This window comes from Turicibacter bilis (assembly GCF_024499055.1).
GTDB lineage: Bacteria > Bacillota_I > Bacilli_A > MOL361 > Turicibacteraceae > Turicibacter > Turicibacter bilis.
This window is the reverse complement of sequence record NZ_CP071249.1, coordinates 1790172-1847842: the sequence shown is the minus strand read 5'-3', so window position 1 is coordinate 1847842 and position 57671 is coordinate 1790172. Positions and strand designations below refer to the sequence as shown.

General features: G+C 34.1%; 62 protein-coding genes (1 of these 62 only partly in view). 25 read left to right on the top strand and 37 right to left on the bottom strand.

Annotated elements, in window-relative coordinates; genetic code table 11:
* The first annotated feature begins 131 nt into the window (after positions 1-131).
* Positions 132-782, top strand: coding sequence for a hypothetical protein (locus J0J69_RS08930; protein WP_212725879.1), 651 nt, complete (start codon positions 132-134; stop codon positions 780-782).
* Between the two features lie 19 nt (positions 783-801).
* On the opposite strand, the gene J0J69_RS08925 is transcribed toward J0J69_RS08930, so the two are convergent.
* Together J0J69_RS08925 and J0J69_RS08920 are read right to left on the bottom strand one after the other, a co-directional pair.
* Positions 802-1707 (bottom strand): ComEC/Rec2 family competence protein, encoded by a 906-nt coding sequence (locus tag J0J69_RS08925; RefSeq protein WP_237252586.1) that lies wholly within the window; start codon positions 1705-1707, stop codon positions 802-804.
* A 394-nt stretch (positions 1708-2101) separates the two neighbouring features.
* Positions 2102-2872: an alpha/beta hydrolase gene (locus J0J69_RS08920; protein WP_055304549.1), complete on the bottom strand. Its 771-nt coding sequence runs from the start codon at positions 2870-2872 to the stop codon at positions 2102-2104.
* Positions 2873-3066: 194 nt separating this feature from the next.
* Here J0J69_RS08920 and J0J69_RS08915 point away from each other — a divergent pair, with 194 nt between their 5' ends.
* Positions 3067-3723: a hypothetical protein gene (locus J0J69_RS08915; RefSeq protein ID WP_055244891.1), complete on the top strand. Its 657-nt coding sequence runs from the start codon at positions 3067-3069 to the stop codon at positions 3721-3723.
* Positions 3724-3898: 175 nt separating this feature from the next.
* Positions 3899-4462, top strand: a complete 564-nt coding sequence (locus J0J69_RS08910) for an SH3 domain-containing protein (RefSeq protein WP_055244893.1) — start codon at positions 3899-3901, stop codon at positions 4460-4462.
* Positions 4463-4505: 43 nt separating this feature from the next.
* Here the strand turns inward: J0J69_RS08910 and J0J69_RS08905 are convergent, their stop codons facing one another.
* A complete protein-coding gene (locus J0J69_RS08905) occupies positions 4506-5831 on the bottom strand; it encodes an MATE family efflux transporter (protein WP_237252588.1) in 1326 nt (441 codons plus the stop codon).
* 70 nt (positions 5832-5901) lie between these two features.
* Here J0J69_RS08905 and J0J69_RS08900 point away from each other — a divergent pair, with 70 nt between their 5' ends.
* Positions 5902-6717, top strand: coding sequence for a MerR family transcriptional regulator (locus tag J0J69_RS08900; protein ID WP_055244895.1), 816 nt, complete (start codon positions 5902-5904; stop codon positions 6715-6717).
* A gap of 173 nt (positions 6718-6890) precedes the next feature.
* On the opposite strand, the gene J0J69_RS08895 is transcribed toward J0J69_RS08900, so the two are convergent.
* Together J0J69_RS08895 and brnQ are read right to left on the bottom strand one after the other, a co-directional pair.
* Positions 6891-7190, bottom strand: coding sequence for a (2Fe-2S)-binding protein (locus J0J69_RS08895; protein WP_055244897.1), 300 nt, complete (start codon positions 7188-7190; stop codon positions 6891-6893).
* A 68-nt stretch (positions 7191-7258) separates the two neighbouring features.
* Positions 7259-8539: a branched-chain amino acid transport system II carrier protein gene (brnQ, locus tag J0J69_RS08890; protein WP_212725880.1), complete on the bottom strand. Its 1281-nt coding sequence runs from the start codon at positions 8537-8539 to the stop codon at positions 7259-7261.
* A gap of 463 nt (positions 8540-9002) precedes the next feature.
* Here brnQ and J0J69_RS08885 point away from each other — a divergent pair, with 463 nt between their 5' ends.
* Complete coding sequence (locus tag J0J69_RS08885; RefSeq protein WP_212725881.1) at positions 9003-9830, top strand: metallophosphoesterase; 828 nt, start codon at positions 9003-9005, stop codon at positions 9828-9830.
* A gap of 24 nt (positions 9831-9854) precedes the next feature.
* Here the strand turns inward: J0J69_RS08885 and J0J69_RS08880 are convergent, their stop codons facing one another.
* The 3 genes from J0J69_RS08880 to J0J69_RS13600 all read right to left on the bottom strand — a co-directional run bounded on the left by J0J69_RS08880 (position 9855) and on the right by J0J69_RS13600 (position 11483).
* On the bottom strand, positions 9855-10154 hold the full coding sequence (locus J0J69_RS08880; RefSeq protein ID WP_212725882.1) for a (2Fe-2S)-binding protein: 300 nt from the start codon (positions 10152-10154) through the stop codon (positions 9855-9857).
* 176 nt (positions 10155-10330) lie between these two features.
* A complete protein-coding gene (locus J0J69_RS13605) occupies positions 10331-10810 on the bottom strand; it encodes a transposase (RefSeq protein ID WP_212725883.1) in 480 nt (159 codons plus the stop codon).
* Positions 10767-11483 (bottom strand): transposase, encoded by a 717-nt coding sequence (locus J0J69_RS13600; protein WP_212725884.1) that lies wholly within the window; start codon positions 11481-11483, stop codon positions 10767-10769. Before J0J69_RS13600 ends, J0J69_RS13605 begins: the two co-directional genes overlap by 44 nt.
* Before the next feature lie 300 nt (positions 11484-11783).
* Between J0J69_RS13600 and J0J69_RS08865 the strand changes: the two genes are divergently transcribed.
* Complete coding sequence (locus J0J69_RS08865) at positions 11784-12038, top strand: hypothetical protein (protein WP_237252590.1); 255 nt, start codon at positions 11784-11786, stop codon at positions 12036-12038.
* Positions 12039-12351: 313 nt separating this feature from the next.
* Here J0J69_RS08865 and J0J69_RS08860 read toward each other — a convergent pair whose 3' ends face one another.
* Together J0J69_RS08860 and J0J69_RS08855 are read right to left on the bottom strand one after the other, a co-directional pair.
* A complete protein-coding gene (locus tag J0J69_RS08860; protein WP_055304542.1) occupies positions 12352-12810 on the bottom strand; it encodes a YdeI/OmpD-associated family protein in 459 nt (152 codons plus the stop codon).
* Between the two features lie 440 nt (positions 12811-13250).
* Positions 13251-15230, bottom strand: coding sequence for a M28 family peptidase (locus J0J69_RS08855; RefSeq protein WP_212725885.1), 1980 nt, complete (start codon positions 15228-15230; stop codon positions 13251-13253).
* 130 nt (positions 15231-15360) lie between these two features.
* On the opposite strand from J0J69_RS08855, the gene J0J69_RS08850 reads away from it, so the two are divergent.
* Positions 15361-15765, top strand: coding sequence for a helix-turn-helix domain-containing protein (locus J0J69_RS08850; RefSeq protein WP_055243548.1), 405 nt, complete (start codon positions 15361-15363; stop codon positions 15763-15765).
* A 15-nt stretch (positions 15766-15780) separates the two neighbouring features.
* Here the strand turns inward: J0J69_RS08850 and J0J69_RS08845 are convergent, their stop codons facing one another.
* The gene (locus J0J69_RS08845; RefSeq protein WP_212725886.1) at positions 15781-17154 is read right to left on the bottom strand and encodes a GntP family permease; all 1374 of its coding nucleotides are present in this window, start codon (positions 17152-17154) and stop codon (positions 15781-15783) included.
* A gap of 275 nt (positions 17155-17429) precedes the next feature.
* Here J0J69_RS08845 and J0J69_RS08840 point away from each other — a divergent pair, with 275 nt between their 5' ends.
* Positions 17430-18989 (top strand): AbgT family transporter, encoded by a 1560-nt coding sequence (locus J0J69_RS08840; protein ID WP_212725265.1) that lies wholly within the window; start codon positions 17430-17432, stop codon positions 18987-18989.
* Between the two features lie 82 nt (positions 18990-19071).
* Here the strand turns inward: J0J69_RS08840 and J0J69_RS08835 are convergent, their stop codons facing one another.
* Both J0J69_RS08835 and J0J69_RS08830 read right to left on the bottom strand, forming a co-directional pair.
* The gene (locus J0J69_RS08835) at positions 19072-19539 is read right to left on the bottom strand and encodes a hypothetical protein (protein WP_212725264.1); all 468 of its coding nucleotides are present in this window, start codon (positions 19537-19539) and stop codon (positions 19072-19074) included.
* A 96-nt stretch (positions 19540-19635) separates the two neighbouring features.
* Complete coding sequence (locus tag J0J69_RS08830; RefSeq protein ID WP_212725263.1) at positions 19636-20349, bottom strand: pirin family protein; 714 nt, start codon at positions 20347-20349, stop codon at positions 19636-19638.
* Positions 20350-20545: 196 nt separating this feature from the next.
* On the opposite strand from J0J69_RS08830, the gene J0J69_RS08825 reads away from it, so the two are divergent.
* From J0J69_RS08825 to J0J69_RS08815, 3 genes are all read left to right on the top strand, one after another.
* Positions 20546-21271 carry an N-acetylmuramoyl-L-alanine amidase family protein gene (locus tag J0J69_RS08825; protein ID WP_212725887.1) on the top strand — a complete coding sequence of 242 codons (726 nt, stop codon included), beginning with the start codon at positions 20546-20548 and terminating at the stop codon, positions 21269-21271.
* Positions 21272-21387: 116 nt separating this feature from the next.
* On the top strand, positions 21388-21630 hold the full coding sequence (locus tag J0J69_RS08820) for an N-acetylmuramoyl-L-alanine amidase (RefSeq protein ID WP_212725261.1): 243 nt from the start codon (positions 21388-21390) through the stop codon (positions 21628-21630).
* On the top strand, positions 21609-22085 hold the full coding sequence (locus tag J0J69_RS08815; protein ID WP_212725267.1) for an N-acetylmuramoyl-L-alanine amidase family protein: 477 nt from the start codon (positions 21609-21611) through the stop codon (positions 22083-22085). The genes J0J69_RS08820 and J0J69_RS08815 overlap by 22 nt, the downstream gene beginning before the upstream one ends.
* Positions 22086-23082: 997 nt before the next feature.
* Here J0J69_RS08815 and J0J69_RS08810 read toward each other — a convergent pair.
* The gene (locus tag J0J69_RS08810) at positions 23083-24324 is read right to left on the bottom strand and encodes an IS110 family RNA-guided transposase (RefSeq protein ID WP_055245311.1); all 1242 of its coding nucleotides are present in this window, start codon (positions 24322-24324) and stop codon (positions 23083-23085) included.
* A gap of 426 nt (positions 24325-24750) precedes the next feature.
* Here J0J69_RS08810 and J0J69_RS08805 point away from each other — a divergent pair, with 426 nt between their 5' ends.
* Positions 24751-25497 carry a M15 family metallopeptidase gene (locus tag J0J69_RS08805; protein ID WP_212725185.1) on the top strand — a complete coding sequence of 249 codons (747 nt, stop codon included), beginning with the start codon at positions 24751-24753 and terminating at the stop codon, positions 25495-25497.
* Between the two features lie 132 nt (positions 25498-25629).
* Here J0J69_RS08805 and pnuC read toward each other — a convergent pair whose 3' ends face one another.
* The 3 genes from pnuC to J0J69_RS08790 are packed head-to-tail and all read right to left on the bottom strand — an operon-like array spanning position 25630 to position 28204.
* Positions 25630-26319: a nicotinamide riboside transporter PnuC gene (pnuC, locus tag J0J69_RS08800; RefSeq protein ID WP_055275488.1), complete on the bottom strand. Its 690-nt coding sequence runs from the start codon at positions 26317-26319 to the stop codon at positions 25630-25632.
* Positions 26307-27212: a PfkB family carbohydrate kinase gene (locus J0J69_RS08795; RefSeq protein WP_055275486.1), complete on the bottom strand. Its 906-nt coding sequence runs from the start codon at positions 27210-27212 to the stop codon at positions 26307-26309. The genes pnuC and J0J69_RS08795 overlap by 13 nt, the downstream gene beginning before the upstream one ends.
* Entirely contained in the window at positions 27209-28204 is a 996-nt protein-coding gene (locus tag J0J69_RS08790; protein WP_212725186.1) for an ADP-ribosylglycohydrolase family protein, read from the bottom strand. The genes J0J69_RS08795 and J0J69_RS08790 overlap by 4 nt, the downstream gene beginning before the upstream one ends.
* Positions 28205-28455: 251 nt before the next feature.
* Here J0J69_RS08790 and J0J69_RS08785 point away from each other — a divergent pair, with 251 nt between their 5' ends.
* On the top strand, positions 28456-30150 hold the full coding sequence (locus J0J69_RS08785; RefSeq protein ID WP_212725187.1) for a M3 family oligoendopeptidase: 1695 nt from the start codon (positions 28456-28458) through the stop codon (positions 30148-30150).
* Between the two features lie 59 nt (positions 30151-30209).
* On the opposite strand, the gene J0J69_RS08780 is transcribed toward J0J69_RS08785, so the two are convergent.
* Positions 30210-31049 carry a metallophosphoesterase gene (locus J0J69_RS08780; RefSeq protein ID WP_212725188.1) on the bottom strand — a complete coding sequence of 280 codons (840 nt, stop codon included), beginning with the start codon at positions 31047-31049 and terminating at the stop codon, positions 30210-30212.
* A 160-nt stretch (positions 31050-31209) separates the two neighbouring features.
* Here J0J69_RS08780 and J0J69_RS08775 point away from each other — a divergent pair, with 160 nt between their 5' ends.
* The 3 genes from J0J69_RS08775 to J0J69_RS08765 all read left to right on the top strand — a co-directional run bounded on the left by J0J69_RS08775 (position 31210) and on the right by J0J69_RS08765 (position 33817).
* Entirely contained in the window at positions 31210-32037 is an 828-nt protein-coding gene (locus tag J0J69_RS08775) for an undecaprenyl-diphosphate phosphatase (RefSeq protein WP_055243535.1), read from the top strand.
* 817 nt (positions 32038-32854) lie between these two features.
* Entirely contained in the window at positions 32855-33451 is a 597-nt protein-coding gene (locus tag J0J69_RS08770) for an NAD(P)H-dependent oxidoreductase (protein WP_055244600.1), read from the top strand.
* A gap of 141 nt (positions 33452-33592) precedes the next feature.
* Positions 33593-33817: a hypothetical protein gene (locus J0J69_RS08765; RefSeq protein WP_055277616.1), complete on the top strand. Its 225-nt coding sequence runs from the start codon at positions 33593-33595 to the stop codon at positions 33815-33817.
* A gap of 124 nt (positions 33818-33941) precedes the next feature.
* Here J0J69_RS08765 and J0J69_RS08760 read toward each other — a convergent pair whose 3' ends face one another.
* The gene (locus tag J0J69_RS08760; RefSeq protein ID WP_212725189.1) at positions 33942-35099 is read right to left on the bottom strand and encodes an iron-containing alcohol dehydrogenase; all 1158 of its coding nucleotides are present in this window, start codon (positions 35097-35099) and stop codon (positions 33942-33944) included.
* 243 nt (positions 35100-35342) lie between these two features.
* Here J0J69_RS08760 and J0J69_RS08755 point away from each other — a divergent pair, with 243 nt between their 5' ends.
* Positions 35343-35627, top strand: coding sequence for a hypothetical protein (locus tag J0J69_RS08755; protein WP_237252747.1), 285 nt, complete (start codon positions 35343-35345; stop codon positions 35625-35627).
* A 39-nt stretch (positions 35628-35666) separates the two neighbouring features.
* Here the strand turns inward: J0J69_RS08755 and J0J69_RS08750 are convergent, their stop codons facing one another.
* From J0J69_RS08750 to J0J69_RS08730, 5 genes are all read right to left on the bottom strand, one after another.
* Entirely contained in the window at positions 35667-36464 is a 798-nt protein-coding gene (locus J0J69_RS08750) for an ABC transporter permease (protein WP_055277612.1), read from the bottom strand.
* Entirely contained in the window at positions 36461-37354 is an 894-nt protein-coding gene (locus tag J0J69_RS08745; protein WP_055277610.1) for an ABC transporter ATP-binding protein, read from the bottom strand. The genes J0J69_RS08750 and J0J69_RS08745 overlap by 4 nt, the downstream gene beginning before the upstream one ends.
* 438 nt (positions 37355-37792) lie before the next feature.
* A complete protein-coding gene (locus tag J0J69_RS08740) occupies positions 37793-37915 on the bottom strand; it encodes an alpha/beta fold hydrolase (protein ID WP_256637857.1) in 123 nt (40 codons plus the stop codon).
* A 142-nt stretch (positions 37916-38057) separates the two neighbouring features.
* Complete coding sequence (locus tag J0J69_RS08735) at positions 38058-38438, bottom strand: hypothetical protein (RefSeq protein ID WP_055277608.1); 381 nt, start codon at positions 38436-38438, stop codon at positions 38058-38060.
* A 261-nt stretch (positions 38439-38699) separates the two neighbouring features.
* Positions 38700-39425: a YebC/PmpR family DNA-binding transcriptional regulator gene (locus J0J69_RS08730; protein ID WP_055277606.1), complete on the bottom strand. Its 726-nt coding sequence runs from the start codon at positions 39423-39425 to the stop codon at positions 38700-38702.
* A 374-nt stretch (positions 39426-39799) separates the two neighbouring features.
* On the opposite strand from J0J69_RS08730, the gene J0J69_RS08725 reads away from it, so the two are divergent.
* Positions 39800-40012, top strand: coding sequence for a zinc ribbon domain-containing protein (locus tag J0J69_RS08725; RefSeq protein WP_055244585.1), 213 nt, complete (start codon positions 39800-39802; stop codon positions 40010-40012).
* 158 nt (positions 40013-40170) lie between these two features.
* On the opposite strand, the gene J0J69_RS08720 is transcribed toward J0J69_RS08725, so the two are convergent.
* Positions 40171-40356, bottom strand: coding sequence for a (2Fe-2S)-binding protein (locus J0J69_RS08720; RefSeq protein WP_055244583.1), 186 nt, complete (start codon positions 40354-40356; stop codon positions 40171-40173).
* A 302-nt stretch (positions 40357-40658) separates the two neighbouring features.
* Between J0J69_RS08720 and J0J69_RS08715 the strand changes: the two genes are divergently transcribed.
* Genes J0J69_RS08715 through J0J69_RS08705 form a run of 3 tightly spaced genes read left to right on the top strand, consistent with a single transcriptional unit; the run spans position 40659 to position 42107 of the window.
* Positions 40659-40973, top strand: coding sequence for a YbjQ family protein (locus J0J69_RS08715; protein WP_055244581.1), 315 nt, complete (start codon positions 40659-40661; stop codon positions 40971-40973).
* Position 40974: 1 nt separating this feature from the next.
* Positions 40975-41133, top strand: a complete 159-nt coding sequence (locus J0J69_RS08710) for a hypothetical protein (RefSeq protein WP_156344101.1) — start codon at positions 40975-40977, stop codon at positions 41131-41133.
* A 47-nt stretch (positions 41134-41180) separates the two neighbouring features.
* A complete protein-coding gene (locus J0J69_RS08705; RefSeq protein WP_212725190.1) occupies positions 41181-42107 on the top strand; it encodes a CPBP family intramembrane glutamic endopeptidase in 927 nt (308 codons plus the stop codon).
* Positions 42108-42146: 39 nt separating this feature from the next.
* Here J0J69_RS08705 and J0J69_RS08700 read toward each other — a convergent pair whose 3' ends face one another.
* The 4 genes from J0J69_RS08700 to J0J69_RS08685 all read right to left on the bottom strand — a co-directional run bounded on the left by J0J69_RS08700 (position 42147) and on the right by J0J69_RS08685 (position 46318).
* Positions 42147-43010 (bottom strand): stalk domain-containing protein, encoded by an 864-nt coding sequence (locus tag J0J69_RS08700; protein WP_212725191.1) that lies wholly within the window; start codon positions 43008-43010, stop codon positions 42147-42149.
* A gap of 14 nt (positions 43011-43024) precedes the next feature.
* The gene (locus J0J69_RS08695; protein ID WP_055277598.1) at positions 43025-43726 is read right to left on the bottom strand and encodes a hypothetical protein; all 702 of its coding nucleotides are present in this window, start codon (positions 43724-43726) and stop codon (positions 43025-43027) included.
* A gap of 231 nt (positions 43727-43957) precedes the next feature.
* Complete coding sequence (locus J0J69_RS08690) at positions 43958-44392, bottom strand: GNAT family N-acetyltransferase (protein WP_212724635.1); 435 nt, start codon at positions 44390-44392, stop codon at positions 43958-43960.
* A 342-nt stretch (positions 44393-44734) separates the two neighbouring features.
* Positions 44735-46318: an ABC-F family ATP-binding cassette domain-containing protein gene (locus J0J69_RS08685; RefSeq protein WP_055244572.1), complete on the bottom strand. Its 1584-nt coding sequence runs from the start codon at positions 46316-46318 to the stop codon at positions 44735-44737.
* A gap of 546 nt (positions 46319-46864) precedes the next feature.
* Between J0J69_RS08685 and J0J69_RS08680 the strand changes: the two genes are divergently transcribed.
* Both J0J69_RS08680 and J0J69_RS08675 read left to right on the top strand, forming a co-directional pair.
* Entirely contained in the window at positions 46865-48478 is a 1614-nt protein-coding gene (locus tag J0J69_RS08680; protein WP_055244570.1) for a DEAD/DEAH box helicase, read from the top strand.
* Positions 48479-48621: 143 nt separating this feature from the next.
* Positions 48622-50283, top strand: a complete 1662-nt coding sequence (locus J0J69_RS08675; RefSeq protein WP_212724636.1) for a SulP family inorganic anion transporter — start codon at positions 48622-48624, stop codon at positions 50281-50283.
* Positions 50284-50351: 68 nt separating this feature from the next.
* On the opposite strand, the gene J0J69_RS08670 is transcribed toward J0J69_RS08675, so the two are convergent.
* The 6 genes from J0J69_RS08670 to J0J69_RS08645 form a co-directional block, all read right to left on the bottom strand.
* The gene (locus tag J0J69_RS08670; protein WP_055245293.1) at positions 50352-50942 is read right to left on the bottom strand and encodes a manganese catalase family protein; all 591 of its coding nucleotides are present in this window, start codon (positions 50940-50942) and stop codon (positions 50352-50354) included.
* A gap of 15 nt (positions 50943-50957) precedes the next feature.
* On the bottom strand, positions 50958-51206 hold the full coding sequence (locus J0J69_RS08665) for a spore coat protein CotJB (protein WP_055245291.1): 249 nt from the start codon (positions 51204-51206) through the stop codon (positions 50958-50960).
* Positions 51206-52039, bottom strand: coding sequence for a spore coat associated protein CotJA (locus J0J69_RS08660; RefSeq protein WP_256637856.1), 834 nt, complete (start codon positions 52037-52039; stop codon positions 51206-51208). The genes J0J69_RS08665 and J0J69_RS08660 overlap by 1 nt, the downstream gene beginning before the upstream one ends.
* Before the next feature lie 599 nt (positions 52040-52638).
* Positions 52639-53226 (bottom strand): manganese catalase family protein, encoded by a 588-nt coding sequence (locus J0J69_RS08655; RefSeq protein ID WP_055304481.1) that lies wholly within the window; start codon positions 53224-53226, stop codon positions 52639-52641.
* A 14-nt stretch (positions 53227-53240) separates the two neighbouring features.
* On the bottom strand, positions 53241-53489 hold the full coding sequence (locus J0J69_RS08650) for a spore coat protein CotJB (RefSeq protein ID WP_055304479.1): 249 nt from the start codon (positions 53487-53489) through the stop codon (positions 53241-53243).
* Complete coding sequence (locus J0J69_RS08645) at positions 53482-53703, bottom strand: spore coat associated protein CotJA (RefSeq protein ID WP_055304477.1); 222 nt, start codon at positions 53701-53703, stop codon at positions 53482-53484. Before J0J69_RS08645 ends, J0J69_RS08650 begins: the two co-directional genes overlap by 8 nt.
* 250 nt (positions 53704-53953) lie before the next feature.
* Here J0J69_RS08645 and J0J69_RS08640 point away from each other — a divergent pair, with 250 nt between their 5' ends.
* Positions 53954-54472: a nitroreductase family protein gene (locus J0J69_RS08640; protein WP_237252748.1), complete on the top strand. Its 519-nt coding sequence runs from the start codon at positions 53954-53956 to the stop codon at positions 54470-54472.
* A gap of 54 nt (positions 54473-54526) precedes the next feature.
* Here J0J69_RS08640 and J0J69_RS08635 read toward each other — a convergent pair.
* Positions 54527-55857, bottom strand: a protein-coding gene (locus tag J0J69_RS08635; protein WP_370456843.1) for an IS3 family transposase whose coding sequence is annotated in 2 segments (ribosomal slippage) — positions 54527-55453 and positions 55456-55857 — 1329 coding nt in all. Because the reading frame shifts where the segments join, the coding sequence is not laid out codon by codon here.
* A gap of 95 nt (positions 55858-55952) precedes the next feature.
* The gene (locus tag J0J69_RS08630) at positions 55953-57317 is read right to left on the bottom strand and encodes an MATE family efflux transporter (RefSeq protein ID WP_055276652.1); all 1365 of its coding nucleotides are present in this window, start codon (positions 57315-57317) and stop codon (positions 55953-55955) included.
* A 326-nt stretch (positions 57318-57643) separates the two neighbouring features.
* Between J0J69_RS08630 and J0J69_RS08625 the strand changes: the two genes are divergently transcribed.
* Positions 57644-57671, top strand: partial view of an ArsB/NhaD family transporter gene (locus J0J69_RS08625; RefSeq protein WP_212724637.1) — the 5' end (the start) only. Its footprint extends 1247 nt past the window's final position; 28 of the gene's 1275 nt are visible here — the first part of the coding sequence; its start codon is at positions 57644-57646; its stop codon lies off the right edge, out of view.

Sequence of the window (57671 nt, the reverse complement as noted above, 5' to 3'; positions counted from 1 at the left end):
CTAATCCGGTGTAAAAAAAATGTTAAATTATAAAAGAGAAGTTCGACATCTTTTGAGGAGCATTTAGCTTACATAAATAGCAGATGATTATTAAATAATAATTATGAATGCATGAATGAGGCGGTGAAATGATGAAACTATTTAGAAAACTATTGTTCGCATTTATTTCAATTTTTCTTTTAACCTATTCTGTAAAGGCAGCTGATGAGTCAAATTTAAAAGAAAGTGATTACTTGAAGAAAATTGATTTAATTTATCTCGAACTAAAAGATAGCCTTGGTTCTACAGAAAAAACAGGAGATTTAAATACTGATTTTTTAAATCAAGTGCTACAATATCAACGAGCATTAATTGCTTTATCTAAAAATGAACTTCAGTACGGTGAACGAAAAGAGTTAAAAGAGCCGGTCGACCAATTTGTTGATGAGTTAAAATTAAATTTAAAGAAAATTAATAAAGTTCAAAAGAAGGTTAGTGAGAATCCTGTTTATGATGAAACCAAAGAAGCTACCTATTTATCCAGCTATGAAGAGATTTATCAACAAATTTTAACGAATCTTAAAGTTGAAGGTGAGCAACCTACTGTTTTAATTGGGAATAGTATTGATATGGACTTTTTAACACGATTGTCAAAACAATGTGAGGTGTGGACGATCTTTATGAATAGTATTTTGCAACAAACGGAAGATGATGGGGTCAAGGAGTTAGCAAATGACTTAATTCAGAGTTCAGATAGATTAAAAGGTGAGATACAAGCATTAATTAAACAAATTGAACAATAGAAAAGGAGACTAAGTTAATTTAGTCTCCTTTTTGTTTGAAAGAAATAATCGTTTTTAGTTGTTGATGCACACTAATATTTTTTCCATCACTTCGAATGACGATAGGTCCATCACTCGTCATGAGTGTTTGGACATGATGTTTTGCTAATAATTCAAGCACCTCTGTATCCGCATATTCTTCTTCTGAACAAGTAATAATTCCATAGGTTGGTGAAATAGCTGTTAATAATTCATCGAGTTTTTCACTATATCTACCATGATGAGGTAATTTTAATAATGTATAGTGTAGTGGACTTGTCGCTAAAAATTCGCTAAGGCGGATACTTTCAGCATCTCCTGCAAATAGGAAGCTTTGGTCTCCATATGAAACAGAAGTAATGAGTGAATAGTCATTAGATAGTTCATATTCTTCTTGTAATGGAGGAGAAATGATGAATGTTGCATCATTCAGTTTAAAGGTCATATCATTTGCTAGATAAATGGGATTTAGTTCATGGTCTTTTAGTGCTTCTGTATATTGTTTATATTGTTTTGTATCACGGGTATAGTTAGGCTGAATCACCTTTGAAACGGCTACTTCATCTAAAATAGTTTCGGCTCCACCAATATGATCTTTATCTAGATGAGAAATAATGAGGTAATCAATGACATCAATTTGTTCTTTTTCTAGAAAATCTGCGATTTTTTCACCATTTTGATCAAGACCTGTATCAATCATCACCGTTTTATCCTCAACTTTAATAACGATACAATCCGATTTTCCTGTTTCGAGAATATTGATTTCTAAGGGAGCATCGCTTAAATTAACAGAGGTGCTAAGTCGATTTTCTTTACTTAAATCACCTGAGTGACAAGCGGATAAGAGCGTGATATTAATGAGAAGAAGCAATGTAAAATGTAGTTTTGAGGAAGAGGTTTTTGTCATATATAAAAACTCCATTCTATAACATCATTGTGAACCGATATTATTTGAATTTAGCATAGCACAAAATCATAAAAATCTCGGTAGTATTAGTATATAAAAAAAGTAGAAATTCATTGAAAATGATTTATATTTTATTAGTTTATCAATCGTATTTTGGAAATATATCCTCACAATTTGAAAAAAATAATAGATATTTCGCATATAAAAAGTCGCTAATTTTAGTTTATATATAGTATGTTTATCGTTTATTAACTTTAAACAGTGAAAAAATGGGTTTTATAGTGAAAAAGTGAGAAGTTTAATCATTTTATAAAATGGGCTATTTGATAGGAAATCAGTAATTTTACTTTTCATTAAATAAATAAAAAGTTCGGCATTCGCCGAACTTTCTATTTTATAAAGGTAACCATTCGATCACTTTTTCAATGTAGGTATCCCAGAATTTCCAGTCATGAATTCCAGGGGATTCAACATATGTAAATTCAATAGCTTCTTGTTTTAGGAAGTCACGATAATCACGATTTTGTTCAATTAAGAAATCTTCTGTTCCACATGCGAGATAAAGTTGTGGAATATCCACAGCTTCATTTTTTAACTTTTGAATTAATGCTTTGTAATCTTTATCACTTCCGATGAGCTCATCTAAGTTTCCAAAGATGCTTTCAAAATAGGAACGACGTTCAAGAATCGATTCAGCATGTGGTGTTGAGTTTAGAGCACGATCCAAGATAAAGGCTGAAGAAAGGCCAGCGATGTGACTAAATGTTTCGTGATATTTTAAGCCATTTCGAACAGCTCCGTATCCCCCCATTGAAAGGCCAGCAATAAAGGTATCTTCACGTTTCGTTGAAAGATGGAACATTTCTCGTGTCTGTTCTACAAGCTCACGACCGATAAATTCACCATATAGATGACCACGTCGTTCATCATCGACATAAAAGCTATTTTCTCCTGCCGGCATAATAACTGCTAGACGAGCTTGCTCGGCAAGTAGAGCAATACGTGAGCCCATCAACCATTGAGTATGATTATCTGTAAATCCATGTAAAAGATAGAGTGTTTTGAAGGGTTGATTTTTGATTGGATGCTCGGTTGGAATAATTGCTTTATAAGTGACCATTCGGTTGAGACATGTTGAATGAAAATTTACTTCTACTATTGCCATAAAAATTCCCCCTAGGATAGAAATGATAATCCTACCATATCATACATCACTTGTTAAATAAAAGCGTTTACTGACGCTAGAAATAAAGATTATGTCGAAAAAATGAGAGTGAAAATAGGGATGATTTGTTTCGATTGAATTGCTGTTGCATAGACTAATACTAGTAAAAGAACTCGTTGTAGGGAGGATGAATCATGAAATTAAAGTGGGGGTTAATAGGGATTTTAATTGGAATTTTATCAGCATGTCAGTCGAGTAATCAACCAATGGATATTACTTATCCACAACCCTCTATAAATATTCCAGCTGAAGGACAAAAGCCGCCTATTGACTCCGAGGTAGAAATTAAAACACCAGTTTTAAAATCAGATCAAATCGAAGAACCTATTAATCAAACAGACGAAAATGAGGAGCGTGTCGATTGTCTTGTGAGTGCGACGGTCAATCAGGCAGTGGAATTACTACAGTTACAGATGAGTGAGAAACAACTCGCTGCTATTATTCATGAACCAACAGAGCAACAATTAGCTATAGTAGACCATTTGGATGTGATTGAATATAATCAAGAACCAAGTGATGAACGACTGTTGGTTATTCCACAACATATTGGCTCAAAGATTACAATTTATCAAGTTAGATATGAAGATGATAAGTTAATTGAAGGTACTCCTTTATTAGAGACACAAATTGTCGAAGATGGTCAAATCTTAGATATAGAATGTTCATTACCGGAAGGCATTCCACATACTAAAATTGTGATTGAGTATAAAGAGAATCGAGTCGATTATTTAATAACTTATGATGGGGTAGGAACACGGCCTCAAGTTGAATTTTTAGAAGATGAAAACTGAAGCATAAAAGATTCGGTCCAGTAGGAAACTGAGGCTGAATCTTTTTTAATTGGGGGATAATGTCAGTGAAAAATACATAATTATTCTACTAAATTATGATATGATTAATTAAAATAATAAAATTCTCGATTTATTTAATGATTTTGCAACAGGATTTAACACGGGAGGGATTAAGATGAAATCGAAGAAAAAAGATGAATTTGATGGAAAAGTCACTTCATGGACACAGAAGCTTGGTGTTTCAATTATCGGGCTTTTAACAGCATTAGGTGCGGGATTAATTGTTTATACAGGTGTTATGGCTGCTACATATGAGCAACCTAAATCTGAAAATGATTATTTAACTTATGATAAAGTTGAAGTGGAAACATCAGATGATTCAATAGATGTAAATCAAGATACATCGGTTGATCAAAAGCAAGAAGAAGTGACACCACCAGCAACAGATTCATCAAATGAGCAGTCGTCAGATCAAACACATGAAACTGGGCAGCAACAATCTGAAAAACCAGTACAACAGGAACAAACTCCAGTTCAAACAAATAATAATGAGGCTTATTGTAATGTTGATGGAGTAAATGTTCGTGCGAAAGCAGCAACAGGAACAGATATCATCGGAAATTTAGATGCAGGAGACAAGGTTAAGGTATTAGATCGTTATTATAGTGATGAATGGATTCAAATTTCTTTTGAAGGAGAAATTGGATACGTTTATGCGGAATATTTAACATTTAAATAATGAAAAGGGGTTATCTCATTTTGAGACAGCCCCTTTAATGTTTTTATTCATAATGATAATAACTAGCATATCTTTTCGTTAAACTAATAGAAATCACGACAGTGATGAACTCAGCAAATGGGATGGTTAACCAAATACCGTTCACTCCGAGGAGGATTGGTAAGAGGATAACACCGATGATGACGAGAATTAAACTTCTTAAAACTGAAATTAGTGCTGATACTTTTCCGTTAGAAAAAGCAGTGAACATAGCGGAAGCAAAAATATTAATTCCAATCGGTAAGAAACTAAAGGAGAACAGATAAAAGCCACTTTTTGTGATATGATAGACCTCAGTTTCACCACCGGTAAATATCTTAATAATGGTTGACGCAAGAATTAAGGCAAGTACAAACGTTACAACTGAGGCAACGCTAATGAAGTGATAGCTATATTTGATTAATTGTTTTAATTGTGGATGATTGTTTTCACCATAACTGAAACTAATTAAAGGGGCTGCTCCTGATGAAAATCCTAAGTACACAGACATTAATAAGAATTGAGCATATAAAACAATGGTAATCGAAGCAACCCCATCTTCACCTAAATACTTAATCATCATTAGATTAAAAAGAAGTGTCGTGACAGCTGTGGATAAGTTTGTGACCATTTCTGATAATCCATTTGACATACTTTGAATGAGAACATCCCATTTTAATTTAGGCTTCGTGAAATGAAGATAATTTTTTTGGTTCATGAAATAGATTGAACCAATCATAGAAGGAATTAAAAGTCCAATCCCTGTTGCTAACGCAGCGCCTGAAATCCCTAAATTAAAAACAACGATAAAGACATAATCAAGAATCATATTCGTAAATCCACCAATTAACGTATTTATGAGTCCTAATTTAGGATTGTTTGCGGTCACCATGAAATAATCAAACAATGATTTTAGGATTGCAATTGGCGTAAATAAAGTGATAATAAATCCATACTCATAACAATAAGAATAAAGATTCTCTGTTGCACCAAGAAGCTTTAGTAGATTTGTAAGAAATGTAAGTTCTATAATCATTAAGAACATCCCAATAATCACACTGCATAAAACAATGAATGAGAAATTTTGTTTCCCTTCCAACGAATTGCCTTCCCCAAATTTTTTTGCTACAATGGCACTACCACCGGTTGCAAACATAAATGCAATCCCATACGTTAAGCTAATCAGTGGAAGCGTGATATTAATGGCTGATAATGCATTTTGTCCAACAAATCGTGAGACAAAAATTCCATCAATGATCGTGTAAAGTGATAAAAAAACAATCATAATCATCGTTGGCGTTGTAAAAGCCATAAATGATTTAAAGGTTAACTGTTTACTATCTGTATTCATTAGGTTAATCCCACCTTTCTTAATTATCATAAAGTATATGGTTACCGTATAGTCAAGAGGAGCATGAGGTATGAATCAGTATTTTACGACTGGAGAATTTGCAAAACTTTGGGGGGTTAAAAAGCAGACCCTTTTTCATTACGATGAGATTGGAATTTTTAAACCAGCGATTAAAAAGCCTAATGGTTACCGTTACTATAGTTATCAACAGTTTGAAGTTTTTGGGGTGATTTCGGTATTAAAGGAAATGGGAATGTCACTGCAAGAAATTAAAACTTATTTAGATAGTCGCAGTCCAGAACAACTGATCCACCTTTTTTCTCAGAAGATAGATCAAATTGATCGAGAAATTGAACATTTAAAGACTTTAAAACAAATCATGCATGAAAAAGTCGAAATGACAAAACGAGCGATCTTGTTAATAGGCGATGAAATTGAGTTAAAGCAGATGGAAGCAGAATATTTTATGATTAGTCCTGAATTAGATCAATTTAATCATCGAGAATTTTTTGATCATTTATCTGAGTTTATGAAGCGGGAAGATTTTAATTCATATACGACTTGGGATTCTGTAGGAGTCATGATTGATCCACAGCGGTTAGCTAAGAAAGAGTATCTAGACTATACTCATTTTTATTCTCGAATCGAAGATGTCACTCAAGCTCAGACGGTTTTTTTGAAACCAAAAGGATTATATTTGATTGCTTATCATCGTGGGTCATACGATACAACGTATCAAACCTATGATCGAATGATTGAATTTGCTAAACAAAATAACCTGGAATTCTCAGGTTATTCCTACGAAGAGTTTATTCTAGATGAAATTTCAGTTATTGGATACGATAATTATTTAACGCAAATTCAAATTCAAGTTCAACTAAAATAAAAGGGACTATCTCAAAATAGATAACCCCTTTTTCTTATCAACTTAATGAATCTGTTAATGTAAACGGATGACGCAATATTTACAATAAAATTAAGGAATATCAAAGTTATCCACAAGTGATGCAACGTTTAAAAAATATGATGTAATGAAAAAGACCTTGCTCCGCAAGGTCTTTAATGTTTAAGTTCTAAAATATTTTCTAAGATTGGGATGCAGCGTCCACAGACTGTCCCTGCTTCTGTAAGCTCTTGGATTTTTTCAACTGTATCTGCACCATTTTGAACAGCAATCGCTACTTCTTCAACTGATACCTTTTTGCAGCTACATGCAAGATATAGAACATCCTCAATTTCTTTCATTTTTTCAGGAGTATCAGCTTGAATGGACGTCATTTTTAAGATGTCATCAATCGTACGAGCTCCTTTAGCTTGAGCATGACGAATTTCAATATATTCTTCTCTTGGTAAAGACATCGGCAATGCTTCCTTTCTGTATAGATTATATTTTTAGAATGAGAGATTACCTCCGTTAATATACCTATTTATAATTCTTTAATAGGACTTTTGACGGTTAATAATTTTTTAGTGCCAATCATTTCTCCTACTATTGCGACAAGTAAAGATGGTAGAAGCCAGTTTAAACCTAAATTTGCTAAAGGTAGTTCATTCATAAATGAAACATTAGCGGCAGATAGAGCACTGATTAGTAATGTTGTGTATCCTGCAAAAACGAAGGATAAATTGTTACTAAAGAATTTTTTTAAGACACTTAAAATAACTAGGATAATGGATACTGGGTAAATGATAGTTAAGATAGGAACTGATAGCGCAATAATTTGATCGACTCCAATTGTTGAGGCAATTGTGCTAAAGGTACAAATAAAAATAGCGATGTGTTCATATTTTAGTTTTTTGTTTGTCACGTCTTCGAAATATTTACTTGTAATAGAAGTTAGACCAATTGCTGTTGTTAGGCAAGCTAATGCGACAATAATACCTAAAATAATTGTTCCTGATTGTCCCATTAATTGATGAGTAATTGCAACTAATAAAGCAGTTTGAGAAACAGTGGCATCAAATTGATTAGAAACAGTTGCCCCTAAGTAAGTTAACCCACCATATATTAAGGCCAGCCCACAACAAGCAAGTATCGTTGCGTTAATCGTTAACTTAATACGTTCTTCCTGTGAGGTATATCCTTTTCCTTTGAAGGAAGCTATTATGAATGCAGTGATTCCTCCAACTCCTAAAGCATCCATTGTTTGATATCCTTGTGTTAATCCAGTGACGAATAATTCATTCGATTCAATTTCATTATTTAATGTTCCAAGTGGAGATATAATTCCTTTTCCAATCAAGAAAGCTAGACAAATTAATAAAACAGGAGTTAGGAACTTCCCGATAATATCCATTACTTTTGTTGGACGAATCGTTAATATAAGGGTTAAGGCAAAGAAGATAATTGAGAAAAAGACTGAGTTTACTCCTGGAATTAATGGTGTAATACTTAATTCAAATGTAGTTGCGGCTGTTCTAGGAATAGCTAAAATTGGCCCTAAACAAAGCATCATAATAATTTCTAGGCTTAGTCCAAAATTTTTACCTGCACGTCCAACAATGGATTGATAATCACCACATTTAGCGATGGCATAAATTGAAAGTAAAATAATTCCGACATCCCCTAAAACAAACCCTAAAAAGCTTGTTAACCATTCACTTCCGGAAGTAACCCCGATAAATGGTGGGAAAATTAAATTACTTGCTCCGAAAAATACTGAAAATAATGCAAATCCTACAATAATGATATCTTTTTTTTGCTTCATCTTTTTTCTCCTCTTTTCTATCGTATGAATAAAAAAACCACATAGTTTCAATAGACTATGTGGTAATTCGATAAGCTTTTAATAAAAGGGCCACATAGTTTTTTATCTATGTGGCATCTATTTTATATAAGAGATAGCCATCATAGAGACAAACGTCTAAAAGTTTGTACCTATGATGGGAATGACTCCAAGCATAAATACAAACTTAACAATAATAGCTATAATCATACAGATTAGTTAATGTTGAATTCATCTGGCGTCATCCTTTCTTAATTATAAAATATGATTGAGCTTATTATACTAAAATTTCCAAATAAAAGCAATTAATAAGGATTAAATAGATTAATAAATCTTTCGACATTTAAAGTGAAATTAATTTAAAAATAGTATTTGTGATTTAAATTTAAGGGGAGTACAATATAATTTTGTAAAGATAACAAACGAGAGTATAGAGGATGAGCAGATGAAAGTATTTTTTAAGCGATTAGGGTATTTGATTTTATTTGGAATTTTAATCATACTTTATTCAACCTTTGTTGAACCAAAGTTGTTACGAGTGATTTTTCATGATGTGCCACTTAGTAAAATTCAAGGCGAAGCGATTAAAGTCGTGCAATTTTCAGATACACATATAGGTGACTTTTTTACGCTTGAAGATTTACAAGAAGTCGTTGATAAAATCAATGAACAAGACGTAGATCTCGTTTTATTTACGGGTGATTTAATGGATAATGCGGCTAATTATGATGGAGCTATCGATGAAATAGCAATCGTTTTATCTAAAATCAAATCTAAATTTGGAAAATACGCTGTTTTTGGGAATCGAGATTATGGTGGGGGAGCTGAACGTTTTTATGAAGATTTAATGGAATCAGCTGGTTTTAACGTGTTACTCAATAATCATGAAACGTTGAATATTAAAGGAACGACGCTTAGTCTCTTTGGAGCTGATGATGCCTTGATTGGATATTATGATTCGGTTCAGACAATGAAAGGCATACAAGAAAATCACCTTAATGTTTTAATGTTACATGAGCCTGATTTAGCTGATGATTTTATCAATTATCCAGTCGATTTAGTGGTAGCGGGACATAGTCATGGAGGACAGGTATACATCCCGTTTGTTGGACCTTTAATGACAACAGCGTTAGCTGAAAAATATGTACGTGGGTTTTATGAGATTAATCGTGATATGAATTTATATGTTAATACGGGAATTGGAAATACAAAAGCACCTTTTCGATTGTTCAATGTGCCACAGATTACCGTTTTTTATTTAAAAACAAAATAAAAAACTCCATCCAGTGATGGAGTTTTATTTTTTGGCAGCCACAACAGCTTCTAATAAATGAATACAACGTCCACAAGCTGTAGCAGTTCCTGTAATTTCTTTGATTTCTTCAACTGTTTTTCCTTCAGTTGCTAAAGTAACTACTTGTTCTAATGAAGTTCCTTTACATCCACAGATACTTGCTAAGATAGCTTTAATGTCGTTTTCGTATTCCACTGTATCAAGATCTGTCATTACTTTAACATCTTCAATCGTACGAGCCCCTGCAATCATTGCATGACGAACTTTTAAGTAATCTGGTTTTTGAATTTTTTCTAATTTCATTATTTTTCCCTCATTTCTCTATTTTGGTTAAGCTTTTCAATTATCCATTATAGAGAATAACTCACGTTAAGTCCAATCATCGACGTGTTGTTTCAAATTATTTATTTCAAACTAAACTCATGAAAACATTGATATGCTATCAATATATTATATATTTTCATTAAAATTTTTTAGGCTCAACACCAAAATTGGTTCTTGACACTTAATTCATCTATAAAAAATCGCTCATTACATTCTAAGAAGATTCTATTCTCATAGATCGTTCGATTCGGAAGAAAATAACTTCTTCGAATTAATGTTTTAATTTTATTATTTCGTCCTTCTACTGCACCATTTGTGTAACGACACTTATGGTAATTAGAAATTTCTTCTGTCCAATTTTTAAAAGGTTTAAGTGCTTCAGTTAATTCAGGAATATTTAGGGCTTTAGCTCGATCAATCCATTGAATTAAACGTCTATAAGAATTTGTTTCATTACTTAATTCATACCAATTAATCAGTGATTCTTTAATGGCATACACTTCCGTCAGTTCTTTTGAATAGCTTAGAAGTTTTCCTAATTTTCGTTCTTCTTTCTCGCTCAAAGAATCATATCGTTTACCGATAAGGTTTTTATTTCGTTTCAGATATTTGCGATTTTCCGGTGTTAGTGACAAACTTGTGATAAGAACGTGCTAAATCCATCACAACAGCGTAGGGTTTCAATTCTTTGAGTTGATTCATTAAGCCTTGATTTTGAATTAACGTTTGATAAGTTCTTCCCATGACTAATGTTAACAGGCTACCATTTCTTAGGTCATGAAATCCTGTATTATAAGTATGACCTTTTCGAATCGCAAAATCATCAATGCCTAATATGAGCCGAGTTGATCCTTGAGCAGCAGTTATCACTTTTCTTTGAATAGACGGAATTAAATGAGCAAGATGTTGCTTAATGAAGCGTTCACCGGTTGAGTAAGGGACCTTGAACGTATCTGTTAGTTGTTTAACAGTGGTACCGACTAACGGTTTAGAAAGTTCACGTTTATAATCGTTTGTATAACGAGTTTTACCTGTCAAAAAAGAAACTTCACACTGTTTACAGAAAAGCCGCTTCATCGGAATCAATAAAATGGTTTCACGATTGAAACAACGTAAATGTCTAACTTGACGTAGTTTTTGACGGCTACCTTTACAAATAACAAATGCTTGAGTATGGCAACAAGGACAAGGTTGTTTACTCTTTGTTGGACACAGGCTTAAAAATAAAACATGATCTTCAGAAATATGATAGTTACTGACTGTAACATCTTGTAATTGAATTAAATCATTGATATGATGTAAGTGCATCTAAAATCTCCTAACTTTGGTTTGGTCGCACTTACTAAAGTACAAGATTTTAGATGTTTTTTTTATAGGTAAATATAAGCATTTATTTAGTCAAGCACCATTTCTGGTGAAGACTCATTTTTTACGATATGAAAAAATTAATGGAACTGATATCATTTAATAGTGAATTCTGAGGCAATTCCTTTACATGTATAAATGCGACAGCTACCTTCCTGTTATTTCGGTGTATTGAAGTGTTAAATTTTTGAATCTTTTCTTTTTATTTGTTACAATATATGTATAATATTTTTTAAAAGAGGAATGGAAATCATGACTAGTTTATCTAAAAAATTAGGATTAGTTAGTATTGTTATTGGATGTCTATTAAATATTTTAGTATTTGCTTATTTAACTTCTTCGATGATAGCTATGATTGTATTAGGAATTATCGGGATAGTCTTATCTATATTATCGCTATTTTTGAAATATGAGAAAAAGTGGGTAAGTCTTTTAGGACTAGTATTAAACCTAATTCCTCTATTATATTTTGCATTATTGTTTGTAGCTTTAGGTTAAGTGTCTTAGACATTTATATGTTGAGTCAGTTTAAATACTAAATAGTTTCAGGTTTAGGATTGAACAACTAAATTTACCTCAGTTTTTACAAACAAAAAGCAGTCATTTTTATAATGGCTGCTTTTTTGTTATGATCAATGATTCTGAGACTTTTCTATTAAAAACTTCTTTGTTTTTGTAGTGCTTTTTGCACAACTCATTTTTTCGGTTATAAATTTATGAACAGTATTTAATTTCTTACAAAAGTTATTACAAAAATGACTTTATATTTAACCTTATCCAATCCATTTTTTTATCCCACTTATCAATAACGTTATCTAACATAGCGTTCTTTATTGATTAATTTTTGGATAGCTGACTCTATTCGTTTCATTTTTGTGTCTTCTTTTTTAGCAGAAGTTATCCAAGTCATATACTTTTTTTGATTAGAGTATGAGAGTGTCTCCCAAAAGGCTAATGCTTCAGTTTCCTGATGGAGGATTTCTTTAAATTCCACTGGAAGTTCGATGATTCGTTCTTCTTCGTCTTTTTCAATGGTCACAGACACTGAATCTCCAATTTGTTTATTTAGTTTCTCGCGAATGGCTTTTGGCATGCCAAGAATATGACAATCAGTTCCCATTTTAACAAGTGATCCACGATATTCAATCGTCTCAAATAAGGCTTTTACTTTAACTCTTTTTGCATGGTAGATGTCTTCAACATTAAAGGGAATTTCAACGTAGGCTCCCCCTCTTGGTGCTTCGATAATTTTTGCATTGAATTTTTGCATGACAATCACAACCTTATCAATGATATATATAAGTCCAGATAAGTTTTTAACATCGTAAAAACTAAAGTCTTGCCGGTTGAGGATAAATGCTTCGCATGGCAGGTAACCCATGCCCTACCAGCGGAGGATACATTTCCGTTGGAAACGGCAGGTGGCCCATGCCCTAGTAGTGGGGGATTAGATTTCTTTGAGAAATCGCTAGGTGCCCCAGCCCTACTATAGTTGGCCTTTTTATCAAAAAGACTTGTGTACTAAGCCTGATGGTTAGTATATGAAATACATTTTGCTATGTATATATATAAGTCCAGATAAGTTTTTCATATCGGAAAACTTTTAGCTGGACTATAGTCTGTCTTAGTATTAAACCAATCGATTAACTAAGACTGATATAGAATGATGAAATACATTTCTGTTTCTATATAGATTATTATACTATGCATTTATGGACGTCGATACAATGAGCGCATCCAATCAATGATTTGTTTAAGATGCACCATTTCTTCTTCAATCACTTTTTCTTGGCGAAACTCTTCTTCTTTTAAGATCTCTTTTAGATGCTGGATTTCAACATAAATATCTTCCCAAGAATGCTTACGCTGAAGCGTTTCAATAATATCATAAAGATCGAGCTCACTTAATAATAAATCTCGTCCCCAAGTTAAATGTTCGTCATCTTGATGACAGGACTGATGAATATAGAATTGATATGTTTTTTTATCGAAGTAGAAGGCATAGAGATTCAGGTCAACTCGACAAAGCTGTTCAACGGCAGATTTTAGCTTTTCTTTTTTTAATAGTCGAATCGCCTCACGAAGATGAAGGATATTTTCTTGATGAGCTTCGTGTGGGAAAATATTTGCTCCATACCATGAAAGTCGTACAAAAGATTGCTGAATCATTAAGTAGAGATAGTGAAGCTGTTGATTAATATATTTCGCTTCAGAATCAGTAAAGTGATTACGTTGAGTAAACTCATAAAGATTTTTAGCGCACCATTTCGCATCATGGATGAGGAAATAGAGCTCTTTATAATGATGATAAGATTCAAAGTCGAGACTTTCTTCTAAGGCATGAAACAGTTTCTCAAAATTGAAGGGCTTAATCTTCATTTGATCAAATAAAATGATGATCGTTCCATATAGTTTATGACAATATTCAAAAGCTGATCGACTAAAGTGATTGTGAATTAGGTCATAGTTTGTCTGATAAGTCGTTAAATGGTTCTCGTTAATTGGGCGATAACTAATAATCGTAGGTACCCCACTTTGAGAGTAGGCAAAGTCATCACTTAAGATGGTGGTTGGTGCATCAATGAGACAACCTTGTTTATAAGGACAGCCCGTTACAATTTTTTGAATCGCATTAACCAATTCCTTATATTCATAAGCCGTACGGATATGATGATAATCGTATTCATCATGAGCGACAAAACCTTCTAAATTAATAGCAACGAATGCTTTTTCGGCCCATTCAGGATGATTTTTAGTAATCTGTTGATATCCACCAATGGACCAATTGAAAGAGGAATTTGTTAATCCCCATTCTTTCGCACTATGGGCAATGAAGATAATTGTTTTACTCGGAATATAATGACTATTAATTAAAGCACGGGCTAAGCTTAGTAGTAAACCACACCCACAAGCTCCGCTATGAAAATTGTGAAATAATCCATCATAATGAGACATAACTAAAATAATATCATTGGTATCTCTACCTGGAATCTCACCAATAATATTATATGAGGTACTATCAGGTGAAACTTTACTATAACAATTCAAGATAACCGAAATCTTAGAAGAAGGTGATTGAATTAATAATGTTTTAAGAATATAACCATCTTTTAAACTAATCGAAAAGGCTGGAATATCAGCGGGTGCCGTAAAGTTTTCATAAGTGAGCGCATCAGTTGGAAGTTTTTGATTTTCATTTATAGGAGCAGCAATGATTCCATAAGCTCCTTTGTGTCTGGCCTGTAAGGCGCAAATACCAATTTGACAACCAATATAAGAGTCTAAATCAATGAGTACTAATTTTCCTTTAACGTCGATGTTCTCGTAATCTTTTTTTGTTCCTTTCCCCACATAAACAAGGTCAAAGGTTTTATTCTCACGAATACAGTTGCTTGCATAGGCGCTTAAAGTGATTTTTTTGGGTGTATTCTTTTGATCTAGATAATAGAGCTCTCCATTCTTAAACTCCCATGAATCAACGATTACTTTTTCTTTTCGAACATTTTTTAAACCAATGCTGTTAAATTCTTGGTATAAAAAATGACCGGCTGCAAGTTCTGCTTCTGAACCAGCCATTCGAAATCCAAGAGTTTCATTTGATCCAAACTGAGAAAGAGTATTAGCCACATAGGCCGCATAATCAACATTAATAGAATCATAAAAGGCATCTAAATCTTTTTGGTAGTCCATACTGTCCTCCTCCTTATTTCTATCGCTTCTATATCATAGTAGAAAAGTAGTAAATAGGTTCCTGTCTTGATGAGAAATGTATATCTATTATAGAAAATGAATACGATAGAAGTAAAAAGGGGGATAAGAGATGGAGTTTAACGAAAAACTACAATTATTAAGAAGAGCGAAAGGGATTTCCCAGGAAAAACTGGCAGAAGAAATTGGTGTTCCACAACAGTTAGTTGCAAAGTGGGAAGAAGGGGACGAAATACCAGATATGCATAGTTTAATGGCATTATCAGATTGGTTTAATGTAAGTTTAGATGAATTATTAAGAGATCGAATTAACCTCAGAACATTAGAGCGTTTAGGATTTTATGAACAAGAAGTTGAGACGTCTGAAGATGATTTAATAGAGAATAGTATTTTGATCATAGGGATGATTTTAATGATGATGATGGGATTTATTTTTAATCATCTAATGGTAGGGATAACTTGTGGTGGGATTGGAGTCGGATTTTATTACTTAATAAGATTAAAAAAACGCCGATGAATCGGCGTTTTTATTTTATACAAAAATTAGAGAGGTCCCTAATACCATCAAGAAAGTAACGAAGATTGGAATAACAACGGATGTCACAAAGATATCTTTATAAGCTTGTTTGTGTGTTAGGCCAAAAATCGCTAGTGTTGTAATGACGGCTCCGTTATGAGGAAGTGTATCTAACCCGCCAGATGATAAAGACGCAATACGATGTAGAATTTCTGGTGTAATTCCAAGAGGCTCACTCATTTGTAAAAATGTTGGTGCTAAAGCATTTAAGGTAATTCCAAGATCACCTGAGGCAGAGGCAGTTAGACCGCAAATGATATTAACTGAAAGGGCCTCAGCAATAATTGGATTCGGTGAAAGGTTTAAAATCATGGTTTGAATTCCAAGGAAAATAGGAAGTGTTTTAATGATACTTCCATAACCGACAATAGCACTTGAGTTTAAAAGGGGAATAAATGAATTTTTAACTCCGGTATCTAAAATAGATTGGAGGTTTTTAATTTTTTTGATATTCAATAAAAGGATAAATAAAATCGCAATTGCGATTGAGATAATAACGCTCCATGTTCCAGACATACTATCGAGTGTTGTATTGAATGATTCTAGATAAGTCCCATCTACATTCGGATAGTAGACTTTTGAGAAGAAGAGGTTCAAGGTGAAGATGATTACAATCGGGGAGATAGCTAACCAAATTGATGGTTTTTTAGAAGACGTTTTTGATTTCATTTCTTCATTAAACCCATAGCCCTCATGATTTTTATGGGCAGATTTTGCTCGAAAGTTTAGGTAGATCATTCCTAAAGTAAACATCAAGATGCTAGCAATGAGGCCAATAATTGGAGAAGCAAAAGTATCTGTTTTGAAGTAAGTCATAGGAATAACGTTTTGAATTTCAGGACTTCCTGGTAAAGCTGTCATCGTAAATGTAAAAGCACCAAGAGCAATTGTTCCAGGAATGAGTCGTTTTGGAATATCGGCTTCTTTAAAGAGTAATGTTGCAATGGGATAAAGAACAAAAGCAACGACAAAAAGAGAAACACCTCCATAAGTTAGGAGTGCACCGGAAAGGACAACGGCTAAAATCGCTCGCTTAGGTTGGATCCATTTGGTTATAAAGTGAGCAATTGCATGCGCATAACCCGTTTCCTCCATCAACTTAGCAAAAATTGCTCCTGTTAAAAATAGTGGAAAATAGTTTTTAACAAATCCCGCAAATCCGTCCATATACACTAGAGTATAGTTAGCCATCAGATGACTATCTAATCCAAAAGTCAGAAATAAAGTTATGAGTGAAATAATGGGGGCGGTGATAATTGTCGAGTATCCTCGGTAAGCTAAAATCATAATCGTGCTAAGTGAAAGTATTAAAATGATGAGATGACTCAAGAATCATTACCTCCTTTCAATTTTTGAAATCAAATTTTATTATTTTTTTACAATTTATATGATTGAATGATATTAGTATAGATATAAGTTGGTATTTTGACAAATAATATACAATGTTATGCCTAAAATTGTAGAAAAATAATGTATTTTTAACCATATGGAAAAAAAATACAGTGGAAATTAGTCGAATTTTATAGATATAATTAGATATGTTTAACCATATAAACTACCTCACCCAAATTATGGGAAAGGGATTGAAATCAAGGAGGTATTCTATGAGTGAGAAAGTGAAAAAGAAGAAATTAACTCTTCTAGACCGGGTAGAAAAAGTCGGTAATGCATTACCACACCCAGCAACAATTTTCTTAATTTTAAGTGCAGTAATTGTTGTTTTATCAGCTATCTTATCAGCTGCAGGTGTATCAGTAACTTATGAGGGGATCAATCGTACGACGAATACGGTTGAAGAAATGACGGTAACAGTTCAAAGCCTTTTATCAAGAGAAGGTGTTCAATATTTATTTAAATCAGCAGTAACAAACTTCACAGGGTTTGCCCCACTTGGAACAGTATTAGTTGCTTTACTTGGGGTTGGACTTGCTGAAGGAACAGGTTTAATTGGATCATTATTAAAGAAATTAGTAATGAGTACTCCAAAACGTTTAATTACAGTTGTAGTTGTACTTGCAGGGGTTTTATCAAGTATCGCATCTGATGCAGGATACGTTGTGTTAATCCCATTAGGAGCTATTATCTTCTTAAGTATGGGACGTCACCCAATTGCAGGTCTTGCAGCTGCATTCGCCGGGGTATCTGGTGGATTCAGTGCTAACGTGATGGTTGGTCCTACTGATTCATTATTAGCAGGATTAACAACAGAAGGTGCTAAATTAGCCGATCCAAATTATGTAGTAGAGATGACAGGTAACTGGTGGTTCTTAATCGCTTCAACAGTATTAATTACAGTTATCGGTACAATTGTAACTGAAAAAATCGTTGAACCACGTTTAGGAAAATATACAGGTGATGCGACAGTTGAAGAAAGTGCAATGACAGTTTCTAAAGAAGAACAACGCGGGTTACGTTTCGCTGGAATCGCAACATTATTATCAGTTGCAGGTTTAGCAGCATTAGTCGTTCCAGCTAACGGATTCTTACGTGGAACTGATGCAGGGATTCAAGGAATCTTAAAATCACCATTCATGGATTCAATGGTTCTTATCATTGCTTTAGTATTTGCCATTGCAGGGATTGCATATGGAGTTGGAGCTAAAGTGGTTAAGAATGATAAAGATGTCATGAACTTAATGGGTAAAAGTATGGCTTCAATGGGATCATACATTGTGTTAGTATTCTTCGCATCTCAATTCGTTGCTTACTTCAATTATTCAAACTTAGGAACAATCATTGCAAACAAAGGTGCAGAGATGTTAAAAGCAATCGGATTACAAGGTATTCCATTAGTCATCTTATTCATCTTAGTTGTAGCGTTCATTAACATCTTCATGGGATCAGCTTCAGCTAAATGGGCAATCTTAGCTCCAGTATTCGTTCCGATGTTAATGGAAGTTGGATTCACACCAGAATTCACACAAATGGCTTTCCGTATCGGAGATTCAACAACAAACTTAATCTCTCCATTAATGAGCTACTTCGCATTAATCGTAACATTTGCTGCTCGATACGATAAGAAATCAGGAATCGGAACTTTAATTTCAACAATGGTTCCTTACTCAGTATTCTTATTAATCGGATGGACATTATTATTAATTGTATGGTTCGTATGTAACTTACCATTAGGACCTGGTGCTTCAATCTTCTTACCAGGATTCTAATTTAATCATTAAGACTTAAGCTTTGGCTTAAGTCTTTTTTTATCTAATAATCAATAAAAGGTACGAGGATAAACCTCGTACCTTATCTTTTTTGAAAGAGAATATAAAGTCCAATGATAATTAAGCAAATAGCAAGTAGTAGTGATGATGAAATGAAAAGTTGAACATAAAAAAGAAGTGAAATGAAGCAAAGAATCGTAATGGGAATTAAGAGTCCTTTGTCTTTATGATCATATGAATAAAGTTGTAACAATCCAAATGCTACAGCTAGTAAGTAAACAGGCCACGTATAACTAGAATAATGCCATTCTGTTAAAATTTCAAAACAAAATAATAATCCAATTACGGTTAAAATTCCTCCTGGGACTAGTTGCCCAGGATTTTTTTTCGTTTGAAAATAGTTCATCTCAAAGTAAAGACCTGGGATTAACACGCATAAAAACCATAGATGATGAATGAGCTCGTTATTTAAATGAAAGGTATATGTGATAAGCGAAAATCCACCTATTAAAATGAGTAAAAATCCGATTAAAAATTGAAGTGTTCTCATACTAACAATTCCCCCCTTTTGGTCTTAACATAACATGTTTAATTGAAAGAAAAAAGAGGAAAAGTTTAAAAAGCAAAGGCACTAGCCTTTGCTTTTTTACATATAAGGATGAGAGGATTTTGGCATATCGATAACAATGAAGTGTGACGTATGAGTTGCTTCAATATGAATATTATCTTCGATAATTTCAAGCGCATCTTTTTCTTTTACAGCAATCTCATTGACCGTTGAGAAGCCTTCGATTTGCATGAGATAGGCTTGACGTCCAAAGGCTACATTAATATCAGCGATATTTCCTTCATCTAATAAAATGGTATAAATATTCACATCTTGATTAATAGTGATAGGAGCATCCTCGTGGATGTCAGAAACCATATGAAGCCATTGGTTATGACGTGCTTCCCAGTCAAAGTGATATTCGCCATATGTTGGTTGATGCCCTCTTTTATCCGGTACAATCCAAATTTGAAGTAAGCGTAAAGGAATGTCAGTATTGTTATACTCACTATGAGTAATACCTGTTCCCGCACTCATATATTGCATTTGTCCACGTTTTAAGACGCCGACATTCCCCATGCTATCTTTATGAGTGAGTTCTCCCTCAATGACATAAGTGATGATTTCCATGTCTTTATGGGGATGTGTATCAAATCCGGTATGAGGAGCGATTATATCGTCATTTAGGACACGAAGAACTCCAAAGTTAATATTTGCTTCATTATAATAATCGGCAAATGAAAAATGATAGGTTGTTTCTAACCAATCATAAACAGCGCCACCCATATATCGATGATCGAGTTTTCTAAGCATGTGATTCACTCCATCTTTTAAAAAAATTCAGGCGTTCGCCTCTTCATAGTATTGTTCAGTCGAAATAAACTATACTACATAATAGTCGTATCTTCGACAGGAAAAATGTCATCAAAAAGGATGTTTAAGGTTTTTCTAAGGTTTGTGTATTACAATCTCCTTAAATCAAAAGGGTTAAAAGAGAAAGGAGAACCGTATGAGAAGAAACCGAAAGAGGCGCTTAATGAAGCTTCATTTAATTTCATTATTCTTAATGGTAGCAATCATGGGCGGTCTTGCATTATCAATTTATTATTCAAAAACCTCGCAAACTATGATTGCACAATCTTATTATGAAACTGAACGCACCGTTACCACTACTCAGCCATTGATTATTATTGATGCGGGTCATGGGGGTATTGATCCGGGAAGTGATAGTCATGGTATTTTAGAAAAAGATATTAATTTAGAAATTGCCTTAAAACTTCAAGAAGTATTACATGAAAATGGATATTCTGTTTTAATGACTCGTGAAGATGATAACTCTCTCTCTCTAAGAGAACGTTCAGATTTCGCCAATGAAAAAGAGGCAGACTTATTTATTAGTCTTCACCAAAATTGCTATGCTCAAGATGCAAGTGTTCATGGAATAGAAGTATATTACAATAGTGACAAAACAACAAACGATCAACAATTAGCGCAAATGATTCAAGAGTCACTAATTAATGAAACAGGGGCAAAAAATCGCGGAATTCACTCAGATAATGGTTTAGTCGTGACACGTGAAACAATAATGCCCGCTGTGTTAGTCGAGACAGCATTTATTTCTAATGATGATGAACTTGATTTGATTATGTCGGACGATTATCAAAATAAAGTAGTGAAAGGAATAGTAGTAGGAATTGAAGAATTCTTAAATGAATTAGACCGAAATCCAGAATGATGATATGAACATTCTGGTTTTTCTTTTATCGTATGTTTTGGAGAGAATTAACTATACTACATAATAGTTTTATATTCGACAAAACAATTAGCTATCAGACGAAGGGAAGATGAAATTTGATCAATCAATTAAAATCTAAACATGTTACTAGATTTATCATCGCTTTTCTTATGATAGGTCTTTTATTTATTCCGTTTCAAATAGGTTTTGCTGCTCCGGTACAAAAAACACAATGGTTGGATCGATTCTTGAGTTCCACTAAAAAAATTATTATTATTGATGCGGGTCATGGTGGAACGGATCCAGGTAGTGTTAAACAAGGAGTTCAGGAAAAAATATTAATCTTCAAATCGCACTAAAATTACAAAAACGATTAGAAACAAAAGGCTATAAAGTTGTGATGACCCGAACCGATGATACAGCGATTAGTTTAATTAATCGCACGAAATTAGCCAATAAAGCGAAAGGTGATTTACTTATTAGTATTCATCAAAATAGCTTTAAAGATTCGAGTGTTCATGGGATTGAAGTTTTTTATAACCCTGGGAAAGAAACACACGATGATCAATTAGCAAACTGTATTCAAGAAGCGCTGATTAATTATACACAAGCTAAAGATCGTCATGTTAGGGCAGTAACTAATCTAGTCGTTATTCGAGAATCTAAAATGCCAGCTTGTTTAATTGAAAGTGCCTATCTCTCAAATGATACTGAACGTGAGCTTATTCAAACTAAAGGCTATCAAGATAAAGTGGTGACTGGTATTATGGAAGGAATTGAAAACTTTTTAAACGAACAAGCAAAAAGCAGCTAATTTGTAGCTGCTTTTGGAATCATGAGTAAATCTTTTATTTTTCGATAACTAAGATAGATGAGATAACTAATTAATGCACCTGAAATATTCCAAATGATATCATCAATATCAGCAAAACGACCATTATAATATTAAAGTGCCTCAATTGTCACTGAGATAATAAGGGAAGCAATTAAAATGTTTCGTCTTGATTGTTTGAGTAGAGCAACTAAAAGGCCAAAGGGAACAAATCGTAGGATATTTAGAGTAACTCGTTTTAATGTATTGATAATAGGAAAGATAGTTGGAGAAGTGTGAAAGTCAGAAAAATTACGTAAGTAAATGTTAAATATCCCTGTTACGCGTAAAAGATTAACGAAGTAACAATAAAAAATAAATTCAATGAGGCAGATGGGAAGTTTCCAATCTGTTCTTTTTTTAATAGTTTTAAACTTAAAGTATAGAGCAGATAAATGGGAGTAGCGAAAATTAGCGTGAATAAAAGCAGATGAACCAAGTGTTATTCCTCCTTATTTAACGTAATATATTTGTCATTGATTTAAATCTTTTGAATTGTGGATAAATCTAATAGACCGGGAAATAGCATTTTTATGACAAATTCTGAGTTATCCACAGGATTACTTGTTACTTGGCTACTTAATTCAGATTCAAGAATGTCACCATTATGAAATACTTCCCTTGTCATTGTAATTCATCTGCTGTTACCAAGGTTTCATTTAATGACCTCGCTTGCATCATCTCACTCTCCTTTCAAATCCTACTCTTAAAACGGATTAATCGTATCTTTTGTGACCATTTTACCTAAAATTGTTTAAAAAATAAAATTTTATTCAATAATAAGGCAATTAAGTGGTGAAGACTTGTGGTATTAAGTCAAGTATATGATTGAAAAAAATAGATAAAGATTTTTAAAAGTTGGGCGCACTGAACTAGACCCTCGGCTAATTTTTTAAAAATTTAGCCTAGCGCCAGACAGAAAGGATTCAAAAGCAATCAGTTAGCTTTTGAGTGATACGCTCCTTTCCGGCGTGTAGAGTTGGTGGTTACGTAACAGCGTATCCACCAAACGCACTAATTTTCTAGCGGTTAGGACGAGGGCTCGTTTGTGTTTAAATTTCGGAACTTCATCGTATTTTTTCTGGTAATACAAGCGGTAAGTATCTTCGTGTCGTCTGATAGAGTTGGCAGCTTCAACCATATAATACCGAAGATATTGGTTGCCTGTTCGTGTCAGTGGTGTACGTTCCGATTCAAAGTTTCCAGACTGATTTTTTTTCCAGTAGAGACCGCAATATTTGGCTAATTGGGCTTCATTTTCAAAACGTTCAATTTGACCGATTTCAGCGACAATACCGGCGGCATAAACAATACCGATACCTGGAATACTTTTTAAACATTGGGCTTCTGTTACAATTTCAAAGAGCGCCACAATGCTTTTTTCTAAATCTTTAATCTGTTTTTTCAACGTTTGGATTAATCGTGCATAAGTCGCTAAAACCATGTCTACTGATTCTTGAACGACTTTACCCAATCGATAAGAATCACGAATAGCTTTTTTAATGGTTTTAGCTAATTTCTGTGGATCACTAAAACGACCTCGACCTTTTTCTTGTAGAAGGTTAGCTAAATCTTCTAACTCCATTTCGGCCATTTCATCGAGGGTTAGTGCATCAGAAAGAAGATCGAGCATGGTCGCACCAAAAACAGAGGTATCGAGCTCTTTAGAGAGGGTATTACACTTGTAGTAAAGGTTCTCAAGAAAGTGCTGTTTACATTCGGTGAGTTGATGAACCATTTGATATCTCGAACGAGTCAGACGTTGAAGAGCGACATAGCGTTCCTCTTTTAAAACTGTCTTATTAAATCGTTCAATACGTAAGAAGTCGGCAATACGAAAGGCATCAATTCGATCGTTTTTATCTTCTTCAAAAAGCCCTTTATAACGATGAATGGACTTAGGGTTTTGGATAACGACTTCAACGAGACCTAAGGATTTTAGTTCAAGATCTTCAGATAAAAAAGTTGCAGGATGAAAACTGTAAATCGAAGTAGACTCCATTCCAATCACGATTTTTTCATAGTTAAATGATTGGTGAAACTGGAGAACATCTTCTTTGATAGAAGAGGCACCGTTAATGTTATTAGGAAGGGTAACTTCTTTTAACGTCGTGTCTGAACTATCAAGAAAACAAACATCAAGTTTTTCAGAGCTAACATCAATACCGACAAATAATTTCATAGAAGGGACCTCCTTTCTTTTGAATGAATTTGGAATAAACTCGGATACGGCTGGACATCCCTAGGGCCCCAAACGTGGCGACAACCTCGCGTATAAGTATTCTAAAGACTTTAGCTATGAGTGCTGCCCTCAACCCTGTTAAGAAGAGGAACATAGAAAGAGTCGATACAGCTTGTGCGTCTGTCGAACAGTTTGGGTCTGGGTCACAGTCTTCAAATGTAGTCGAACTACAGGAGGAAAAAGTATATTCCTGATGGATCCAATTCCATTACCTATATGATGGAATGTCCGAGGGTATCTGAGACAAAAAGAGATCAACCAACAGAAGTATTTAGGTAAAGAAAAATCAATGAATGATTCAGTTTTCAAAGAGCAATACCTGCCCTCAATGAAGGGCTTAAACTTATTATACGAGGAGGATGTAAGATGAGTAGAATAAAGATTTTAATGATGGTAGTGAGTGGTTTATTCATGATGATTGGAATCATAACGATGGTTTCAGCAGGAGCAGAAGCTGCACCGTTGAATGAGGATAGTGTACCTGCCTTTTATCAGGATATTATACAAGTCGAAAATCCTGATAGTTTAAGTGTTTTAGTAAACAAAAATTATAGTTTGCCAGAAGATTATGAACCAGATGATTTAGTCTTTTTAGAAGTGCCTCTCTATAATAATGATAAGAATAACGAAGCGAATTATTTAAGAAAAGAGGCCGCTGATGCTTTAAAAGAATTATTCACAGCTGCCAAAAAAGAAGGTTATGAATTAATCGCTAGAAGTGGTTATCGCTCTTATGCGACACAAGCTTCTTTATATGAACGATATGTGGAACAAGATGGAGTCGAGGCAGCTGATACATATAGCGCACGACCTGGACATAGTGAACATCAGACGGGTTTAACGATTGATGTTACGTCAGACACTGTTCACGGTGGACTAACCGAATTGTTTGGAGAAACAGAAGAAGGCAAGTGGGTCGCTGAAAATGCCTATCGATTTGGTTTTATTGTAAGATATCCACAAGATCGAACGGCGGAAACAGGTTATCAATATGAGCCATGGCATCTTCGTTATGTAGGGGTACAAGCTGCTACCGAGATTTATCAGGATCAATTAATTTTAGAAGATTATGTTTTAAGTGTGATGAATCGAACGAGCTTTTTATGGGATTAAATTAAAAGACTGTCAGGATGAATGACAGTCTTTTCTAAATATAGAAGTTTAAAAGAATTTATATAGGATATTAATTTAAAAGGGGAAGATATATTTCTATTTTGATATCGAATGAACTAGATAAGTGGGTGACTAATTGACCTTGCTTAATTTTAACCAGTTTCTAAATCCATAGACTCCATTAATTAGATAAGCTGAGAACATGATAATCATTGTGACGCTACCTTCCGGTGTTCCGAGTAATAGTGACCACATCGTAATGGAAAAGACATTGATAATCATCCACAAAATCCATTGTTCCATAAAACGACCAATCTGCAGTAAGAAGGCAACAATCGAAAGAATAGTTGTAATTGAGTCAATTAATTGAAGATTTCCTCCAAGTGCAACAAGAACACGCCAGTAAGCTGTAATAGCGATTAATAATCCAATAATTAATAAGATGATTTGTTTAGCTGTTAAACGACGTGCAATAACTGTTCCTTCATCATCTTTTTGTTTACGCCACATATAAAAACCAACGATATTCATTGGTAAATAGTAAAATCCATTTAACATGACTTCACCAAATAGTCGATTTTGATAAGCAATAATCGCATAAAGTCCAACGTTAACACAGGCAAATGCATAGGTTGAAATTTTACCTTTGGCACAAAGAACAACTGAAATAATACCTGTTACTCCACTAATCAGTGCCATAGGTGAATCTCCCCAAACGATACTTAACGTTAACATGGTTAAGGTGGAAATGATTAACCATGAAATTTCGAATAATGTCCAATCGCTAAAATAGTTTTTTGTTTTCATCACTAATGTTGACATAAAAGAAAGTCCCCCTTATTAAAATTTTCTTTTTCTAATTTACTGCTTTCTAAACTCACAACTTTTGCTGCTACTTTATTAGCAACTTCACAACACGTTAAAGTGTCATATCCAAGTGCACGCATTGCTAAGATTGCTCCTAAATGACTATCCCCTGCTCCGATGGTATTTACAACAGTTGCTGGTACCGATGGAATGAAGTTAGCCATTTCATGATAATGAAGAACGCCCTTTTCCCCTAGTGTAATAAAGACTTCATTTTGTGTTCGTTCAACTAAAGATTGAGCTGCTTCTAATAATTCAGTTGTTTGAGTAAATGATAAAGCTTCTGATTGATTAAGATGTAAAATAGGTTTTAAATTTAAAAGTTTATTCATTGTCTCCTCTTCAATAAAGGTAATGCGTGGACCTGGAGCAAAGTAAATGTTTGGAATGGATTGTTCACTTAACCACTGACTAATGATTTCTCCACTTTTTCCTTCCATGTCATAACCTGATAAATAAACCGCATCGTAATTAGAGGCATCTAATTGAGATAGCCATTCTAATTTATAGTCTTTCTCAATACCTGGAACGGTGATAAAAGTCCGCTCTCCCCCATCTTCTACTAAACAAAGACAATAACCGTTATCAGCACGGTCATCTTGAATATGAAGCTGATAGCCTTCATGAATAAGTTCTTGTTTAATCATGGTTGCATATGAACCTTCGCCAATCGGAACGACAAGATCATGATTCACATTAAAGTGTTTTAAAATAGTTGCAACATTATATGCACATCCCCCAATATTGACGGCTTGTTTTTCACAGTAAATATCATCTCCTGTTTGAGGTAAATGTTTAATATTGAGTATGACATCAACAATGGCGTTACCCAAAACTAATATTTTCATGTCAAAGTCCCCCTTGCCTCGTTTAAGTGGTTCGCATATCTTATAAAATTAACTGAATTGGATTGATTAATTTCTACAATGAGTTCGGAACGAATGGAAGAATAACCTTCATATGCTCCACGAATGGCACAAGCCATCGCTCCAATTGTATCGGTATCGCCCCCTAAATTAGCACAAAGTAAGCTACAATGTTCGACATCTTTAGCATAATAAGCAATAGACAAGGCGGCAGGAACAGATTCACTCATTAAAACACCACATCCAATGGTTTGATAGATAGACTCTAGAAAGTTTTCATCATCTCCTGCATGTTGTTTAGCTAATTCAATGCCTAAACGGGTACGCGTACTTAATGAAGGGTTAATGGTTTCGAATCCTAATTCTCTTGCAGGTGCCTCTGTTGAATAGACAAATTCTAAGATTTGATCAAAAGTGTCATAAGCCATAGCTCCACTGACAGCAGCGGCAATCATACAAGCACCAGCAAGGGTCACATCGCTACTATGAGTGACTTTAGAAATTTGACTAACGAATTTAATTAATTCAGCTTTTTGTTTAGGGTGAAATAAACACCCAATTGGTGCAATACGCATCGCTGACCCGTTTGTTTGTGCTTGGTTCGTAATTTTTGTGACATCATCGCCTGCTTGAATACCGAGTAAAGCTGCTTTAGAACTTGGACCTAAGATATTTTTTTCAAAAGCTTTTTCCTCTTTAGCCCAATTTAATAACCGTTCAACAAAATCATCAGGCTCGAAGTGGAAGTTTTTTGCGATAAGTGAATCTAGTACGAGAAGAGCTTGGGCCGTATCATCCGTAAACTGCCCTTTTTTATATTGGTAAGCGACCTCGTTTTCACTAGGTCCATCTAGGAAAGTATGGATATTACCAAAAAAATTTTTAACTTTTTGACGACTCCAGAGTTCTGATGGCATTCCCATGGCATCTCCGATTGCCATTCCATACAGTGTCCCAAGAATTTGATTGATCATATGAATCTCTCCTTAAGTTTACAGGTGACAAGACACCTAATGGTTAAGATTTTAGAACAAATGATGGAAATAGTCAATGCAAAGTGTCCAATTAAAAAAACATTTGGTAAAAACATACAAAATATAAGAGGATATAGTATAATAGCGGTAATACCTTAAATTATCTAAGATGTGGGGAAACAAGTTGGAATGAGTTATTTTAGATAGCGCAAATTATAAGGTAAATCGAATCTATGTTAGGAGTGAGATAAATGAAATTTTCTGAGTTTAAATATGAACGACCAGACTTTGATCAATATAAAGCGACGATGACGTCATTAATTGATCAATTTAAGGTGGCATCAAGTGCCTCAGAGCAACTAAATATCGTGACTGAAATTAATGAGACACGTAATCATATTGAGACGATGGCTACATTAGCATCAATTCGTCACAGCATTGATACACGTGATGAATTTTATGATGCTGAGCAAAATTATTGGGATGAATATGGACCGCTTTATGAAGAAATTAATTCATTATTTTATGATGCCGTCGTTTCATCACCTTATCGAAATGAATTAGAAGAAAAGTTAAGTAAACAATTCTTTACCATTTTAGATTATCGTTTAAAAGCTTTTTCTCCTGAAATTATTGCAGATTTACAAGAGGAAAATAAATTATCGAGCCAATATACGAAATTATTAGCGTCAGCTAAAATTCCATTTGATGGTGAAGAACGTACCCTACCTGGAATGGGGAAATATTTATTAAGTGAAGATCGTAATGTTCGTGAAGCTGCTTCAAAAGCTAAATATGCCTTTTTCGAGGAGCATGAAGCAGAAATTGATGAGATTTATGATCAATTAGTTAAAGTTCGTACACGTATCGCAAAAAAATTAGGATTCAATAATTTCGTTGAACTAGGATATGTTCGTATGACACGTAGTGATTATAATCCTGAAATGGTTGAAAACTTCCGTAAGCAAGTTTTAGATTATATTGTGCCAGTGGCAACCTCATTATATAATCGCCAAGAGGCACGTTTAGGATATGGAACACTCCGTTATTTCGATGAAAAGTTTGAATTTACAACAGGAAATGCCACACCTAAAGGAGAACCAGAATGGATTTTAGAAAATGGTGTGAAAATGTATCATGAATTGTCGCCACAAACAAAAGAATTCTTCGATTTCATGGTTGATAGTGAGTTATTAGATTTAGTGAATAAACCAGGGAAAGCAGGTGGGGGATATTGTACTTATATCCCAGAATATAAAGCACCATTTATTTTCTCAAACTTTAATGGAACTGCAGGAGATATTGACGTTCTAACGCATGAAGCGGGACATGCTTTCCAAGTTTACTCGTCACGTTGGATTGAGACACCTGAATTAAACTTCCCAACTTATGAAAGCTGTGAAATTCACTCAATGAGTATGGAGTTTTTCACTTGGCCTTGGATGAACTTATTCTTTAAAGAAGATACTGAAAAGTATAAATTTACTCATTTAGGATCAGCGATTAAATTTATTCCTTATGGAATTGTTGTCGATGCGTTTCAACATTTTGTTTACTATAATCCAGATGCAACGCCAGCCCAACGTAAATCGGCTTGGCGTGAACTTGAGAAACAATACTTACCACACAAAAACTATGAAGGATGTGACTTTTTAGAGCGCGGTGGTTGGTGGTTCCAACAATCGCATATTTTTGGTAGTCCATTCTACTACATTGATTACACATTAGCGCAAATCTGTGCGTTACAGTTCTGGAAACGTATGCATGATAACCAAGAAGTTGCATGGAATGACTACGTACGTTTATGTGAAGTTGGAGGAACAAAATCATTCTTAGGATTAGTTGAATATGCCAATTTAAAATCTCCATTTGAAAATGGATGTGTTAGCTCTATTATCACAGATATTAAAGCTTGGTTAGACGCTGTGGAAGATCAACAATTATAATATTTAAATCATTTCATCTTTTTTATGAAATCCATATAGCACATCACTATCTTACCGAGCTAAAAAAGCGGGTGCATAAATGCACCCGCTTTTAATGTGATTTCAATTAAATGTGGACGATTAAAGAGCCGTTGCGGAATAATACTGTTTCCAAGGCCTCGGCTAATAATCATCGTTGTTTGATTTTTGGTATGAGTTCCCTCTGAAAACTCAGGGAAGAGTCCTTGATTTGGGGCAACTAGTCCTCCAATGAAAGGAAGTCTAAATTGTCCACCATGAGCATGTCCAGATAAGACAAGATCAATATTTGATTCAACGTAAGTTTCAAATACTTCAGGACGATGGGACAATAAAAGTTTAAATTTATTTGACTCACTCTCTTGTAATGCAATACGTAAATTGTTATCCACAGATGAACCAAAATCAGGATCATCAATTCCGACTAATTCAATTGATTGACCATTAATCTCTAACGTTGCATGTTCATTATGTAATAGGCGGACTCCCATTTGGACAAGGCGTTCTTTTAATTCTTTAAAATGGCTTTCCCACGCTTCATGATTTCCCGTCACAAAATAAACAGGATAATCACTTAGCTGTTCGATTAAGCTAAAACTTGCTTCATCATCATAAGATGAATCGAAAAGGTCCCCTGTAATAGCAATTAAATCTGGTTTAAAAGTATTAATTTTTTTAAGTAAATCACTCTGATTTTTTCCAAAGTATTGTCCATGTAAATCAGAGAGATGCATGATTTTAAATCCGTCAAAATTTTGTGGAAGTCGTGTTGACTGTACAGTGATCTGCTCCACGCTAATCCATTTGTTTTGTGAATACAAGAAAATACCCAATATCATGACTCCAATGAGCGTTATAAGAAATATTTTTAATTTTTTCATCCATTATCCCCCTTTTTTTAATTATTATAACGGATATTGCGATGTAAGTTTATGCAATTTTAGTATTTTCTTAACAAGTAATCCGTAGTATCATAAAGAGGTTATAGAAATCAATGCTGATTGGGGATTGATTAAAGATTAGAATTTAGGAGGGTTAGTTGTGGATTTTATTGAGATTTTAAAGGTAATCTTCTTAGGAATTGTTGAGGGGATTACGGAATGGCTACCTGTAAGTAGTACAGGACATATGATTTTAGTCGATGAGTTTATTAAATTAAATATGACGCCTGAGTTTATGGAAATGTTCTTCGTTGTTATTCAACTTGGAGCGATTATGGCGGTTGTTTGTTTATTTTGGGATAAGTTATTCCCATTTGAATTTAAAGGTGGATTTAAAGTTAAAAACGATACGATGAATTTATGGTTCAAGATTGTTGTTGCTTGTTTACCAGCTGCTGTCATTGGTTTATTATTTGACGATGTCATTGATGAGTATTTATTTAACCCACTAACAGTTGCCTTAATGTTAATTATTTATGGAGTCTTATTTATTGTTGTTGAAAATCGTAATAAAGGACGTCGTCCAGTCATTAATGATTTAACACAGATTACATATAAATTTGCCTTCATGGTTGGAGTCTTCCAATTATTAGCGTTGGTACCAGGAACATCTCGTTCTGGGGCAACAATCGTCGGAGCCATTTTAATTGGTGCCTCACGTTATGTCGCTTCAGAGTTTACGTTCTTCTTAGCGATTCCGGTCATGCTTGGAGCAAGTTTATTAAAAATATTAAAGTTTGGATTTGTTTTTACATCCGCCGAAGCTATTATATTAGGAACAGGAACGTTAGTAGCATTCTTCGTTTCAATCTTAGCGATTAAGTTCTTAATGGGATACATCAAGAAACATGACTTTAAAGTATTCGGTTGGTATCGCATTGTATTAGGAATTATCGTTCTTGCGTATTTCTGGTTCATTGCTGCTTAATTTCATTAAAAAAATCATAGTATGTTAGTACTATGATTTTTTTATTGCCTATTTTTTAATCGACAAATTTTAAGTCATTTATCATCTATGATAAATAGGAGATGAAACGGGGTGATTGTTTATGAATTTTATTTTGGAGGTTTTAATTGATATGTGTTTTGCGATGATTCAGTCTAATCAGATTAGTCGTCCAATTCGATGGGTGATTTTTCTTTTGGTTGCCGCACTTTATTTAATATTAATCGTTGCGCTACTCTATCTAATGATGAAAATTTCTAATCTGTGGATAAGTGTTTTTGTATTCGTTATTGTAATTTTAATAATGATTCAACTAGTTCGTCTCTTTTTAAAATTATATAAATCAAACCTAAAATCTTAAGAATTTCTTCATAACTTTTCCTACATTTTCTTAAAAATTAATTGAACTTATTATGATTAATTTCTTTACTGGAGTCATAGGATGCGGTATCTTCATTTGTTTAATTAAACTGGTATCATTAAAAAAATTATTAGTTGAAATCAATTAATACGTTTGAATATAAGAGCATCTCTAAAGGAGGTGCTTTTTATTTTGGAAGGTGAATTGATTAAAATCATTAATATGTAATAAAAACTTAATTAGTGGAAGTTATTTTTCAAATATTACTGAAATTTTTAATGTCTTAATCGATAAAGAAAAAGAAGTTCTAAAGACAATTTTAGACAGGGGACCTTGTCAGTATAAAGAATATGAGATTTACATAATCTAAACAGGAAGTATAAGTTTAGACTATTATTTTTCGTAAATATCACTAGTTAGTAGTAAAGGAGCGATACGATGAGTAAAGTATTATATATTAAAGCGAATATTAAACCAGAAGGACAATCACGTACTTTTAGGATTTCTGATGAATTTGTAGAAAGCTATAAAAAACAACATCCAAATGACGAAGTAGTCGTTTTAGACTTATATAAAGAAGGCATTGATTTTTTAAGACCAGAAGATTTAGGTGTTTTGTTTGGCCCAAAAACAGAAGAAAGTAAAAAACATCCACACTTAAAATATGCTTATCAATTTGTTGAGGCAGATAAATATATTTTTGCAGCACCAATGTGGAATTTAAGTATTCCTGCTATTTTAAAAGCTTATATTGATTATATAAGTGTGACTGGAATTACGTTTAAGTATACTGCAGAAGGCCCAGTGGGATTATGCCAAAATAAAAAAGCCATTCATATTGTGACTCGTGGTGGTGAATATAAAGACATGCCATATGAGATGGGCGATCGTTATTTAAGAACAATTTTAGGTTTCTTTGGCATTGAAGACATTCAAACATTAGCAGTAGATAATACTGATTCAAATCCTGAAGGATTAGAAGAAATATTAAGTCAAGCCATTCAACAAGCACAAGAGATTGCTGTTCAATTTTAATGATTGAAAAAAGATGAAGATTGTATTTAAAGAGTGACAATTTCAGTATTTTGGTGATAAATTCCGATTGAGTCAATATCCTCCTTCTTGTGAAAATTTATTGCTAAATTAGTAGTAAAGTGTAAGAAGGAGGATAGGCTAATGGAGATTTTTGATTATTTAGTAACAGGCTCATTGTTAATGATTGTTTCAGCAATTTTTTATTTACCTGTTTATTTTATTCTGAGAAGAAAGATGATTCCCATTTTAAAACAATTAAGTTGGGCGTTGCTCGGCGGTGTTATTGGCTGTATGGCTTATGAGATTATTGTTAGATTATTCTTTACTAAACATGAATTTGAAAGTAAAGCGTTTGAAATGAAATGAAAAAATCCCTATGCCCGAAGGTCATAGGGATTTTTTCTTTATAGTGAAGCTAATTTGAGGAGAGTCCCACCTGGACTCATCTTATATTATTTGATAGTTTTGATGTTTTATACTAGTTTAATCATTAAATAGCCCCTTCTAAGATTTTGCGACTAATTTCTAGTGTGATTTCTCCTCTTTCTCCTAATGCCGTCATATTGTGTAATTCAAGTGCTGCGAGAATTGAGTCGATTTGATCCGCGCCAATTCCATAGTCACTCAATCTTGTTTTGATTCCTAAGCTTTCGAAGAATTGACGAGTTGTTTCAATGATTTGGTCAATACGGTCCTCTTCGCTACCAGTCGTAATATTTAGGACACGTTCACCATATTGCAAAAGTTTCTCGCGTTTTGTGTCACGCATGATATTCCATAAAGATGGCATAATGATTGCTAATGTTTTGGCGTGATCGATTCCAAAAAGGGCTGTTAATTCATGACCAATTCGATGAGTTGCCCAGTCCTGAGGAACGCCGGCTCCAATTAAACCGTTTAATCCCATCGTTGCACACCAAACAAGATTAGCGCGTAAATCATAATCTGTTGGGTTATCGATTGTAGCACGTCCGATTTCAATTAAAGTTTTTAAAATTCCCTCAGACGTACGGTCTTGGAAACGTCCTTCCGCTGGATATGTCATGTATTGTTCCATCACATGAACAAATGTATCGACAACTCCATTTGCCACTTGTGTTTCTGGTAAAGTAAATGTTAAGCTTGGGTCCACTAATGAGAATTTAGGGAAGACTAAGTCATTTCCAAATCCTAATTTCCCAATCGGTGAACTAACAACGCCTCCGCGATTCATCTCAGAACCTGTTGCAGCTAATGTTAAGACTGCAGCTAATGGTAAAGCTTGTTTTAAGTTAGCTGTGATGCTTCGATCACGTAATAAATCAAGTCCATCTCCATCATAGTAACTTGCTAAGGCGATAAATTTTGTTCCATCGATGACTGATCCACCACCGACAGCTAATAAGAAATCAATCTTTTCTGCACGTACCACATCAACAGCCTTCATTAATGTTTCGTAACGAGGGTTAGCTTCAATTCCACCGAATTCTAAAATCTCACGATTAGGTAAAGCTGCTAAAACACGATCAAGTGTTCCAAATTTTTTAACACTTCCACCGCCATATAAGACAAGGACTTTAGCATCCTTTGGCACTAAATGATCTAACTCATTAAATCGATCACGGCCAAAAATAATTTTTGTTGGATTATAAAAATTAAACTGATTCATGAGACATCCCCCCTATTGCTTTTGAGCTTATTATAAGCACTTTAGTATGCTATAAGCAAGCTAAAGGCTTTGATTAGTTGAATTCTTACTTTAAATTTGTGTCACATGGAATGAGAAACTTAGCATCAGGTGTTAAAATCAATCCCATATGATTAAAAAAGTCGATATTTGAAAGAAAAATGACACATTAAAAAGAAGAATCTATCCAAACTAAGAGTAATTGTAATACTAGGAAGGGTTGATATGATGGCAACACATAATATGTATGTGCAAATTATTTTTGATGAAAAAACGAAGAAATTTAATTGTTATGCTGATTTAGGAGAAGTTTTAACGACATTAAATGATGGAGATGTTTTTACCATTAGTCAACAAGATACAACGAATGTCTTAGGAACGATTAAATACTCAGAAGATTGTAAGCCTTATGGATATTATTTTGTTTCGAATGATGGTCAGCTAACCATTGAATTAAATGATGGAATGTATGGATTTATTGAACGTCAACGAGAGGATGAAAATGATTGATGAAAAAAGGTCTCACCGATTGGTGAGACCTTTTAAATTTTAAAGAGGTAAATCGCGCTTAGTAAAGAGATAGGCACCAAGTGAATAAAGGAGAGTAGCGATTAGCAGTAGAATCCCAGCTTGGAAAAGACCATTCGTTTCATGGCTAGCAATCTCTTGGGCTGGGAATAAGGTTAATAAAGTGACATATTTAAGTGAGTCGAGTTTATCACTAATGTTTGAGAGCATTTGAATGAGAATAAAAAGAATTGGGATTCCAGCCCCGATTAGATAAGAGTTTTTCATTTCATTACTAATACAAGAACCAAAGAAACAGATACCACTTATCGCTAAATGAAGACAATATAATCCAATATTCATGTAAATCAGACGAGAAACATCTAAATCACCTGGGAACATCAAGTGAGAAACAATGATTTGAGCAAGCGTCATCAAGCAAATTAAAGCAGCTAAAGTTATCCACAGAACCGAAATTTGTGTCATAATAATGGTTTTTCGACTCACGGGTGTGGATAATAAGTAGGCCATTGATCCGCGATCGACGTAGCGGGCAACCAACTTATTCGCAACAATGATTTCAAAAATGAGTGGGAAGACGAGATAAATAAAGCCGTATAAATAAGATGATAAAAATTCAATAAACGTTGAACCGGGACTCGTCATCCCAAAAGCACTCATCAGTTCAGGCATTGTTTGAGAAAATTGTTCCAAAATAGATCCCAGGTTGGGATCAAACATGCTAGTGACCACACTTGTATACATCAAAAGAACAGCAAAGATGATGAAAAAGACCTTATAATTTGATTTTATTTCACGTTTAAATAACGTTAGATTCATGATTCATTCCCTCCATAAAAATGTAAGAATAATTCTTCAAGTGTTAGTTTCGTTATATCTAAGTCGACAATATCATAGCGACTTAGGGTAGCTAATAAATAGTTTAGATTATTTCGGGGGAGAACTTTGACGACGGTTGACTCCACTTGTTCGCATTCAAAGCCCTCATTCATAAATTGTTCTGCCAGTTCTTCTGTGGCAAACATGATTTGATAAGTTTTATGTTTAGAAGCCTTTAACGTTTGAAGTTCTTCAATTGAAATGAGACGTCCATCTTTAATCATCGCTGTTCGGTCACATGTGCGTTCAATTTCTTCAAAAATATGGGAGGACATAAAAATCGTTTTTCCACGTTGCTTTTCTTCTAACACTAATTCAATAAAACGATTTTGCATTAATGGATCTAATCCGCTGCTTGGCTCATCTAAAATTAACAGTTCAGGGTCATGCATAAAGGCACAAATAATCCCGATTTTTTGCTTCATTCCTTTAGACATTTTTTTTATTTTCCCCTGTGGATTGAGCTCGAAGCGCTCCATTAATTCATACGCTTTGGTTAAATCAGTCATTCCTTTCATTTTTGCCATAAATTTAATAAATTCAAGGCCTGTCATATCATCCATGAAGGCTATTTCACCTGGAAGATAGCCAAGTGCTTGTTGAATACGGGCATGATCTCTTAAACAATCAAGTCCATTGATTTGGCAACTTCCTTGATCGGCTTGAATAAACCCCATTAAATGTCGAATCGTTGTAGATTTACCTGCTCCATTAGGGCCTAAAAATCCAAACACTTCGCCTTTCTTAACTGATAATGAGACATCAAAAATTCCGCGATTATTACCATAATCTTTCGTTAATTGTCTAATTTCGATGACATTTGTAGTCATAAAATTTCCCCCTGATAAATTCCTTATTTTTCAATATATCAGTATTATAGGAGGATTAGTCCTATCGGTCAACTATCTGCTGATAAAGAATACTAAAGATTAAAAAAGAAGGGATGTCCCTTTTTTTATGAGGTTGCAAATTTGACAATGGCTTTAGAAACTTTATCTTTTTCTTCAAAAAATGCAGCGTGTCCACTTTCAGTGAGCGAGATGAGTTTTGAATTTTGATATTGGATAGGTCATTAAATAATTGTTCATCGCGTAAAGCCATTAAAGATTTAGCAGTAGACCATCCCGCTGCTTTCAGACATAAATTAGTGAATCAGACAACTGTTTCACAGGTTGTGTATTGATAGAAGAAAAGATTACGAACTAATTGAATAAATTTAGGTCGGTTGTTCAAGCGTTGAGCAATGAATTCTTCGTATAGTCATAATTCTACTCGGTAGTTTTAATCCAAGCTAGAATAGCAGCGCCTAAAAGAACAAGTTTTGAAACACTATGAGCATTATATTTTAAAACATAGTACGTCGCAATGGCTCCTCCCATAGAATGCCCCACTATCCCGCTGCCTTGATAGGTAAAACATATCAGTCTTTTTTATTTTCTACTTGAGAGGTAGAATACTTATCTGTTTATAATAGAAATTAAAAAAACAGCTTCTAATTAGAAGCTGTTTTAGAACATTATTTAAAATAAGTGATTAAGCTTGTAGACGTTCATTCACTAATTGTTGAATGATTTGTTTTAATTCATTGCTTGATTCGATATTTTCTAGTTGAGATTGAATCTCGCCTTCTTCATCATCAAAATGATTCATTTCATTATAAGTTTCAGCAATTTCTCTAACCTTATTAATATCTTCATTATGCTTAGTCGCTAACTCTTTTAATTCTTTATCTAATGACTTGATATCTTCAATACATTTGAATGATAAAACCATATCAATTGGCATAATTCCATTACTTTTAGTTCCATCTGGGTATTTCATAGTGACACTGATTTCTTCTAAATGCCCATCAACCATAAAGCTATATAAGTCTGTAAAGCTTTTGAACTTCTTATGTTTCGTTTTAATTTCCATTTGGTAAACTTCCTTTCAGTAGAGAAAATAATAAATAGCGTAAATACGTACTTTATTGTTATTATCATCCTTCATCTGATGAGATATGAGGAGATTTTTCTATCCTCTTAATTTTAAAATAAAAATACCACGTACTACGTACGTGGTACAGAGAAGACTAGAGTAGGAAAAAGTGCCCCAATCTAGCTTCGAGTTACCTGCAACTTTTTAGAATATCTAATTCGTTAGAATTTAGATATTGTTATCCTTTAGGGCAACCTTTTATTCTTCTTCTGGTAATTCTACGTTGTGGTGTACTTGTTGTACATCGTCTAAGTCTTCTAAAACGTCTAATAATTTTAAGAATTTAGCTAATGCGTCACCTTCTAATTCTACTGTTGATGTTGGTAACATTGTTAATTCAGCAACTTCGAATTCAGTGATTCCCATTTCATTTAATGCTGTTTGTACGGCATGGAATTGATCTTGATCAGCGTATACTGTGATTTCTCCATCTTCTTCTTCAACGTCACGAACGTCTACGTCTGCTTCCATTAATCCTTCTAAAATTTCATCAGCAGAGTTTCCATTGAATCCGAATAATGCAGTTGCTTCGAACATGAAGGCTACGGCACCACTTACACCGATTTTTCCACCATTTTTATTGAAAGCTGAACGAACTTCAGCAACTGTACGGTTTACGTTGTCTGTTAATGTATCAACGATAACGGCAGAACCATTTGGTCCATATCCTTCATAACGGATGAAATCATAGTTCTCATCTGAACCACCTTTTGCTTTATTGATTGCGCGGTCAATGATTTCACGGTTAACCCCTGCAACTTTAGCACGGTCAATAACAGAAGCTAAGTTACGGTTTAAGGCTGGATCTGGATCACCATTTTTAGCTGCCATGTAAATTTCTTTTCCGAAACGAGCTAAAACTTTTGAACGAGCGGCATCTTTTGCAGCTTTACCGTATTTAATGTTATTCCACTTACGACCCATTGGGTATCACTCCTAATTGTAATTTTTATTAAATGACGATTGTCAGAATACTAACTATACATTTATTTATTATACTCCTCTCACTCCTATCTTTTCAAGTTTTATCCGAATTATGGACTTCTCATCCCTGAAAAATGCAATATTAGACATAAATTGACATCTTAGTGAATTAAAATATGATAATCTGAAGTTAGACTTTATAGATACGTCTATGAAAGAAAACTATTCTTTTATAAAAGTTTTTATCTAGATTAATATAAATTGTTCTGTGTATCTAAAAGAAATAATCATCATATTCAAGTTCTTTTTTTTCATATAATGTATAACTAATATTGATAATGAGTAGATTATTTTTTACTAAATGAGGTGAGGTTATGAAGATTGAAAAGTATGTTTGTCCCAAATGTGAAAATAACAGTTATGAAGTAGATGAATTTTGTGCCACAGGTAGTGGAATTTCTAAATTGTTTGATGTACAAAATCGTAGATTTACGACTATTACTTGTACGAAATGTAAGTATACAGAAATGTATAAAGGAACAACAAGTGATTTAGAAAATATCTTCGATTTCTTAATTGGAGGATAATAGGAAATAAAGATATGAAGTTTATTACTTATAGGTGATATGCTTGAATAGTTTGTATTCCCTGAGCTAGTTAAAGTGAGTAATTATCTAGGCTATTTAACATTTTTTAATATGAGAAAGAGGAGGTCTAAATTTAGACCTCCTCTAATCTTATACGATTAAGCTTTTTCTGCTAATAAAGCATCAATTGTTTCTTGTAGACGTTTAACGCATCCTTTACAAGCCGTTCCTGCTTTTGTTTCTGATTGAATTTCTTGTAATGTTGTTGAACCTGATTCAATTTCTTTTTTAATATCTCCAACTGTTACATTGAAGCAGTAGCAAATTTTTTGATTTAAATCCATTATACTTCCTCCTTTTTTTCTTTATGTTTCCATTTTATCTGAAGTCATGGTTTCAAACAAGCTGATTGCTTTTTAAGGTTGGATATAAAAATATAATAGAAGTTTTTTTATCTAATCAGGAGCAATGACTTAATAAGGTGATGGATTTCGTGATTTAGTTATCCACAGGTTCTATTAAAATCAAAGGAAGCTTGATTGAGAATAACTATACATTTTGAATCCTAGGGGGGATGGATTTTTATTAGACATAAGTAGGATAAATTCGTCATATACTTTAATAGATAGCGGAGGGAGGAATCAAAATGTTGATTGTGACAACAGATTCAATTCCAGGGAAAGAGATTGTTGAAGTTAAGGGACTAGTCAAAGGAAGTACGGTACGTTCTAAGCATATTGGAAAGGATATCAGTGCTTCACTTAAGACAATTGTTGGTGGAGAACTCAACGGCTATAATGAGATGCTCATCGAAGCTCGTCAAATTGCATTTGGACGAATGGCAGATGAGGCACAAAGTATTGGAGCAAATGCGATTGTAGGGGTTCGATTAATGTCATCTGCTGTGATGGCTGGAGCAGCAGAGATGGTGGCCTATGGAACAGCTGTGGTGGTGAAATAAGATGACAGCGATATGGGTAAACATGATTATTGGTGGGATATTACTTTTTTATCTGAGTGGAATTCTAGTTGTAATTGGCTTACTCATCGCAAAGGTTACAGAACGACAACGAGAACGAAAAACTGAAAAAGAAAAATTCAAAGATTATAAGGACTATTAAATGAAAACTAGAGAAGCTCTCTAGTTTTTATTTTGGAGGGAAGGGAGATGAATTTGAAATTGGAATTACAACCTAAAGAAGTATTTAGTCGAATCGGATTTTCATTGGTGATTAGTTTTCTAGTAGTAAATGGGATTCAACTGGCTATAATCGCGATTTTAAAAACCATGGATTCTCCTTGTTTGCAATCACAATGGCTCACTTGGATATTAATAGTGATTAGTTTTTACTTAATTGGATTTCCTTTATTTTGTTGGATGGTTAAAGATTTACCTAGTGTTTCAATGGACGGTGTACAGAAACTAAAACTTTTTAATCTCATTGAATATGGATGTATAGCTTACACATTGGCGTACGTCTTTAATTTATTCACCCTATTATTAATGGCAGCCATTGAATCTTTAAAAGGAAATTTCATTACAAATGTTGGAGAAAATCTCGTTGTTGGGACGTCTTCAATCGGATTATTTATTTGTGGCGTCATTTTATCCCCTATTATTGAAGAAATCCTATTTAGGAAAATTCTAATCGATAAAATCAAATTATATGGCGATAAAGTGGCTATTTTAGTTTCAGCAGTTACCTTTGGAGTGTATCACGGAAATTTATCTCAAGTTTTTTATGCCACAGCTTTAGGAGCTATTTTTGCCTATGTCACATTAAAAACTAATCGAGTTCAGTATGCTATCATTTTACATATCTTTATTAATGGGATGAGCGCCGTTATTATGCCAGCTATATTAGGTGATGGTACAGAAGTGATACGAATTGCGTTAGCCATAGGAGTCGTTTTTACGATTCTTGTTGTAGGAATTGTTGGGTTAATTAAACTGATGAAAAAAATCAATCTGAATTCAGGAACCTATTATATTCATCGCCATCGATTAGTTCAAACCATTTTTGGTAATGGAGGGATGATTGGTTACCTCGTCATTAGCTTTGTCGTAATTATTCTGACTATTATAACAACATAAAAAGGCAAAATGGAAATTCCATTTTGCCTTTTTTATAATTTAGTTATCAACCTGTTCTGACTGAGAGACTTGATCAGATAACATTAAATCTTCATTTGAATTCTCTGACTCAGACTCTTCCTCTTTTTCGGAATCAGCTGGATGATTGATTGGAGGGAGGGGGTTAAAATCTTCTGAGTCATCAATTGGTGGTTGTGGATCTTCAGATTCCTCTTTATCTTCCTCTACAGGTGGCTTAGGTTCTTCTTCAGGTTTTGATTCAGGTTGAATAGGAGTTTGAGTAGGTTCATCACTCGGTTGCTCATCTTCTGTTTGTATAGGAGGGGTTGGTTTTTGTTCCGCATCGTTCGGAGTGTTAGGAGTTTGAGTTGGCTTTTGTTCGATTTGATTTGGTTTTGATGTATTGGATGGCTTCGGTATTTCTTGCTCATCTTCAGGAGTGACTTCTCGGATAAGTTCTTCTTCGTCAGAGTCCTCTTCTTCAACAACGGTTTCTTTGACTTGAACGGTAAAGGCATGGTCTGTATAAGTTGCATCCAATACTCGCTCGATATATTGAATAGGAACATAAATTTCATCATCAATGAGCTGAGGTGTTACCCATTTAATCGTCATTAAATTTGTTTCTTTGTCAATTTCTATGAATAAAGCCTCATTTTCGCCATTCACCTCGCTATATCCGTAGTTAAGATTTAGTTTAATTTCTTGACCTTGAATTCTGTATGTATAAGTATCTGTTTCTTCATCTAAAGTCACACTTCCTTCTAAAGTAGCCATGATGTCATCTAATGATGCAAAATCTTCATGAATATCGACAGGAATATTAATTGGCTTTAATGTTTCTTGGTTACTTGTTAAGAAAGCTGGTAAAAGCGAAAATAAAAAAATGATTGGATATTTCATAACTGAGTTCCCCCTTAACCGATTAAACGTGTTTTATAAATTAAATAATTTGGCTGCTCAGATAAATAGTAATAAGTTTCTGTATCACTAATTTCTGATTGAATCGTGGCCGAAGCTTTTTCGGTATTTTTAAAATTGTAACGAATCATTTCATCGGCTAACTCATTTAATAGTGATGTCACTTCTTCTGGTGATAATGTTTTCGGTAAGATGGCACTGAAAGTGAGTTCATTTTTAGATAGCTGTGAATCTTTAATCTCCCATTCAGTTGAGAATAATAAATCGTTAGTTAAATTCGCTGTATGGAGTGGCTCGTATTGATAAATGTAAGAACCATTTGTTTCAATGGTATAGCGATATGCTTGATCGGTGAAATCAACTGAATCTTTTGTCGTTTTTGTTGGTTTTTGTTGATAAACGTTCATGTTTAACTTCACGGCATTTGTTTGATCATATTGTTCAAGTTCTTTTAATAATTTATTAGCTAGTAAAATATTATCAGCATACGAGAGCTCAGCTTGAATATCAACCTCATAGGTTTTTTCTTTTTTATGACGACGAACATCTAAGACTTCATAAGATGTGTCGATTAATTGTTCAAGTTTTAGTTCTTTATTTTTAGCTGATGAAACCCCATAAATGAGGGTAACCACTATTAATAGAGTCAATAAACTACCTAAAATAATAATTGGCTTCTTTGAAATATTACGCTGCATAAAACTCCTCCATTTTCATCATTTTAAAAATTCCCCAAAATAAGTGATTCAGTAATCATTTTAGATGAAAAAAAAGGAAAATACAATGAAAATAACAAAATAAGGAAACAACTTCATCGCTGTTTCCTTGTTTTATTTGAGATAGATCAATTGGCGTATCTTTATTAGAGAGTAGAGCGCTATTTCAGTAAAAAGTTAAGAAGATGATGTTTTACAGTATGATGAAAAAAATTAATAATTTAGCACCATAACATGTTCTTGACCAAAAATTTGTCCATTAAATTCGAATCCTACTTGTTTATAGAGATGAATCGCAGATTCACTTTCAATATGAACACCTAAAAAGATTTGGTGACGAGTTTTATCATCTTTGATGAGTTCAATCACTTGGTGGAGAGCTTCAGTACCAAATCCTTGATTTTGATAGTGTTGATCAATCATCAGGCGATAAATCCAATACTCATCATCGTCAGTATCAAGGCAATACATGACGAATCCTACCATCACATCCTCATGATAGATGGCTAGTGGGATACATTCAGGCTGTACCTTAGACTGGGCAATTGAAATAGCATTTGAAGTGACAAAGCTTTGTTGTTCGGGATGGACCGCTAGATCTATGCAGTCCCAGAAATTATCTTTTGAAATAGGTCTTAGTGTAATCATTTTTGCTCCCCCTTATAAACGATTATCCTTGGTATATTCATTATAATCAGGAGCGTAGGCATTTATACGGCATCGCAAAACTAGTGATAAACTTTGAGTATTTGACTCTATCTGTCATCAAAATGATGAAAAAATAAAAAACCACGTACAAAAATGTACGTGGTTAAGTATATAAAAGCTTAGAAATGAGCGTCATGCCCGAATCTAGCTTCGAGGCGCAACTGCTCTATAAAGTCTCCTACCGAACGATAGGCAATATCACCCCATCAGTGGTGGAAACCTAACTTTTAGTTAGAATGGGGGCTCCACTTTTACGCCGAGTTAAGCGCATCTCTCAGCTTTTTATGCTAAAGCTAAATATTCATCGTATGTTGTTTGTTTGTCAACGATTGAACCGTCTTCTTTGATGTCGATAATACGGTTAGCAATTGTTTGGATGAATTGGTGGTCATGTGATGCGAATAAGACGTTGCTTGTGAAGTCTTTTAATCCGTTATTAAGTGCTGTGATTGACTCAAGGTCTAAGTGGTTAGTTGGTTGATCAAGCATTAAAACGTTGGCATTTGCTAACATCATGCGTGATAACATACAACGTACTTTTTCTCCCCCTGATAAAACTGAAGCTTTTTTAAGGGCTTCTTCACCAGAGAATAACATGCGTCCTAAGAATCCACGAACGTAGCTTTCTGTTTGGTCATCAGAATATTGACGTAACCAGTCAACTAGTGATAATTCAGAACCGTTAAAGAATTCTGAGTTATCTTTTGGGAAGTAAGCAGTTTTGATTGTAACACCGAACTTGAATGTTCCACTATCTGCTTCCATTTCTCCATTTAAGATTTTGAATAAGGTTGTAACAGCAATTTCGTCTCCGATGAATGCAATTTTATCGTCTTTACGAACCATGAAGCTAACGTTATCTAACACTTTAACTCCATCCACTGTTTTTGTTAACCCTTCAACCATTAAGATATCATTTCCAACTTCACGTTCAGGTTTGAATCCAACGTATGGATAGCGACGACTTGATGGCTCTAAGTCTTCTAATTTGATTTTATCTAATAATTTTTTACGAGATGTCGCTTGTTTAGATTTAGAGGCATTAGCCGAGAAACGAGCGATGAAATCTTGTAATTCTTTAATTTGTTCTTCTTTTTTCTTGTTAGCTTCTTTAGCCATACGGTTTAATAATTGACTTGATTCGTACCAGAAGTCGTAGTTACCAACGAATAATTTGATTTTTCCAAAGTCAACATCACAGATGTGTGTACACACTTTGTTTAAGAAGTGACGGTCATGGGATACAACGATAACTGTCCCTTCAAAGTTGATTAAGAACTCTTCTAACCAGTTGATTGATTGGATATCTAAGTGGTTGGTAGGCTCATCAAGAACTAAAATATCAGGATTTCCGAATAAAGCTTGAGCTAATAAAACTTTGACCTTTTCGGCCCCTGTTAAATCTTTCATTAATTTATCGTGTAATTCAGTTGGGATTCCTAATCCTTGTAATAAAGCAGCCGCATCAGATTCAGCTTCCCATCCGTTTAATTCAGCGAATTCACCTTCAAGTTCAGCTGCACGAATTCCATCTTCCTCATTGAAGTCAGGCTTCATGTATAATGCATTTTTCTCTTCAGTGATTTGGAATAAACGTTCATTTCCGCGGATAACAGTTTCTAAAACTGGTAATTCATCATATTGATAATGATCCTGTTTTAAAACTGACATACGTAAATCTTTTGGATAACTTACGTGTCCTGTATTAGGTTCAATTTCACCTGCTAAGATTTTTAAAAAAGTAGATTTTCCAGCTCCATTTGCTCCGATAACACCGTAGCAGTTTCCAGGAGTGAATTTTAAGTTAACTTCTTCGAATAACTTTTTATCACCATATCGTAAACCGACATTAGAGACTGTAAGCATGTAACAACACCTCCGTGTAATTTATCTTGAAACATTATATCATATTTTTCATCTTTATTACATGAATGATTAGCCATGCCCATTCATTAACAGCAGTTGAGATGATCACTTGAATCTAAATGGGAAAAAATAACTCATTTTTCTTTTTTATCAATGAAAATTAAGAGATAAATTCGTTCATAATAAAGTTGATAAAAATGTTTAAATTGGGACACAGAAATAACGTAGGGGTTCGAACCAGACAATAAGAATTAATGGTTGGCTAAAAGTTAACAAATCATCCGTTAAGACGAGCAGAACTGGATGCTAATAAAGCTAATTTGGCTTGAATTAGAGCACATCCATCTATAGAATTCACATTGGGTATACATTTGTGTAGACTTAAATAGAATAGGCGTAGCGGAAGCGATAACATCATCTGACTCGTATTGCAAATGAAAAAAAATTATTGTATAATAAGTGGACACTTCGTAAAAACATACACTATCGTAAGTGATCGTTGGTTCATTTACGTTTTTTTGTGTTTAAATAGAAAGGAAGCAAAGAATGACTGAAATTACATTTAAAGATCTTGCTTTATCGCCTGCAATTTTAAAGGCAATTGAAGAAATTGGTTACGTTAAACCATCACCAATCCAAGCAGAGGCAATCCCAGTTGTATTATCTGGAAAAGATATTATCGGACAAGCACAAACAGGAACAGGAAAAACTGCTGCATTCATGTTACCAATCCTTGAGAAAATCGATCCTAAGAATCGCAACGTTCAAGCATTAGTATTATGTCCAACTCGTGAATTAGCTGTCCAAGTTCATGAAGAATCTAAAAAGTTCGCTCGCAATATGCGTGACGTGCACATTTTATCAATCTATGGAGGACAATCATACGATCCTCAAATCCGCGCGCTTAAAAAAGGTGTTCAAATCGTTGTTGGTACGCCAGGGCGTGTTATGGACCACATGCGCCGTGGAACTTTAAAATTAGAAAACTTAAAAATGTTAGTTTTAGATGAAGCTGATGAAATGTTAAACATGGGATTCAAAGATGATATCGAAGAAATCTTAGAAAAAACTCCTGAATCTCGTCAAACAGTTATGTTCTCAGCGACAATGGCACGTGAAATCATGAACATCGCTAAAACTTATCAAAAATCTCCTGAAATCGTTAAAGTTGTTTCAGAAGAATTATCAAACAAAAAAATCGATCAATACTTCGTTGAAGTAAAACGTCAAGACCGCGTTCATGCAATGATCCGTTGCATCGATATGATGGGATTAACTTCATCAATCGTGTTCACAAACACTAAACGTGAAGTTGATGAATTAGTTTCTAAATTACAAGAAGAGGGATACGTAACTGAAGGGTTACACGGAGATTTAAAACAAGCTCAACGTGACCGCGTTATGAATAGCTTCCGTCGTAAAAACGTTAATATCTTAGTAGCAACTGATATTGCAGCTCGTGGAATCGACGTAAGCAACGTTGAAGCAGTATTCAACTACGATATTCCTTTAAATGAAGAAAACTATGTACACCGTATCGGACGTACAGGTCGTGCAGGTATGACTGGATTATCAATTACATTTGTATTCGGAAAAGATATGTTCCGTATCCGTCGTATCGAAGACTATACAAAAACAAAAATGTCTAAAATGCCTATCCCAACAGTTGAGCAAATCCAAGAAAAACGTTCAAGTAACGTTATCGAAGATGTGATTGCTAACTTAGAAGGACAAGACTTTACAAAAGAAAACGAATTAATTGCTGCAATCTTAGAAAAAGGATACAGCTTAGAACAAGTTGCTGCAGGATTATTACGTATGAACATTGGTCAAAGTACGAAAGAGTACGCACATATCGAAGAAGTGACATCAAACAATAAATCTAAAGGTATGCGTAAAAACGAAGTTCGTTTATTCGTAAACGTTGGATCTAAACAAAAAGTTAAAGCTAAAGACTTCGTTGGAATGTTAACGAAAAAATCAGATATCCCAGCTCGTGCAATCGGAGATATCGATGTTTATAAAAAATTCTCATTCATTAATGTAGATAAAGCACATGCAAATGCAATTATCCGTAAATTAAACTCTAAATTAATTAACGGTAAACCAGTTCGTGCTGAAAAAACTGCACCAGGTGCAACAGCTCCAAAAGGTAGATAATTGTAAGAATAATGTGTAAAAAAAGCCTTCATAACGTGTTATGGAGGCTTTTTCCTGTGGTATAATATTAATCGTTGTTTTAAATTGCTAAATATTAGAAAAAATAATGTCTGAAGCAACTAATTCGAAAGGGAGTATGAAAGGTGTCGACAAGGTTAAAGCCTAAGTTACTATCAGTTATGAAAACTTATAATAAGGAGCAATTCGTCAAAGACGTTATTGCTGGATTGATTGTCGCAATTATCGCATTGCCACTATCAATCGCGTTAGCTATTTCTTCAGGTGTTTCCCCTGAACAGGGGCTATATACCGCTATTATTGCAGGTTTCTTTATTTCTTTACTTGGTGGAAGTCGTGTTCAAATTGGTGGACCGAGTGCAACATTTATGGTGGTTGTTTATAGTGTTGTAGCTGCTCATGGAACGGAAGGATTATTAATTACAACGATCTTAGCTGGAATTATTTTAATTTTATTTGGATTATTGAAATTAGGAAGTGTCATCAAGTATATCCCCTATCCAATTACTGTTGGATTTACGAGTGGGATTGCATTAACCATTTTTAGTTCACAAATTAAAGACTTCTTTGGGATGAATCTTGGTGCGGTCCCAACAGGATTTATTGATAAGTGGAAACTTTATTTTGCATCATTTGATCAAATACAATGGATGCCATTTATGATTGGAGCTATTGCATTAGCTATTTTAATTATTTGGCCAAAAATTAATAAGAAAATTCCCGCTTCATTAATTTCAATTATTGTGACGACGGCTCTAGTTGCCTTTTTAAAATTAGATGTTCAAACGATTGGGACCCAATACACGAATTTATCATCGTCATTCCCAATGCCGTCAATTCCACATATAACATGGAGTAAAATTGAAACTTTGTTGTCACCAGCTTTCACTATCGCTTTCTTATGTTCTCTTGAATCATTACTTTCAGCCGTTGTTTCAGACGGAATGATTGGAAGTAAGCATCGTTCAAATATGGAGTTAGTTGCTGAGGGTGTTGCCAATATTGCCTCTGGTTTATTTGGGGGAATGCCTGCAACAGGTGCGATTGCGCGAACAGTTGCGAATATTAAAAATGGGGGGCGTACTCCAATTGCAGGAGTTGTTCATGCCATTACGTTACTATTTATTTTATTATTCTTAATGCCACTTGTAAAAATGATCCCGCTAGCGACATTAGCTGCTGTCTTAATTATGGTTTCTTATAATATGAGCGAATGGCGTATGTTTAAAAAGTTATTAAGTGCGCCAAAAAGTGATGTCGTTGTCTTATTATCAACATTTTTCTTAACTGTTTTATTTGATTTAACATTAGCTATCAGTGTTGGAATGGTATTAACATCATTCTTATTTATGAAGCGTATGACGGATGTCACAGATATCCAAGGAATTGAAATGAATGATGACGATGACGATTTAGAATTATTAGATGAAGAATTAAAAGAAGCTTTATCAGATGAAATTTTAATTTATGAAATTAATGGGCCATTCTTCTTTGGAGCTGCGGATAAATTCTTAGATTCTATTCAATCGTTACAAGGACCATCAAAAGTGTTAATTATTCGCCTTCGTAATGTTCCAGTTATTGATGCGACAGCTGTTCATGCTTTAAATTTATTACATGATAACTGTCAGCGTTCAAACACGACATTAATTTTAAGTGAAGTTAATGACAGTCCTTATAAAGTCATTAAGCGTGTTGGACTGGTACGTGAAATTGGACGAGCACAAGTTTGTCGTCATTTTGATCAAGCTATTGCACGAGCAAAAGAAATTGTTAAGTTACATTAAACGATATAGTGAAAAGAGCTTCTATTCAAAAAGTGAATAGAAGCTCTTTTTTATTAAATGAAGTTTGATTAGTGATGATCATCCATAAAGAAATGACGATTTGTTGCACAGAAATCTTGAACATGCATTAATGTTTCACCAAAACGTTGGAAGTGAACAACTTCTCGTTCGCGTAAATAAGATAAAACACGAACGACTTCATCATCCGTTGCTAAATCTAGTAAATGTTCATAACCCGCACGAGCGCGTTGTTCAGCAGCCATATTTGATGTAATATCTGCTACTGGATCACCTTTCATATCAATATAAGCAGCTGTCCAAGGTGTTCCTTCAGGATCTGCTAAGAAGATACTTGTTCCACGTCCAGCATAAACACCATCTAAACCAGCTTTTTTAAGCTCATCAATACTTGCTCCATCAGTTAGTTGATAAATCATTGATGAAACAATTTCAAGATGCGCTAGTTCTTCAGTTCCGATATCCGTTAAAGTTGCAATTGATTGACCAGTTGGCATACTATAACGTTGTTGAAGATATTCCATTGAAGCAGCTAATTCACCATCAGCACCACCTAATGCATCAAAAATTGCTTTTGCCATTTTTGGATCACGTTTTTTGATATCTACTGGGAATTGCAGTCTTTTTTCATAAATCCACATAGTCTAAACTCCTCCTTATTTATTTTGCCAAGGCCAAGGTTCATCAACCCATTTGTAATGTTCAACACTTGAAGAATATCCAAAACTCACAAGGGGACCAAATTGTTGTTCATATTGCTGTTTTAGTGATTGATATTGTTTAGATACTTTTTCATAATCATTTAAAGCTTCTTTATTATCCGGATGTGTATCTAGGAAAAGATGTAAATCAACTGCAATTAAGTTAACCGCTTGAAGTTGTAATAAAAATTGTTTTTTATTCATTATCGACATCCCCCTTTTAACATAAAGATGTTAGGTTGAGCAACTTTTTGAGGAGTATAGACGTCATAAAGTTCATTAAAAGCTGTTCCTTGTTGTAAGGTTTCAGTTGGATTATTTAAGGAAGTATAAGGTTGCATACGAACATAAGCTGTAGCAAGAGGGAGATTTTCACAAGTTAATGGACTACCTTTCTTATCTGCCCTTGCTTGTGGATAAGTAGTATGAACCGTTTTTTTGTAATTAGGTTCATCATCAGAATAATATTCATTTTCCATTAAATATAAGTTATAATCTTGCATCGTTGAATTTTTTAATGGTTTTTGCTCAACATAAACAATCTCATCACTTACAGGATATGTTTTTTTCTCAACAACTTTTTTTGAAACAGTTGGCTGCATTAATGGAACCTGTGCATCCACTGGTTCTAAATAGGCTTCAACATACGTTGTTTTTTTATGTTGAGCAGTCGTTGCTTGTGTGCTAGCAATTTGTGGTTGAACCGGTTGGACTTGTTGAACGGGTTGAGGAATAACCACAGGTTGTGCCATTGGAACTCCACAAACCGGAGTAGGAACACCACAAGCTGGAACTGGTACAGCTTGAACAGCTGGGAATGCTTGTTGAACGGGTTGATAAGCAGTTGTGTTAGCTAATTGTGTTGTTGCTGAAGTTGGATAAGCAGCTGTAGGCATAACAGATTGTTGGGTTACTGGATAGCTAGATTGTTGTAGCATAGAAGATTGTTGTGCTGCTGGATAACTAGTTTGTTGTAGCATACCAGGTTGCATAAGCCCTGGATTTTGAACGGTTGTATTATAAGGATTATAAATCACGTTTGCACCAAATCAAAACGACTATGTTTTGACACTGTTCACATGAGCTCGCTAGACTCATGCAGTTCATTGAAGAACATCTCATATTTTCATATGAGTGCAGACTATATCATTACCCTTTTATAAAGTAGAAGGGTATCCTCCGCTTCGGCTATCAATCGCTTATAGCCTACTCCTATTTAGGATAGTCGTTGAAGTTTCCTCTATTCGAGGCTTACCTGCTGATGATCCATTGTCCTAGCACTTAGGATTTAACCATATGCCATCTCATTCATTTTTTCTACTTTCGTCACCTTCACGCTTAAAGCTATTCGCTTTTACGTTGTGGTTGAATGAGCTTTAGGAAATTCCAGCAATTCAAAGGATGTTGAAGAGTGATCTCTTACTCCATGCTCGTTTCTGAACATGGGAGGCATTACCTCCATATAACATGTTTAAGAAACTACATAACATCCTCCAAGTAATGAAGCTTCTTAAACTAATAGGCATCATCATCTTGCCTAATTTAAAATATGTCTATTGGCTTAGAATGGTGACATTGAACGAGTATTAAAATAAAATCCCTTAATCATTAGATTAAGGGATTAGTATATCAATTATCATTTGCTATCTTTGAAAAAATATTTATCATGAGCTAAGTGCTCTTGAACATGAACTAGTGTTTCACCAAAGCGTTGGAAATGAACAATTTCACGTTCTCTTAAATAAGAAAGGACTTTTTTAACATCTTCATCTGTTGTCATATCGAGTAAGTGTTCATATCCAGCACGAGCGCGTTGTTCAGCCCCCATATTCGAGGTGATGTCAGCAACTGGATCACCTTTCATATCAATATAAGCAGCTGTCCAAGGTGTGTTTTCAGGATCAGCTAGGAATACAGAAGTACCACGTGAAGCATATATTCCATCAAAACCAGCACGTTTAATCTCTTCCATTGTTGCTCCAGCAGTTAATTGAAAAATTAAAGAAGAGACGATTTCAAGATGTGCTAGCTCTTCTGTTCCGATATCAGTTAAGGTTGCAATTGATTTCCCAGTTGGCATTGTGTAACGTTGTTGTAGATATTCCATAGAAGCTGATAATTCCCCATCGGCTCCTCCTAATTCTTCATAAATGGCTTTCGCCATTCTCAAATCACGTTGTTTAATGTCGACTGGATACTGTAATTTTTTTTCATAAATCCACATACTCTCATCTCCTCTTAACGTTGTTCCCAAGGCCATGGATCATTAACCCAACTATATTGATCAAATGAAGTCATATAACCAAAGTTAGTAAGTGGTCCATATTCATATTCATAATCTTCTCTAAGTTTTTGATATTGTTTAGTGACTTGTCTATAATCTTCTAATGCTTCTTTATTTCCTGGGTGAGTATCAAGAAAGAGTTGAAGATCAACAGCTATCAAGTTCAACGCTTGGAGTTTTCTAAGAAGTACTTCTTTACTCATCGTAACGGCCTCCTTTAGATACTTTTCGTGGTTTATATGGATCATAAAGATCGGCAAAAAAAGTCCCTTGTTTTAGCGTTTGAAATGGACTATTTAAATTTTTGTAAGATTGTGGTCGAACGTAAGCTGTTGCTAAAGGTAAGTTGGAGCATGTGAGTTTCTGCTTATCATAATAGTAATCATTTTGATAAAAATCAGTTTTATTGGTATACATTCTTTCACCGTCCAGTAGTTTATCTATAATTATGTCAATTAGATCGTTTATTTGTAAGTGACTATTTATGACAGGATAAATAGTAGCGGGATTAAATTCTCATCCGCATGCTTTAGTATATGATCGACATTTTTCAATGAAAAGGATGATTATCTCGTTAAATTAAAATTTAAGAAATAAAATTATCGATTACGTTTAAAGATTTTGGATACGCTAATAATGTTAATAGTTGATGAAGGGAGATGATTTGTTGAATACACTAGAAGCAATTGCTAAACGAAGAAGCCATCATGAATTTAAAGGCACAAAATTATCGAAAAATCAGTTGGAACTATTAATCAAATGTGGTCTTAGTGCGCCAAGTTGTAATAATGAGCAGCCTTGGTTTCTAGTTGGTATTTTAAACTGTGAGATTATTCATCAATTAAATGATGAGATTGGAATGGTTAAAGGCCATATAGGACATGATTATTTTTATGGAGCACCAGCTCTAATTTTGATTTTAGGTGATAAACTTGCAACTAATGCTATGGTTGATTGCGCAGTGTGTACTCAAAATATTTTACTTGCTGCTGAAGATTTAAATCTTGCAAGTTGTTGGATTGATGAAGTTAAAGCGTTGAATCAAAGTGAAAAGTTTTATGACTATGAAGGAAAATTAAAAATTCCAGAGGGTTATGAATTTATGGGTGGTGTTGCCTTAGGCGAACGTGTAAACACACCGGAAGAACCTGAACAACGAAGAGGAACATGGACGATTATCGATTAAAAAAAGCGACGACAATTATAATCTGTACCCTTTGTCAAGGACAAAGAAAAAAAACTAAGCAACTTGAAGCTGATTTCTGTATCCTACAGGAGTCAGCTTATTTAAATTCCATTGATATCTAAAGTTGTTATGGTAATCCATATAATCTTCAATTTCAATGAGTAAATCATCAAATGTCAGTTGATTTGTTATATCTGCTTCATCTTTTAGATGCCCAAAAAATGATTCTTGTGGAGCGTTATCCCAACAATTACCCTTTCTAGACATCGATTGTTGAATTCCCAATTCCTTTAATTGATTCGAAAATTGTGGACTCGTATAGTGCACGCCCTGATCGGAGTGAATAATCGTTTCTTTCGTTAATTGGACAGTCGGATTTTCTTCAAGTTGGTTCAGTGTTTGGAGAACAAAATCTATCTTTAAATTATCACTTAATTGAAAAGCTAAAACTTCATTCGTTGCACTATCTAAAATGGTCGAGAGATAGGCAGTCTGACCCTTTCCATATTTTAAATAAGTGATATCGGTTAATAGAACTTTGTAAGGTTCTGATGGCCTAAATTGACGGTTAACAAGATTTGGACAGACGCGATGTGCTTGCGTCGCTTTAGCGAGTTTACGATAGGGATTGCTGCGACGAACTTGACTCAATAATCCATATTTTTTCATGATTCGATGAATAGATTTTAGGTTAAAGGCGATGTTGAATTCTCCTTTAAGAACCATCGCTACTTGGCGAATTCCCTTGTTTTTTCGTCCCTTGAAATGAATGGCCTGTTGAATAACTTCTAAACGTTGTTGTTCCTCTTTTAATCGCTTTAAACGTGCTTCTTCAGCACATGACGAAAAATAACGATAATAACCTGATCTTGAAACACCAAGACTATCGCATAAATGAGAAATTAAAGAGTTAAATTTAGTTGATGTCTGACTCACTACTTGATGAATCATTTGAAACTTTACTTCTTTAGAGACTATTCGAGCATTTTTCTCATGAGTCTCAACTTTTTTAATAATTCGTTCTCAATCTTTAAAACTTCTAATTCAGCTTGCGTACGTAATAATTGTTCTTCTATCGTTAACTCTCGTTTTAGAGGCCTTCCAGAATTCTTGGTACGACTATCATCCAATCCTAATGGCCCCTGAGTTTTAAAGGCTTGTTTCCAACGTTTAGCTGCAGAATTCACACGCTGCATGCCAAGCATCGCAACATTAAATCCATAGTATTCGAATATCTCTCGTGGAAACTTTCCTTTCTCGCTCATCATAATAAAGTTCTCCTTAAATTCTTTCGTATAAGTAATCCCTTTTTCAGACACTGACTTAACATATTCATTTTGTTTGAGTTGTTCAATCTCTTGTGGTGTAAATAACTTCTTGCTCATCTAAAATCCTCCCAAAATCTAATAGTTTATATTATACCAAAAAGACCCTAGAGGGTAGACTTTTTTTATCTGTCTACTCTCTAGGGTACATTTTATTAATTGTCGTCGCTTTTTTTATTAAGATGATGCCAAGCTCGCCAAAGAATAAGGGCTGAAATAACAAAGGCCGTAAAATCAGAAATGGGAAAAGAATACCAGACACCGTTTAATCCAAGTGAGGTATATCGAGGTAAGATGAGAATAAGTGGGATTAAAATAATGAATTGTCTAAGGATTGAAAGAAATAGTGAAGGGATTGGTTTTCCTAATGATTGATAAAAGGTTGAGGCTACCATTTGTAGTCCGATGGTCCAAAAGAAAAGAAGTTGTAATCGTAAAACAAAAGTTGCCTCGGAAATTAAACTTTTATCTTTTGTAAATAAGTTAATCACCGTACTTGGAAATAAAATTCCGACGATTGATCCAATAGCCCCGATGATCGTCGTATATATAAGTGCGAGTTTAACGACTTGTTTAATTCGATCCGGTTGTTTGGCTCCGTAGTTATAACTAGCGATCGGTTGTAATCCTTGATTGATTCCCATGATTGGTAAAAAGAAAAAGGAGATGATTCGATTAACTGTTCCAAAGGCTGTTAGCGAAACAGTTCCTCCATAACTTCTTAAGGTTGCGTTCGTGATGAGAGCAAAGAGTGAGCTTGCTCCATTTCGTGCAAAGGCCGAAAACCCCACACTAATAATTGAAGTGGAAACTTTTAAATTTGGGATGAAGTATTTTCGCTCAAACTTAACAATACTGCGATGACTAAGAATAAAGAATAAAGAAAAAGCAGTCGCTAAGGCTTGTGCAAGGACAGTAGCTAAAGCTGCACCTTTAATTCCCCAGTTTAAAACAAAAATGAATAAAAGATCGAGTGCTATATTGAATAATGATCCAATTAACACTGTGATCATTGAAATTTTAATATTTCCTTCGGAACGAAAGACAGCGCTAGAAAGTAAAGCAAGAGCATTAAAAGGAATAGCCCAGATTGAAATGAGCAAATAATCACGTGCATAAGGAATTAATTCTTCATTTGATCCAAAGATATATAAGATTTGATTAATAAAAAAGAAGCTAGTAATCATTAATAAGATTGAGATAATGGTTGTCAAAATATAGGCATTAGTCATTACCTGATTAGCACGATTATTATTTTGTTCACCTAAACTTCTTGAAATTGCTGAAGCTGCTCCAATGGAGATCATTTGAGCAAATGCAGCATATAACGTTTGAATGGGAAAAACAATCCCAATCCCACCTATAGCTAAAGTTCCGATTCCTTTCGCTACAAAGATAGTATCGACTATATTATAAATCCCACTAGCAAGCATGGCGATAAAAGCGGGCATAGAAAAAGACAAAAGGAGTTTGCTAATTTTTTCAGTTCCCAAGAATTCACTACTACAATTTGCTTTCATTAATGTTTCACTCCATTACTTAAATCATTCTGTTTTAGTATGTCTAATTCTACGGGTATTAAAAAAATGTGGGTGTATTTTAAAATTAAAATAAGTCATCGTCTCATAGGACTAAATATTCAAAAAAAGTAAATATTAATAATTAGTATAAGTAGGTGATAAAACGTTTTATAAATTTGATTTTGTTCCATAAATTATGAAAATAATCCAATAATAAACTAAAATTATCTATTTTATCCCTAATTATTACATAAATTACGTGTATTAATTACTAATCAATTATCCTATAATGAATTCTGCAAAATTTTCATAAAGGAGTGAACATCTTGGAAAATCCACATTTTCTTCCTGCAA

What these genes read in the sequence shown, in the direction of transcription:
- J0J69_RS08840 (WP_212725265.1), top strand. Translation starts at nt 17,430, where the DNA reads ATGAGTGAGAAAGTGAAAAAGAAGAAATTAACTCTTCTAGACCGGGTA.
- brnQ (WP_212725880.1), bottom strand. Translation starts at nt 8,539, where the DNA reads ATGAAGCAAAAAAAAGATATCATTATTGTAGGATTTGCATTATTTTCA.
- J0J69_RS08780 (WP_212725188.1), bottom strand. Translation starts at nt 31,049, where the DNA reads ATGAAAAAATTAAAAATATTTCTTATAACGCTCATTGGAGTCATGATA.
- J0J69_RS08920 (WP_055304549.1), bottom strand. Translation starts at nt 2,872, where the DNA reads ATGGCAATAGTAGAAGTAAATTTTCATTCAACATGTCTCAACCGAATG.
- J0J69_RS08655 (WP_055304481.1), bottom strand. Translation starts at nt 53,226, where the DNA reads ATGTGGATTTATGAAAAAAAATTACAGTATCCAGTCGACATTAAACAA.
- J0J69_RS08710 (WP_156344101.1), top strand. Translation starts at nt 40,975, where the DNA reads ATGACAGCGATATGGGTAAACATGATTATTGGTGGGATATTACTTTTT.
- J0J69_RS08720 (WP_055244583.1), bottom strand. Translation starts at nt 40,356, where the DNA reads ATGGATTTAAATCAAAAAATTTGCTACTGCTTCAATGTAACAGTTGGA.
- J0J69_RS08795 (WP_055275486.1), bottom strand. Translation starts at nt 27,212, where the DNA reads ATGAAAATATTAGTTTTGGGTAACGCCATTGTTGATGTCATACTCAAT.
- J0J69_RS08805 (WP_212725185.1), top strand. Translation starts at nt 24,751, where the DNA reads ATGAGTAGAATAAAGATTTTAATGATGGTAGTGAGTGGTTTATTCATG.
- J0J69_RS08810 (WP_055245311.1), bottom strand. Translation starts at nt 24,324, where the DNA reads ATGAAATTATTTGTCGGTATTGATGTTAGCTCTGAAAAACTTGATGTT.
- J0J69_RS08760 (WP_212725189.1), bottom strand. Translation starts at nt 35,099, where the DNA reads ATGAATCAGTTTAATTTTTATAATCCAACAAAAATTATTTTTGGCCGT.
- J0J69_RS08715 (WP_055244581.1), top strand. Translation starts at nt 40,659, where the DNA reads ATGTTGATTGTGACAACAGATTCAATTCCAGGGAAAGAGATTGTTGAA.
- J0J69_RS08790 (WP_212725186.1), bottom strand. Translation starts at nt 28,204, where the DNA reads ATGATCAATCAAATTCTTGGGACACTGTATGGAATGGCAATCGGAGAT.
- J0J69_RS08905 (WP_237252588.1), bottom strand. Translation starts at nt 5,831, where the DNA reads ATGAATACAGATAGTAAACAGTTAACCTTTAAATCATTTATGGCTTTT.
- J0J69_RS08895 (WP_055244897.1), bottom strand. Translation starts at nt 7,190, where the DNA reads ATGTCTTTACCAAGAGAAGAATATATTGAAATTCGTCATGCTCAAGCT.
- J0J69_RS08680 (WP_055244570.1), top strand. Translation starts at nt 46,865, where the DNA reads ATGACTGAAATTACATTTAAAGATCTTGCTTTATCGCCTGCAATTTTA.
- J0J69_RS08865 (WP_237252590.1), top strand. Translation starts at nt 11,784, where the DNA reads ATGGAAATCATGACTAGTTTATCTAAAAAATTAGGATTAGTTAGTATT.
- J0J69_RS08670 (WP_055245293.1), bottom strand. Translation starts at nt 50,942, where the DNA reads ATGTGGATTTATGAAAAAAGACTGCAATTCCCAGTAGATATCAAAAAA.
- J0J69_RS08700 (WP_212725191.1), bottom strand. Translation starts at nt 43,010, where the DNA reads ATGAAATATCCAATCATTTTTTTATTTTCGCTTTTACCAGCTTTCTTA.
- J0J69_RS08695 (WP_055277598.1), bottom strand. Translation starts at nt 43,726, where the DNA reads ATGCAGCGTAATATTTCAAAGAAGCCAATTATTATTTTAGGTAGTTTA.
- J0J69_RS08915 (WP_055244891.1), top strand. Translation starts at nt 3,067, where the DNA reads ATGAAATTAAAGTGGGGGTTAATAGGGATTTTAATTGGAATTTTATCA.
- J0J69_RS08860 (WP_055304542.1), bottom strand. Translation starts at nt 12,810, where the DNA reads ATGCAAAAATTCAATGCAAAAATTATCGAAGCACCAAGAGGGGGAGCC.
- J0J69_RS08885 (WP_212725881.1), top strand. Translation starts at nt 9,003, where the DNA reads ATGAAAGTATTTTTTAAGCGATTAGGGTATTTGATTTTATTTGGAATT.
- pnuC (WP_055275488.1), bottom strand. Translation starts at nt 26,319, where the DNA reads ATGTCAACATTAGTGATGAAAACAAAAAACTATTTTAGCGATTGGACA.
- J0J69_RS13600 (WP_212725884.1), bottom strand. Translation starts at nt 11,483, where the DNA reads ATGCACTTACATCATATCAATGATTTAATTCAATTACAAGATGTTACA.
- J0J69_RS08750 (WP_055277612.1), bottom strand. Translation starts at nt 36,464, where the DNA reads ATGAATCTAACGTTATTTAAACGTGAAATAAAATCAAATTATAAGGTC.
- J0J69_RS08825 (WP_212725887.1), top strand. Translation starts at nt 20,546, where the DNA reads ATGAGAAGAAACCGAAAGAGGCGCTTAATGAAGCTTCATTTAATTTCA.
- J0J69_RS08735 (WP_055277608.1), bottom strand. Translation starts at nt 38,438, where the DNA reads ATGGAAATTAAAACGAAACATAAGAAGTTCAAAAGCTTTACAGACTTA.
- J0J69_RS08835 (WP_212725264.1), bottom strand. Translation starts at nt 19,539, where the DNA reads ATGAGAACACTTCAATTTTTAATCGGATTTTTACTCATTTTAATAGGT.
- J0J69_RS08665 (WP_055245291.1), bottom strand. Translation starts at nt 51,206, where the DNA reads ATGAATAAAAAACAATTTTTATTACAACTTCAAGCGGTTAACTTAATT.
- J0J69_RS08765 (WP_055277616.1), top strand. Translation starts at nt 33,593, where the DNA reads ATGGAGATTTTTGATTATTTAGTAACAGGCTCATTGTTAATGATTGTT.
- J0J69_RS08685 (WP_055244572.1), bottom strand. Translation starts at nt 46,318, where the DNA reads ATGCTTACAGTCTCTAATGTCGGTTTACGATATGGTGATAAAAAGTTA.
- J0J69_RS08630 (WP_055276652.1), bottom strand. Translation starts at nt 57,317, where the DNA reads ATGAAAGCAAATTGTAGTAGTGAATTCTTGGGAACTGAAAAAATTAGC.
- J0J69_RS08650 (WP_055304479.1), bottom strand. Translation starts at nt 53,489, where the DNA reads ATGAGTAAAGAAGTACTTCTTAGAAAACTCCAAGCGTTGAACTTGATA.
- J0J69_RS08785 (WP_212725187.1), top strand. Translation starts at nt 28,456, where the DNA reads ATGAAATTTTCTGAGTTTAAATATGAACGACCAGACTTTGATCAATAT.
- J0J69_RS08705 (WP_212725190.1), top strand. Translation starts at nt 41,181, where the DNA reads ATGAATTTGAAATTGGAATTACAACCTAAAGAAGTATTTAGTCGAATC.
- J0J69_RS08880 (WP_212725882.1), bottom strand. Translation starts at nt 10,154, where the DNA reads ATGAAATTAGAAAAAATTCAAAAACCAGATTACTTAAAAGTTCGTCAT.
- J0J69_RS08850 (WP_055243548.1), top strand. Translation starts at nt 15,361, where the DNA reads ATGGAGTTTAACGAAAAACTACAATTATTAAGAAGAGCGAAAGGGATT.
- J0J69_RS08755 (WP_237252747.1), top strand. Translation starts at nt 35,343, where the DNA reads ATGATGGCAACACATAATATGTATGTGCAAATTATTTTTGATGAAAAA.
- J0J69_RS08855 (WP_212725885.1), bottom strand. Translation starts at nt 15,230, where the DNA reads ATGGACTACCAAAAAGATTTAGATGCCTTTTATGATTCTATTAATGTT.
- J0J69_RS08830 (WP_212725263.1), bottom strand. Translation starts at nt 20,349, where the DNA reads ATGCTTAGAAAACTCGATCATCGATATATGGGTGGCGCTGTTTATGAT.
- J0J69_RS08770 (WP_055244600.1), top strand. Translation starts at nt 32,855, where the DNA reads ATGAGTAAAGTATTATATATTAAAGCGAATATTAAACCAGAAGGACAA.
- J0J69_RS08645 (WP_055304477.1), bottom strand. Translation starts at nt 53,703, where the DNA reads ATGTATACCAATAAAACTGATTTTTATCAAAATGATTACTATTATGAT.
- J0J69_RS08745 (WP_055277610.1), bottom strand. Translation starts at nt 37,354, where the DNA reads ATGACTACAAATGTCATCGAAATTAGACAATTAACGAAAGATTATGGT.
- J0J69_RS08930 (WP_212725879.1), top strand. Translation starts at nt 132, where the DNA reads ATGAAACTATTTAGAAAACTATTGTTCGCATTTATTTCAATTTTTCTT.
- J0J69_RS08900 (WP_055244895.1), top strand. Translation starts at nt 5,902, where the DNA reads ATGAATCAGTATTTTACGACTGGAGAATTTGCAAAACTTTGGGGGGTT.
- J0J69_RS08925 (WP_237252586.1), bottom strand. Translation starts at nt 1,707, where the DNA reads ATGACAAAAACCTCTTCCTCAAAACTACATTTTACATTGCTTCTTCTC.
- J0J69_RS08910 (WP_055244893.1), top strand. Translation starts at nt 3,899, where the DNA reads ATGAAATCGAAGAAAAAAGATGAATTTGATGGAAAAGTCACTTCATGG.
- J0J69_RS08725 (WP_055244585.1), top strand. Translation starts at nt 39,800, where the DNA reads ATGAAGATTGAAAAGTATGTTTGTCCCAAATGTGAAAATAACAGTTAT.
- J0J69_RS08730 (WP_055277606.1), bottom strand. Translation starts at nt 39,425, where the DNA reads ATGGGTCGTAAGTGGAATAACATTAAATACGGTAAAGCTGCAAAAGAT.
- J0J69_RS08690 (WP_212724635.1), bottom strand. Translation starts at nt 44,392, where the DNA reads ATGATTACACTAAGACCTATTTCAAAAGATAATTTCTGGGACTGCATA.